This window comes from Selenihalanaerobacter shriftii, assembly GCF_900167185.1.
Classification (GTDB): domain Bacteria; phylum Bacillota; class Halanaerobiia; order Halobacteroidales; family Acetohalobiaceae; genus Selenihalanaerobacter; species Selenihalanaerobacter shriftii.
Map to the genome: position 1 here is coordinate 115343 of NZ_FUWM01000006.1, position 57671 is coordinate 173013.

57 protein-coding genes and 1 pseudogene (2 of these 58 running past the window's edge) are annotated in these 57671 nt (G+C 31.8%); all 58 read right to left on the minus strand.

Going from position 1 to position 57671, the window contains the following annotated elements:
* A protein-coding gene (locus B5D41_RS03925; RefSeq protein ID WP_078809304.1) for a divergent polysaccharide deacetylase family protein crosses the window boundary here: on the minus strand, positions 1 to 796 show its 5' portion. 368 nt of this gene lie to the left of the window's left edge; only the first 796 of its 1164 coding nucleotides appear in the window; its start codon is at positions 794 to 796; the stop codon falls past the left edge of the window.
* 28 nt (positions 797 to 824) lie between these two features.
* Positions 825 to 2081 carry a S41 family peptidase gene (locus B5D41_RS03930; protein WP_078809305.1) on the minus strand — a complete coding sequence of 419 codons (1257 nt, stop codon included), beginning with the start codon at positions 2079 to 2081 and terminating at the stop codon, positions 825 to 827.
* Between the two features lie 244 nt (positions 2082 to 2325).
* Positions 2326 to 3267 carry a transketolase family protein gene (locus tag B5D41_RS03935; protein WP_078809306.1) on the minus strand — a complete coding sequence of 314 codons (942 nt, stop codon included), beginning with the start codon at positions 3265 to 3267 and terminating at the stop codon, positions 2326 to 2328.
* Positions 3268 to 3376: 109 nt separating this feature from the next.
* On the minus strand, positions 3377 to 4189 hold the full coding sequence (locus B5D41_RS03940) for a transketolase (RefSeq protein WP_078809307.1): 813 nt from the start codon (positions 4187 to 4189) through the stop codon (positions 3377 to 3379).
* A 26-nt stretch (positions 4190 to 4215) separates the two neighbouring features.
* Complete coding sequence (locus B5D41_RS03945; RefSeq protein WP_078809308.1) at positions 4216 to 5064, minus strand: YitT family protein; 849 nt, start codon at positions 5062 to 5064, stop codon at positions 4216 to 4218.
* A gap of 30 nt (positions 5065 to 5094) precedes the next feature.
* The gene (locus B5D41_RS03950; RefSeq protein WP_078809309.1) at positions 5095 to 5826 is read right to left on the minus strand and encodes a WecB/TagA/CpsF family glycosyltransferase; all 732 of its coding nucleotides are present in this window, start codon (positions 5824 to 5826) and stop codon (positions 5095 to 5097) included.
* 15 nt (positions 5827 to 5841) lie between these two features.
* Positions 5842 to 6924, minus strand: a complete 1083-nt coding sequence (csaB, locus tag B5D41_RS03955; RefSeq protein ID WP_078809310.1) for a polysaccharide pyruvyl transferase CsaB — start codon at positions 6922 to 6924, stop codon at positions 5842 to 5844.
* Positions 6924 to 8951: a DUF5693 family protein gene (locus B5D41_RS03960; RefSeq protein ID WP_078809311.1), complete on the minus strand. Its 2028-nt coding sequence runs from the start codon at positions 8949 to 8951 to the stop codon at positions 6924 to 6926. The genes csaB and B5D41_RS03960 overlap by 1 nt, the downstream gene beginning before the upstream one ends.
* Before the next feature lie 22 nt (positions 8952 to 8973).
* Positions 8974 to 9663: an LmeA family phospholipid-binding protein gene (locus B5D41_RS03965; RefSeq protein ID WP_078809312.1), complete on the minus strand. Its 690-nt coding sequence runs from the start codon at positions 9661 to 9663 to the stop codon at positions 8974 to 8976.
* A 10-nt stretch (positions 9664 to 9673) separates the two neighbouring features.
* A protein-coding gene (prfB, locus tag B5D41_RS03970) for a peptide chain release factor 2 (RefSeq protein WP_407695259.1) occupies positions 9674 to 10772 on the minus strand; the annotation gives its coding sequence in 2 pieces (ribosomal slippage) (positions 9674 to 10714 and positions 10716 to 10772; 1098 coding nt in all).
* Between the two features lie 30 nt (positions 10773 to 10802).
* Positions 10803 to 13388, minus strand: coding sequence for a preprotein translocase subunit SecA (gene secA / locus B5D41_RS03975; protein ID WP_078809313.1), 2586 nt, complete (start codon positions 13386 to 13388; stop codon positions 10803 to 10805).
* A gap of 144 nt (positions 13389 to 13532) precedes the next feature.
* Entirely contained in the window at positions 13533 to 14093 is a 561-nt protein-coding gene (gene hpf, locus B5D41_RS03980; protein ID WP_078809314.1) for a ribosome hibernation-promoting factor, HPF/YfiA family, read from the minus strand.
* A gap of 412 nt (positions 14094 to 14505) precedes the next feature.
* A complete protein-coding gene (locus tag B5D41_RS03985; protein WP_078809315.1) occupies positions 14506 to 14709 on the minus strand; it encodes a cold shock domain-containing protein in 204 nt (67 codons plus the stop codon).
* Positions 14710 to 14822: 113 nt separating this feature from the next.
* A complete protein-coding gene (locus B5D41_RS03990; protein WP_078809316.1) occupies positions 14823 to 15545 on the minus strand; it encodes an amino acid ABC transporter ATP-binding protein in 723 nt (240 codons plus the stop codon).
* Positions 15538 to 16218, minus strand: a complete 681-nt coding sequence (locus tag B5D41_RS03995; protein WP_078809390.1) for an amino acid ABC transporter permease — start codon at positions 16216 to 16218, stop codon at positions 15538 to 15540. The genes B5D41_RS03990 and B5D41_RS03995 overlap by 8 nt, the downstream gene beginning before the upstream one ends.
* Before the next feature lie 211 nt (positions 16219 to 16429).
* Positions 16430 to 17281: a hypothetical protein gene (locus tag B5D41_RS14220; RefSeq protein WP_200806414.1), complete on the minus strand. Its 852-nt coding sequence runs from the start codon at positions 17279 to 17281 to the stop codon at positions 16430 to 16432.
* 89 nt (positions 17282 to 17370) lie between these two features.
* Positions 17371 to 18177, minus strand: a complete 807-nt coding sequence (locus B5D41_RS04005; RefSeq protein ID WP_078809317.1) for a basic amino acid ABC transporter substrate-binding protein — start codon at positions 18175 to 18177, stop codon at positions 17371 to 17373.
* Between the two features lie 110 nt (positions 18178 to 18287).
* Positions 18288 to 19073 carry a basic amino acid ABC transporter substrate-binding protein gene (locus B5D41_RS04010; RefSeq protein WP_078809318.1) on the minus strand — a complete coding sequence of 262 codons (786 nt, stop codon included), beginning with the start codon at positions 19071 to 19073 and terminating at the stop codon, positions 18288 to 18290.
* Positions 19074 to 19598: 525 nt separating this feature from the next.
* Positions 19599 to 20321, minus strand: a pseudogene (gene larC / locus B5D41_RS04015) (nickel pincer cofactor biosynthesis protein LarC); the annotation flags it as partial.
* A gap of 15 nt (positions 20322 to 20336) precedes the next feature.
* On the minus strand, positions 20337 to 21086 hold the full coding sequence (gene larB / locus B5D41_RS04020) for a nickel pincer cofactor biosynthesis protein LarB (protein ID WP_078809320.1): 750 nt from the start codon (positions 21084 to 21086) through the stop codon (positions 20337 to 20339).
* 7 nt (positions 21087 to 21093) lie between these two features.
* The gene (gene larE / locus B5D41_RS04025; RefSeq protein ID WP_078809321.1) at positions 21094 to 21915 is read right to left on the minus strand and encodes an ATP-dependent sacrificial sulfur transferase LarE; all 822 of its coding nucleotides are present in this window, start codon (positions 21913 to 21915) and stop codon (positions 21094 to 21096) included.
* Between the two features lie 19 nt (positions 21916 to 21934).
* Positions 21935 to 22246 (minus strand): flagellar biosynthesis protein FlgN, encoded by a 312-nt coding sequence (locus B5D41_RS04030; protein WP_078809322.1) that lies wholly within the window; start codon positions 22244 to 22246, stop codon positions 21935 to 21937.
* Between the two features lie 196 nt (positions 22247 to 22442).
* Positions 22443 to 22637, minus strand: coding sequence for a putative motility protein (locus B5D41_RS04035; RefSeq protein WP_078809323.1), 195 nt, complete (start codon positions 22635 to 22637; stop codon positions 22443 to 22445).
* A 23-nt stretch (positions 22638 to 22660) separates the two neighbouring features.
* Positions 22661 to 23032, minus strand: coding sequence for a flagellar protein FlaG (locus B5D41_RS04040; RefSeq protein ID WP_078809324.1), 372 nt, complete (start codon positions 23030 to 23032; stop codon positions 22661 to 22663).
* Between the two features lie 56 nt (positions 23033 to 23088).
* A complete protein-coding gene (locus tag B5D41_RS04045) occupies positions 23089 to 24087 on the minus strand; it encodes a hypothetical protein (RefSeq protein WP_078809325.1) in 999 nt (332 codons plus the stop codon).
* Between the two features lie 65 nt (positions 24088 to 24152).
* A complete protein-coding gene (locus B5D41_RS04050; RefSeq protein WP_078809326.1) occupies positions 24153 to 25211 on the minus strand; it encodes a nucleotidyltransferase family protein in 1059 nt (352 codons plus the stop codon).
* Between the two features lie 5 nt (positions 25212 to 25216).
* Positions 25217 to 26185 carry a methionyl-tRNA formyltransferase gene (locus tag B5D41_RS04055; RefSeq protein WP_078809327.1) on the minus strand — a complete coding sequence of 323 codons (969 nt, stop codon included), beginning with the start codon at positions 26183 to 26185 and terminating at the stop codon, positions 25217 to 25219.
* Between the two features lie 40 nt (positions 26186 to 26225).
* Entirely contained in the window at positions 26226 to 27347 is a 1122-nt protein-coding gene (locus tag B5D41_RS04060) for a LegC family aminotransferase (RefSeq protein ID WP_078809328.1), read from the minus strand.
* 24 nt (positions 27348 to 27371) lie between these two features.
* Entirely contained in the window at positions 27372 to 28358 is a 987-nt protein-coding gene (locus B5D41_RS04065) for an NAD-dependent 4,6-dehydratase LegB (protein WP_078809329.1), read from the minus strand.
* Between the two features lie 239 nt (positions 28359 to 28597).
* Positions 28598 to 29452 carry a 3-deoxy-7-phosphoheptulonate synthase gene (gene aroF / locus B5D41_RS04070; RefSeq protein ID WP_078809330.1) on the minus strand — a complete coding sequence of 285 codons (855 nt, stop codon included), beginning with the start codon at positions 29450 to 29452 and terminating at the stop codon, positions 28598 to 28600.
* Complete coding sequence (locus B5D41_RS04075) at positions 29439 to 29693, minus strand: phosphopantetheine-binding protein (protein ID WP_159442878.1); 255 nt, start codon at positions 29691 to 29693, stop codon at positions 29439 to 29441. The genes aroF and B5D41_RS04075 overlap by 14 nt, the downstream gene beginning before the upstream one ends.
* Before the next feature lie 27 nt (positions 29694 to 29720).
* Complete coding sequence (locus B5D41_RS04080; protein WP_078809332.1) at positions 29721 to 31247, minus strand: class I adenylate-forming enzyme family protein; 1527 nt, start codon at positions 31245 to 31247, stop codon at positions 29721 to 29723.
* Positions 31248 to 31458: 211 nt separating this feature from the next.
* On the minus strand, positions 31459 to 32631 hold the full coding sequence (locus tag B5D41_RS04085; RefSeq protein WP_078809333.1) for a Gfo/Idh/MocA family protein: 1173 nt from the start codon (positions 32629 to 32631) through the stop codon (positions 31459 to 31461).
* Between the two features lie 57 nt (positions 32632 to 32688).
* Entirely contained in the window at positions 32689 to 34440 is a 1752-nt protein-coding gene (locus B5D41_RS04090) for a B12-binding domain-containing radical SAM protein (RefSeq protein ID WP_159442879.1), read from the minus strand.
* 99 nt (positions 34441 to 34539) lie between these two features.
* A complete protein-coding gene (locus B5D41_RS04095) occupies positions 34540 to 35691 on the minus strand; it encodes an FkbM family methyltransferase (protein WP_078809335.1) in 1152 nt (383 codons plus the stop codon).
* Between the two features lie 21 nt (positions 35692 to 35712).
* Positions 35713 to 36765, minus strand: a complete 1053-nt coding sequence (locus tag B5D41_RS04100; RefSeq protein WP_078809336.1) for a hypothetical protein — start codon at positions 36763 to 36765, stop codon at positions 35713 to 35715.
* Positions 36766 to 36876: 111 nt separating this feature from the next.
* Positions 36877 to 37812, minus strand: a complete 936-nt coding sequence (locus B5D41_RS04105; RefSeq protein ID WP_078809337.1) for a polysaccharide deacetylase family protein — start codon at positions 37810 to 37812, stop codon at positions 36877 to 36879.
* A 186-nt stretch (positions 37813 to 37998) separates the two neighbouring features.
* Positions 37999 to 39177 carry a UDP-N-acetylglucosamine 2-epimerase gene (neuC, locus tag B5D41_RS04110; RefSeq protein WP_078809338.1) on the minus strand — a complete coding sequence of 393 codons (1179 nt, stop codon included), beginning with the start codon at positions 39175 to 39177 and terminating at the stop codon, positions 37999 to 38001.
* Complete coding sequence (neuB, locus tag B5D41_RS04115; RefSeq protein ID WP_078809339.1) at positions 39170 to 40219, minus strand: N-acetylneuraminate synthase; 1050 nt, start codon at positions 40217 to 40219, stop codon at positions 39170 to 39172. The genes neuC and neuB overlap by 8 nt, the downstream gene beginning before the upstream one ends.
* Complete coding sequence (locus tag B5D41_RS04120) at positions 40216 to 40923, minus strand: acylneuraminate cytidylyltransferase family protein (RefSeq protein WP_078809340.1); 708 nt, start codon at positions 40921 to 40923, stop codon at positions 40216 to 40218. Before B5D41_RS04120 ends, neuB begins: the two co-directional genes overlap by 4 nt.
* 241 nt (positions 40924 to 41164) lie before the next feature.
* The gene (locus tag B5D41_RS04125; protein WP_078809341.1) at positions 41165 to 41740 is read right to left on the minus strand and encodes a DUF8042 domain-containing protein; all 576 of its coding nucleotides are present in this window, start codon (positions 41738 to 41740) and stop codon (positions 41165 to 41167) included.
* Positions 41740 to 43704 carry a motility associated factor glycosyltransferase family protein gene (locus tag B5D41_RS04130; RefSeq protein ID WP_078809342.1) on the minus strand — a complete coding sequence of 655 codons (1965 nt, stop codon included), beginning with the start codon at positions 43702 to 43704 and terminating at the stop codon, positions 41740 to 41742. Before B5D41_RS04130 ends, B5D41_RS04125 begins: the two co-directional genes overlap by 1 nt.
* A gap of 81 nt (positions 43705 to 43785) precedes the next feature.
* Entirely contained in the window at positions 43786 to 44247 is a 462-nt protein-coding gene (gene flgN / locus B5D41_RS04135) for a flagellar export chaperone FlgN (protein WP_159442880.1), read from the minus strand.
* Positions 44237 to 44671: a flagellar export chaperone FliS gene (gene fliS / locus B5D41_RS04140; protein WP_078809344.1), complete on the minus strand. Its 435-nt coding sequence runs from the start codon at positions 44669 to 44671 to the stop codon at positions 44237 to 44239. The genes flgN and fliS overlap by 11 nt, the downstream gene beginning before the upstream one ends.
* Positions 44672 to 44754: 83 nt before the next feature.
* On the minus strand, positions 44755 to 46206 hold the full coding sequence (fliD, locus tag B5D41_RS04145) for a flagellar filament capping protein FliD (protein WP_078809345.1): 1452 nt from the start codon (positions 46204 to 46206) through the stop codon (positions 44755 to 44757).
* 135 nt (positions 46207 to 46341) lie between these two features.
* Positions 46342 to 47487 carry a flagellin N-terminal helical domain-containing protein gene (locus B5D41_RS04150; protein WP_078809346.1) on the minus strand — a complete coding sequence of 382 codons (1146 nt, stop codon included), beginning with the start codon at positions 47485 to 47487 and terminating at the stop codon, positions 46342 to 46344.
* Positions 47488 to 47784: 297 nt separating this feature from the next.
* Positions 47785 to 48033, minus strand: coding sequence for a carbon storage regulator CsrA (gene csrA / locus B5D41_RS04155; RefSeq protein WP_078809347.1), 249 nt, complete (start codon positions 48031 to 48033; stop codon positions 47785 to 47787).
* Between the two features lie 16 nt (positions 48034 to 48049).
* Positions 48050 to 48490, minus strand: coding sequence for a flagellar assembly protein FliW (fliW, locus tag B5D41_RS04160; protein ID WP_078809348.1), 441 nt, complete (start codon positions 48488 to 48490; stop codon positions 48050 to 48052).
* A 145-nt stretch (positions 48491 to 48635) separates the two neighbouring features.
* Positions 48636 to 49292, minus strand: a complete 657-nt coding sequence (locus tag B5D41_RS04165; RefSeq protein ID WP_234983888.1) for a DUF6470 family protein — start codon at positions 49290 to 49292, stop codon at positions 48636 to 48638.
* A gap of 44 nt (positions 49293 to 49336) precedes the next feature.
* Positions 49337 to 50206 (minus strand): flagellar hook-associated protein FlgL, encoded by an 870-nt coding sequence (gene flgL / locus B5D41_RS04170; protein ID WP_078809350.1) that lies wholly within the window; start codon positions 50204 to 50206, stop codon positions 49337 to 49339.
* A gap of 170 nt (positions 50207 to 50376) precedes the next feature.
* A complete protein-coding gene (gene flgK, locus B5D41_RS04175) occupies positions 50377 to 51768 on the minus strand; it encodes a flagellar hook-associated protein FlgK (RefSeq protein WP_078809351.1) in 1392 nt (463 codons plus the stop codon).
* Positions 51769 to 51785: 17 nt separating this feature from the next.
* The gene (locus B5D41_RS04180; protein WP_078809352.1) at positions 51786 to 52298 is read right to left on the minus strand and encodes a flagellar protein FlgN; all 513 of its coding nucleotides are present in this window, start codon (positions 52296 to 52298) and stop codon (positions 51786 to 51788) included.
* 17 nt (positions 52299 to 52315) lie between these two features.
* Positions 52316 to 52606 (minus strand): flagellar biosynthesis anti-sigma factor FlgM, encoded by a 291-nt coding sequence (flgM, locus tag B5D41_RS04185; RefSeq protein WP_078809353.1) that lies wholly within the window; start codon positions 52604 to 52606, stop codon positions 52316 to 52318.
* A 184-nt stretch (positions 52607 to 52790) separates the two neighbouring features.
* Complete coding sequence (locus B5D41_RS04190) at positions 52791 to 53192, minus strand: hypothetical protein (RefSeq protein ID WP_078809354.1); 402 nt, start codon at positions 53190 to 53192, stop codon at positions 52791 to 52793.
* An 82-nt stretch (positions 53193 to 53274) separates the two neighbouring features.
* Positions 53275 to 54027 carry a ComF family protein gene (locus tag B5D41_RS04195; RefSeq protein ID WP_078809355.1) on the minus strand — a complete coding sequence of 251 codons (753 nt, stop codon included), beginning with the start codon at positions 54025 to 54027 and terminating at the stop codon, positions 53275 to 53277.
* Positions 54028 to 54044: 17 nt separating this feature from the next.
* Entirely contained in the window at positions 54045 to 55859 is a 1815-nt protein-coding gene (locus B5D41_RS04200; protein WP_078809356.1) for an ATP-dependent helicase ComFA, read from the minus strand.
* Positions 55860 to 55951: 92 nt separating this feature from the next.
* Positions 55952 to 56617, minus strand: coding sequence for an RNA polymerase sporulation sigma factor SigH (gene sigH, locus B5D41_RS04205; protein WP_078809357.1), 666 nt, complete (start codon positions 56615 to 56617; stop codon positions 55952 to 55954).
* A gap of 79 nt (positions 56618 to 56696) precedes the next feature.
* Positions 56697 to 57671, minus strand: the 3' portion of a protein-coding gene (locus B5D41_RS04210) for a DUF362 domain-containing protein (RefSeq protein ID WP_078809358.1). Its footprint extends 180 nt past the window's final position; only the last 975 of its 1155 coding nucleotides appear in the window; its start codon lies off the right edge, out of view; the stop codon is at positions 56697 to 56699.

Here is a 57671-nt window from a genome sequence, read left to right on the forward strand (position 1 = left end):
TATTAACACCAGCTATATCTACACCTAAATTATCAATATCCTTCTTTATTTGCTCTGCAATCTCTGTACTAGACATATCTACATAAATAGCACCAGCACCAGGATCTACCTCAGAAACAGGCTCCATAGGTAGATGTAGTAAAACTTGATGACCAGCTTCTTTAGATCCTTTTGCATCTTGAGTAGAATATGGTCGAAAAGGCAATACTGCTACCGTTATTTGTCTGTCTATCTCTAACAATTCTTCAGTGCCAGCCCGATTAAAACCTAAGTCATCAATAACAAAAGCCATCTTGGCTTTAATTTGTGGTTGAATTAATTTTAATCGATAAGTAACTAAAGTTTCAGAAGTTACCTCCTCTGGTCGAAAAGTAATCTCTATTAATGCTTCTTCTTGATTCTTTTTCGTTAGCCTATTTCTTAAGTTGAAATCTATTTTCTGTTTATCAATGCTTTTTGTTAAACCTTCAATTAATCTATCTATTTCTATCTTATGTCTAGCAGGAAAAGGCAAATTCACTTGTAGCTTCTCGCTTTTCCAAATGATTTTCTTACCATCTATTATCTTTTCTTCCTGATTAATTTCAATAAGTTTTGATTTAACATCAATCTCTTGTCTATTCCAATAATTATTTATGCTCTCTTTGATCTCTTTGCTTAGTTTTGTATAATCTAATTCCTTAATTTTTTCTTCTTTTTTCTCAGAGACGTCTGGATTACTACATGCAGCAATAACTGATATAATTAATACTCCTATAATTAGAAGTATTATCTTCTTTTGCGTCGTTAATTTCATATTCAATTCCCTTTCTTCATCTGTAAATTTAACTAGCTGATTTAAATTCTGCTTTTTTATTCTTAATCTTTTTCTTCAAATGTTTAATAGCTTTCTGTAACTGTTCATCTTGTTCAGTCTCTGAATCATACTTAATCTTAATATCAGGGTCAATTCCTTTATGATTAATATATCGTTCATTTGGAGTATAATAACGTGCAGTAGTTAACTTTAAAGCTGATCCATCATCTAAAGAAACAACCGTCTGCACAACCCCTTTCCCAAATGTTGTATTTCCAATTAGAACTCCAGTCTCAGTATCCTGAATGGCTCCTGCAACTATCTCAGAAGCACTTGCACTCCCTTTATTAATTAATACTACTAATGGATAATCAACCGGCTTGATTTCTGTAGAAGCTAATAATGTTTCCTTCTCTCCATTTCGTTGCTTAACATGAACTATTGGACCATTAGGTATAAAGTTACTTGTTAAATCTACTGCTTCATCTAAGATACCTCCTGGATTATTTCTTAAATCCAAGATAATCCCTTTCACATTCTTCTTCTGTAATTTTTCTAACTCCTTTTGTACGTCTTTTCCTACATCCTTAGCAAATTGTGTAACTCTAATGTAGCCAATATTATCTGCTTTTACTTCTGATTTAACATATGGAACATCTATCATAGCCCTAGTAATATTCACTTTGATTTTTTTATAGTTAGACTTTTCTTCATTTTTAGCCGATGAATCTGTCTTATCAGATCCTTCTTCGTTTAAATTACGTTTAATTGTTAACTCTACTTTTGTTCCTGGTTTCCCTTTCATTAAACTTACTGCTTTATTAATAGACATCTTTTCTGTTGAATGATCATCAATCTTAATAATGATATCTTTAGCTTGTAAATTGGCTTTCGAACCAGGAGTACCTTCAATTGGAGAAACAATGGTTAATTTATCATCTAACATAGTTATTATAATACCAATACCACCAAATTCACCTTTGAAGTCTTCTTTCATCCCTTTATAATCCTCTTCTGAGAGATATGTAGTATAAGGATCATCTAAAGAATCCAACATCCCTTCAATGGCACCAGTTAAAAGTTTATTTATATCCACTTCCTTAACATAGTATTGTTCTACAATACTTAATACATTTTTAAAAGTTCCAAACTTTTGAGGCACTTTCCTAGATAATGAATAATTGTTAGCCTGTACATCTCTAATGAAGAAACCTAATGTACCTGCTCCCAAAATTAACGCAATAATTAACAAAATACCAACTATACTTCTCTTTCTTTTGAACATGCTTTTTCCACTACCTTTCTATACATACTTTAATCTATTTAGAATAATCTTATCTTCTCTATTAATCATTTCTAGGTAATACCCTTATTTCCTGTCTTTAAAAAAAAATTTATCAAAAAATATTAGGATGATTTATATAATTATGTATATGTAAGAAATTAGTGGGTTTATACACAATTTTAAATAAAGTTTAATTTCTTAGATATTAAAAAAAGCCGCGACTTATAGCCACGGCTTCTTTACCTTATTTTTTATCTAGTACTTCTTTTACAGCACTGATTATATGCTTTGCACTAATTTCAAAGTAATCCATTAACTCTTCTGGACCTCCAGAACGTCCGAAGGTATCTTTAATTCCTACTCGCTTCATAGGTACAGGATAATTTTCACCTAATGCTTCAGCAACAGCACTACCTAAACCACCATAGATATTATGCTCTTCGGCAGTCACTACTGCTCCAGTCTTTTTAGCAGAAGCAACTACTCCTTCAACATCAATCGGTTTAATAGTATGTACATTAACTACTTCAACATCTATACCTTCTTCTGCCAGGCGATTTGCTGCATCTAAAGCTTCACCAACCATAACTCCAGTAGCAAAGATTGTTAAATCGCTACCTTCTTTAATCGGCATTACTTTACCCCATTTGAATTCATAATCTTCTTCATCAAAGACCACTGGAACTCCGCCACGGGTAAACCGCATATAAACTGGCCCGTCATAATCTACAGCTGCTTCCACTACTGCTTTAGCCTCTACAGCATCCCCGGGAACAATAACTGTCATATTTGGAATAGAACGCATAATTCCAATATCTTCAATAGCTTGATGAGTAGCCCCATCTTCACCAACAGTAATCCCAGCATGAGTAACAGCAATCTTAACATTTAAATTTGGATAAGCAATAGAATTTCTGATCTGATCCGCTACTCGTGAACTTCCGAATACTGCAAAAGTACTGACAAATGGAACTTTACCAGCAGTAGCCATTCCTGCAGCAGTTCCTACCATATTCTGTTCAGCAATTCCCATCTGGAAGAAACGTTCTGGAAATTCTGCTGCGAAATTTTTTACTCTTGTTGATGAGCCTACATCAGCATCGAATACCACAATATTCTCATTCTCTTTTCCTAACTCTAATAATGCCTCTCCATAAGCATCTCTAGTTGCAATCTTTTCAGACATTTATGTAATTCCTCCTTAATCAGTTTTCAATTTTCAGTTGCCAGTGTCTGTGTCAGCTATCTGTATTAGTCTCTTTCTCTGACACTGTATTCCTGACACTGATAACTTTTTACGCAAGCTCTCCTAACGCTTCTTTTAGCTGCTCTGCATCAGGTGCCTTCCCGTGCCAAGCTGCTGTACCCTCCATAAAGGAAACTCCTTTTCCTTTAACAGTATTAGCAACAATCATTATTGGTTGACCTTCTACTTTATTAGCTTCTTCTAACGCATCTAAGATTTCTGAAATATTATGTCCATCAATCTCTATTACGTACCAACCAAAGGCTTCAAACTTTTCAACTACTGGATGAACATCCATTACATCTTTTGTTTTACCTACTAACTGTACTTGATTGTAATCTACAAACCCGATTAGGTTGTCCAAGTTATAGTGAACTGCCGACATAGCTGCTTCCCAAACTTGTCCTTCTTCGATCTCACCATCACCTAACATAGTAAAGACTCGATAATCCTTTTGATCTAACTTACCTGCTAATGCCATACCTACAGCGGCAGAAATACCTTGTCCTAAAGAACCAGTAGTCATATCTACTCCTGAAGTTTTCTTCATATCAGGATGACCTTGTAAATGACTATCTAATCTTCTTAAAGTCTGTAATTCATCCTTAGGAAAGTATTCTTTCTCTGCTAAAGCTGCATACAGCACAGGAGCAGCATGACCTTTAGAAAGCACAAATCTATCTCTGTCCTCCCAACCTGGATTTTTAGGGTCTAGATTCATCTCATTAAAATATAAAGTAGTTACTATATCAGTAGCTGATAAAGAGCCACCAGGATGACCAGAACCTGCTTTTGCTACCATTTCTAAAATACTACGTCTAATCTCTTTAGCTTTCTTCTCTAATTCCTTAACATCTGTCATCTTCTATTTAAACCTCCTTTATAAATTTAAGACTTAACCAGATTTTCATTAAACCCTTCACCTAATACTTCGTGAACATCAGTAATAATCACAAAAGCATCTTGATCTATATCATTGACTAAACTTTTTAACCTAGCAACCTCTGATCGACTAATAACACATAATAACACTTCTTTATCAGCTTCTGTAAAGCCACCTTTTCCTTTTAAAACTGTTACTCCTCTCTCTAACCTCTGCATAATCTCCTCTCTAATTCTTTCACCTTCATCTGAAATAATAAAAGTACCTTTAGAAATACTAAACCCTTCTTGAATTAGATCTATAGTCTTGCTAGTTATCAAAAGCGCTATTAAAGCATATAAAGCTAATTCAGCATTGAAGACAATAGCAGCAAAGGTAATCACTAAAAAATCAATCATTAATAGCCCTCTACCAACACTAAAACCAAAGAAATGGTTAATTAATCTAGCTACTAAATCTGTCCCGCCTGTAGTACCTTTAAATTTAAATACTATTCCTAAACCTGCCCCAGATAAGGCTCCACCATAGATAGCCGCCAATAATGGGTCACTAGTTAACGACGGTAAAAAAGGAGTTAAATAATCAGTAGCCAATGATAATGTTAAAATACCATAAAGGGTTCTTACTCCAAGTGTAACCCCTAAAATTTTTACTCCAGTTATAAATAAAGGAACATTAATGGCTAACATAGTCATTCCTACAGGTGAATCAAAGAGATAATGGAGTACAGTCGCTATCCCACTGACTCCTCCAGCAGCAATCTTATTGGGTACTAAAAACATTACTAGCCCCATTGCTGTCAATATACTTCCGATAGTAATTCCTATATAATCGTATAATGTCTCTTTCTTCATCTTAACACCCTCACAGTAATCTCTAATATTCTAACCTAAAACTTCTCTAGTTATCACTAGATAGACGAATTTAGGCAAAGCTAAGATCCTATAAATTCTCTGTGGTTCTTGAATAAGACGATATAACCACTCTAAATTTAATTTTTGAATCCAAATTGGAGCTCTCTTCTTTTCACCAGCTAAAACATCAAAACTACCACCAACTCCGATACTAATAGGTACTTTAAGTCTATCTAGATTCTTATCAAGCCATTTTTCTTGAAGTGGAACTCCCATTCCTACAAAAAGAAGTTCAGGATTCAAATAATTAATCTCCTCGATTACTTGCTTCTCACTCTTATCATCTAAATAGCCATGATGTGTTCCAATTATCTTTAATTCTGGATACTTCGCCAAAATCCTCTTTTTAACTTGAGGAATTATTCCTGGCTTTGCTCCTAAGAAATAGACTCCATATCCTCTCTTAGCTGCTAATTCTAATAAACCCACCATTAAATCAATGCCGGTTACTCGCTCTATAAGTGGTTCTCCCATTAACTTAGAAGCCAAAACTAAACCAACACCATCAGGCACTACCAGATCAGCCTCATTGATAATTCTTTTTAATACTTTATCCTCTTGAGCCATAACTACCATCTCTGAGTTAGGTGTAACTACTAAATGCTGAGAAGAGTCTGATTGAATTAAATTCTCTACTTCCTCAATTGCAGCCACCATATCTACTTTATTAATTAAGATATCTAAAATCTTAATCTTTGCCACCTAACCACTCCTATATTATAATAAATGAAAAGCTAATTCTACATTCTCCCTAGCTAATTCTTTTAATTTAACTACTTTCTTTGCTAATTCATGTTGTAATTCTTCTTTCTGTTCCCACGACTTTAGAATCTGATTATATAATCTATCTATATTTAACTCATCTACATATCCAGCAGGTTTTAAATCTAGCCGTTCTAAAAAACTATCTACTTTAGGGTCATAAGATATACCAACCATAGGTAACTGATTAATGGCAGCAAAGATTAAAGAATGTAATCTAACCCCTACTAATAAATCTATCTTACTAAATAAACCTGCTATCTGTTGAGGATGATAATTTCCTTCTAAAATCTGAACCTCAACTCCCATCTTCTCTGCTAATTCTTGACTGGCTCGCTTATCAACTGGATAATGTAAGGGAAGGAAACAGATATTAACATTTAATTCCTCTTGGACTTTATTTAATACCTGAGCTAACTTATCTAGATAATTACTATTTTCTTGCCAATAACGCACTGATACCCCTATTACCTCTCCTGATAAATCCATACCTTCTTTATGTATGATCTCTTCTATTTCTTTTTCATCAGGTAATCTCAAATCAAAAACCGGATCTGCAGTTACTTGAACCTGTTTCTTAACTCCTAAATCTAATAGTAATTCTTTTGAATCTTCATCCCGTACAGTTATTCTCTCTACTTGATTAAGGACTCTAGGCATTAATCCTTTACTTAACCGTCTAGTAACCGGCCCGACTCCTTGACCATAAAAAAAGACTGGTAATCCTATCCGTTTAGCTATATATATTAGTCCAAGATAATATAATATACTCTTTTGACTAGTAATATCTTGTAATAGACTACCTCCACCAATTATAAAGAGGTCTACTTCTTTAAATATATTTATAATATCAGAAAAGCTAAAACGATTAACCGCTTTCACATTGTAGGTCTGAGCCGTCTTGGCTGGATTAGCTGAAAGCACAGTAACCTGCAGTTCAGAATCTCGCTCTCTTAAGGAAGAGATTATAGATGCTAAGATTGCTTCATCTCCTGCATTATCAAAGCCATAATATCCTACAATGGCTATTTGCTTCATTAAGTTAACCCCTCTCTTAATCTCTGCCATGGTTTAATTAATAATGCTACTATACTAATTAATAATAGGCCTATAACTGTACCTAAAAGAATTCCTAATCCAACACGCAGACTACTAATTATTAATGGTGTGTGTATATGAGAAAGAGTATTAATCATGGTGATTTGACCTATCAATCCACCAAAAATAAGAGGCACTCCCCATTTCTTATATTGATTTATAATTAACCAAATCCCTAAAATCATTAACGGATGTCCAATTAAGAATGATTTAAACCTTGGTCTAACTGAGAATATTCTTTCTAACCCATGGCGAATGATAATTTCAAAATTAGGCACTGGAATTAATGGGTTATTCCCTGTCCTTCCAATATATATTATACCCATAACTGCTAAAAAGATTAAAAGCAAAAGATCTTTTAACTTAAAAGGTCTATCTAACCAATTATTTACTTTCCTAATAACTCTTTTAATAGTGATTTTTCCTCTATTAATCCAAAACTTATAATGGAGATAATAGAGACCAAATAATATAAGTGGTCCTACAAAGGCTAGCTTAACCCCTCTAAACTGTCTAACTTTTAACATATATCGCCAATCACCTAAAGCGCCAGTTAATAAAACCCCTCCACCAATTGTAATTAAACTAATTTTGCCAAAGAGAATTATTACATTCTTTATACCTAAATCTCTATCTCCATGATTCTCTCTAAAAATATTATCCAGTAGAGTAGAAATGGCTAAAGTCGGAAAAAGAATAGCTGTTAATAAAGCAACCACTTCTCTATTTAAAAGAAGGTATCCTTTGAATATCATAAATATTGAAATAAAAGCTGTAATTAAAAAGAGAATAAACTTAAGACCATTAGAAAAGTCTAAAGGATATTCCGATATAAATAAATATTCTAATAAATAGAATAAAGCTGCTAATACACCTAAATTAATTATTATTAAAGCAATTTTACTGCTACTAAATTTAGATATAGGTTCAGCTGCCCCTAAATTATAGCCTTCAGTTTCTAATTTAGCTACTAAAGAATTAATTAATTTATCAGTTAATTGATAAGCAGTCTGTCCATTTCTATCTTTCAAAATAGGCTTTAAATATAAAGTCCTAACTCCTCTTTCTTTAACAGCTCTTACATAGCGATTCACCATTTTGGTTACTGATAATTTCTCAAATTCTCCTTGTTGGGCACTATGCACTCTTATGCTTGATATTTGCGGCCAAACTGCTAATTTATTAACTCCTTTTTGAAAAGCAATAAATGGTTCAATTATCCCTAATTTTAATCCCTTATCTATTAATAATGACTTAGTCTCTGATAGATAATTAGGATAACCCAATACTTCATCTCCGGTAAAGATCACTTGTGATAAGGATGAAGGTGGTAATTTTGATAATTCATCGAATTTACTTTTAACTATCTTAGAATTATTGACTAATTTATTACTAAATCTAGGCACTACTTTAAACCCAGAATCAATTATTAATCTTAATTCTTCATCTTGCAATCCCATAGGTAAAGAGAATAATTCTTTTTCAGTAGTCTGAATAGCTATTATCTTATTTTCTCTATCTATTCCTACTACCTTGCTCTTACCTAAATAAGCATCTAATTTATCCAAAATCTTCTTTCTCATACTAGAAGTTTCATAAATAATATATACTAAATTTTCTTTGGAAGTTTCTGTAGAGAGGCGAGTTGTCATTTCTGTCTTATGACCTAAGATTCTTTCTATTAATTTAAGCTCCGTATCTGTAACTAAATCTACTTCTCCTATTGTAATTAGCTCTTCTAAATTAGCCTCAGAAAGAGCTAGAGACGTCCCCCCTAATTTTCTATACTCATCTAAAAGCATAGGTAGATTAATCTGATTAGGTAACTTAAGTTTTTGCAACTGATTAAGATCTAAAACTAACTCTACAGTTTGATTATCTTTCTCAACTTGATAGCGCTGATAACCAATAAAACCAGCAGTTAAAATCGCTAATATCATTAAGAGAAGTAGTGCTTTTTTATACATTTTTCGCCCCTCCAGAATTCAATTACTTCTTGTCTACTCCACCTAAAATCAACAATTTATCCTTATCAACTTTAATTTCATTTACTTGTAATGGAATCGGTAATTTAGTTAAATCTAAAGAGAAATTAATATTCTGCATTAATTGCCGATTGATCTCTTTAGGAACCATCAATTCCCCTACCTGCAAACCATTTGGAATAAATGTTAACTTCTCTTTATCATCTTTTAATTGAAAATTCCCAGCCAATTTAAGCGGTATCTCATTACCAAAGAAGTTATATTTACCAGTAACTATTGTCTGCTCAGGACTTAAAACCAGATTCAAATCTTTAATTACATCTAATCGATCAGCTAAATATTTTTGTAAATCTTCCTCTTTTAATGTTAATCTCAATACTTGATTCTTACCGGCAACTAACTGCCACTTGCTATCTTTTTGACCTATAGGTTTTAATTTAACATCTGTAAATTTAGCCTGTAGTTTAGCTACTTTTAAACCATCTATAGTTAAATCTTCTCCCTTTAAATCGACTGATTGAAACTTGCCTGTTAACATTAATAATGCCGGAAAAGTATTAACTTCAGCCTCTAAATATTCATTAACTTTAAATTGATCTTCTAAACCAGTCTCTAATTTATTTGAAAAATAACCAGGTAAGAATAATTGACTAATTACTAAAACTAATAAAATAACTATGGTTAACCTCTTCATAATCTTAACCTCACTTCTGTTCTTCTTTTAAATATTCTTCAATTAACGGATCTAGATGTCCATCCATTACCGCTTGGGTTTTAGTAACTTCTAGATTAGTTCTATGGTCTTTAATTAACTGATATGGGTGGAAGATATAAGAGCGAATCTGACTTCCCCAACCAATCTCTTTCTTTTCACCTCTAATTTCAGATAACTTTTCAGCTTGTTTTTCTTTCATATAGTCAAACAATTTAGCCTTGAGAATCCGCATAGCTCTTTGACGGTTCTTATGTTGAGACCGTTGAGTTTGACATTGAACTACTATGCTTGTAGGCAAATGAGTAATTCTAACTGCAGAGTCAGTAGTATTTACATGCTGTCCTCCAGCACCACTAGCACGGTAGGTCTCAATCTTTAAATCGTTCTTATCGATGTCAATATCCATATCCTCTTCAATATCAGGCATAACATCAACTGAAGCAAACGATGTATGACGACGTCCAGAAGAATCAAAAGGAGAGATTCGTACTAAACGGTGGACTCCTTTTTCTGATTTAAGATATCCATAAGCATAAGGTCCATTAATCTGTAGAGTAACACTTTTAATTCCAGCCTCTTCTCCAACTATAAATTCTAAAGTCTCTACTTCATAATCATTCTGTTCAGCCCATCGCTTATACATTCGTAATAACATTTCAGCCCAATCTTGAGATTCCGTTCCTCCAGCTCCTGGATTAATCGATAGAAGAGCATTATTCTTATCATATTCCCCTTTGAGTAAGACTTTTAATTCTAATTTTTCAACTGCTTCTTCTAATGCTTTTATTCCTTCTTTAACTTCTGGAACTAGTGAATCTTCATCTTCTTCTCTTGCTAATTCAATTAAGACTTCCAACTCTTCTAGATTTTCTTTTAAGTTATCAAAATTATTAATCTTATCCTTAATACCACTAGCTTTTTTAGCTATCTTCTGTGCTTTAGAGCTATCATCCCAAAAGTCTGATTTAGACATCTTAGTCTTTAACTCTTCATGCTTATCTATCAAATTATCATAGTCAAAGAGAGACCCTCAGTTCTTCTAACTCATCTTTTAATTCTTCTAATATATCTTTTTCATCCACTAACATAGAGTAAAAATCCTCCTTGAATTTTAACTTTTAACGACCACAACATCTTTTATATTTTTCACCACTACCACAAGGACAAGGATCATTTCTACCTGGTTCTTCTTCCTTAACAATAGGTTGTCGCTTAATTTCTTCATCTTCTGACTGATGTTGAGCCTGACTAAGTTTTTCTTCTTTCTGTTCTCGAACAGAATCATAAGCTGTAGGTACTTCACCTCGCCCAACTTCAGTAGGTCTTTGTCTAGGAGCTATTTCTCCAGAGACTAATTCAATTCTAAGGATATACTTAACTATATCTTCTCTGATATTAGCCACCATATTTTGGAACATCTGATATGCTTCTTGCTTATACTCTACTAATGGATCTCGTTGTCCATAAGCTCGCAAACCGATACCTTGTCTTAAATCATCCATAGCATGCAAATGGTCCATCCATTTTTGATCTACTACCTTTAACATAACTATAGTTTCTATCTCACGCATGATCTCTGTTCCTACTTCTTCTTCTCGAGATTCATAATTTTCCTTAGCTATAGTTAATAATTTATTCTTTAATGCACCTTGACCGAAGCCTTCAACCTCTTCTACAGTCAAGTCATCTTCATTTAAAAATAAGGTACGACCGTAATTAATTAAACCTTCTAAATCCCATTCCTCTGGATGAATATCTTGGTTTGCATATACCTCTAACATTTCATCTACTAACTTTGTAATCATGCCTAAAATACTTTCTTTTAAATCTTCACCATATAAAATCTGTTCTCGCTGTTCATATATAATCTTTCGTTGTTGATTCATTACGTTATCATATTCTAAAACCTGTTTTCTAATATCAAAGTTACGCGATTCTACTTTCTTTTGTGCATTCTCCAAAGCTCTACTAATTAATGGATGTTCAATCGGCTGGTCTTCATCAAAGCCTAAAGTATCCATAATACTACCAATCTTATCAGAACCAAAAAGCCGCATTAAATCATCTTCTAAAGAGACATAGAATTGAGAAGCTCCAGGATCTCCTTGTCTTCCAGAACGACCTCGTAACTGGTTATCAATCCGTCTGCTTTCATGTCGTTCAGTACCTGTAACATAAAGTCCACCTTTATCTTTAATACCATCACCTAAAACAATATCAGTTCCTCGACCTGCCATATTAGTAGCTATAGTTACTGATCCTTGTTGTCCAGCATTTTTAATAATCTCCGCTTCTTTCTCATGATATTTAGCATTTAAGACTTTATGAGGAATATTCTTTTTCTTTAATCTTCTACTGAGTTCTTCTGATTTTTCAATAGATCTTGTTCCTACTAAAATTGGTTGTCCTTTTTTATGTCTATTTACAATATCCCTAATTACTGCTTTAAACTTCCCATTTTCTGTCTTATAAATTAAATCATCATGATCTTCCCTAATCATTGGTTCGTTAGTCGGGATAACGACTACTTCTAAATTATAAATCTCATCAAACTCTTCAGCCTCAGTTTCAGCTGTACCTGTCATACCTGATAATTTATTATAGATTCTGAAATAATTTTGGAAAGTAACACTGGCTAAAGTTTGTGTTTCATTTTGAATCTTTACTCCCTCTTTTGCTTCAATAGCCTGATGTAATCCTTCCCCATATCTACGACCTGACATCAAACGACCAGTAAACTCATCAACTATATGAACTTCTCCATTCTTAACAATATAATCATGATCTCGTTTCATTAATGCATGAGCATGTAATGCTTGCTTTAAATGATGATTTAAACTCAAATTCTCATCTTCATATAAGTTATCTACACCTAGCATATCTTCAACTCGAGCAATTCCTTCTTCCGTTAAAGTTACATTATTAGCCTTTTCATCAACCTCATAATCTTCATCTTCTTTTAATCTAGGTACTATCTTAGCAAATTTATAATAGAGGGCTGGAGATTGTTCAGCCGGACCAGAAATAATTAACGGTGTTCTAGCTTCATCTATTAATATGCTATCTACTTCATCTAAAATAGCAAAATTCAATCCACCTTGCACTAAATCATCTTTATCTATTGCCATATTGTCTCGCAAATAATCAAAACCAAATTGATTATTAGTACCATAAGTGATATCTGCTTGATATGCTTCTTTTCTTGCTTCTATCTCCATATCTTCTAAGATAACACCTACTTCTAAACCTAAGAATTCATATATCCTACCCATCCATTTACTATCTCTTTCTGCCAAATAATCATTAACTGTTACAATGTGTACGCCTTTGCCAGTTAGAGCATTTAAATAAGCTGGTAAAGTAGCCGCCAATGTCTTACCTTCTCCAGTTTTCATTTCAGCTATCTTACCTTCATGTAATGCAATTCCACCAATCAACTGTACATCATAATGGCGGAAACCTTCTTTAGTAGCCCGCTGTGATGCTTCTCTAACTACCGCAAAAGCTTCTGGTAATAAATCATCTAAAGACTCACCATTATTTAATCTTTCTTTAAATTCATCTGTTTTAGCTTGTAATTGAGTATCAGATAATTTTTGAACTGTAGGTTCTAAGTTATTAATTTCATCTACAATTGGCTGAATTCGCTCTAATTCCTTTTCATTTGGATCTTTAAATAACCATTCTTTAAGAAAGCCAAGCATTAATTAATCACCTTTCCTATTTTCCCATATTTTTTCTATCAATCTCTTATAAAATTATATCATTCAATTAAGTTCAGGGCAAATTTTAGACATTATAAAAGGCTAGCTAGGTGATAACCTAAGCTAGCCCAAAATCTTTAATATTTAAAATGTAGGTTCAATTAAACCATAATCTCCTACGTTACGTTTATATACTACATTAACCTCTTCAGTATCTGCATTAAAGAAGACAAAGAAATCATGATCTAATAAATCCATTTGCATAACTGCTTCCTCTGATTGCATCGGTTTCATTGCAAACTTTTTAGTCTTAACAATCTGAGGTTCTTCAAATTTTTCATCATCATCTTCTTCTCTTAAAATATAATTATTATCAGCCAGATTTTCTTTTAATTCTCTTCTTTCTTCTCTAATCTTATGATTTATCTTAGTTTTATATTTACGAATTTGTCTTTCTAGTTTTTCTATAACTCCATCAATAGAAGCATACATATCACCGGTTACTTCTTCACCTCTTAAAGTTAGACCATCGATATAAGTTGTTACCTCTACAATATGTCTCTCTTTTTCCACTTCTAATGATATATGAGCTTCTATAGGAGGTTCTCCGTCGAAATATTTTTCAATCTTTCCAACCTTCTCTTCGACATAATTCCTTAAAGCATTAGTAATATCAATATTCTTACCTCTAAGTATAAATTTCACTCCTGACCAGCTCCTCTCTTCCTTATTGTCTTATAATATAATATTCGATATTAACTATAAAAACTCCTGCCAAAATATTCTTAATTTTATTTTAACCAAATATTAAGGTTAAGATACCTTAAATATTAAAGTTAATATGATTAAAGTCAACACATATCTTCCGCTTGTCATTCACTCCGCGTCCTGCTCCGTTCATTGTCAAAAAACAGTTTTCCACCCTCCATGGTTCCAAACTGTTTTTAAGAGTCGCTCCAGAAATATGTTGACTAAAATAATCTCATTGATAATTTAAAATTATGTACATTTTTTTATAAAATCTAAAAAAGCCTTAGTGTAGATATCTACACTAAGGCTTTTATATTCACTCTAGTTGTTAATAGGTATAAAATAAATCTATATCAAATTTACTTTATTATAATTTAACAACATTATCAGCTTGAGGACCTCTGTCACTTTCTACAATTTCGAATTCAACTTCTTGATCGTCTTCAAGAGTCTTAAATCCTTCATCTTCAATTGCAGAGAAGTGTACAAATACATCGTCACCTTCTTCTCTTTCAATAAAACCATAACCTTTCTTCGCGTCAAACCACTTTACTGTTCCTGTTAATGCCACAATAAATTCCTCCTTAAAAAATGATTCTATAGGTTATTATTCTTTTATAACCTATACATAATAACATATCCAAATAATAATATATCATAATTAGTAATCCTTGTCAATCCTTTTTAAAGAACTTTACTTAAAAATTCTTTAGTCCTTTCCTCATTAGGAGAATCAAATAACTTTTCTGGAGGTGCATCCTCAACTATTCTTCCTTCATCCATAAATATAACCCGATCTCCTACTTCTCTAGCAAACCCCATTTCATGAGTAACGACCACCATGGTCATTCCTTCTTCGGCTAAAGCTCCCATTACCTCTAATACTTCCCCTACCATTTCTGGATCCAGGGCTGAAGTAGGTTCATCAAATAGCATTACTTTAGGCTGCATGGCTAAAGCTCTAGCAATGGCAATCCTTTGTTTTTGTCCACCAGAAAGTTGGTTTGGATATGAATTAGCTTTATCTCTTAAGCCTACTTTATCCAACAAATCATAAGCAACCTTTTCAGCTTCACTTTTACTCATATTCTTTACTTTGATCGGTGCTAACGTTATATTTTCTAATGCAGTCTTATGTGGAAAAAGATTGAATTGTTGAAATACCATTCCAACTTTCTGTCTAATCTGATTAATATCAGTTTGAGGATCATTAATCGGAATATCATCAATATAAACTTGACCAGCGGTTATCTCTTCTAATCTATTTATACAACGTAACATAGTACTCTTCCCAGAACCACTAGGTCCAATTACCCCCACTACTTCTCCGGATTCTACTATATTATTAATATCCTTTAATACTTCTAAATCACCAAAATTTTTATATAATCCTTCAACCTTAATCACTGACTTTCAACTTCCTTTCTGCATAGTTTACAAGACGAGTCATAACAAAAACCATGACAAAATAAAAAACAGCTACTGTCAAAAAGATTAAGAATGATTGATAAGTTCTACTAATAATTAACCTTCCTTGACGTGTTAAATCCTTAACGGCAATTACTGAAACTAAAGATGAATCTTTTAATAAGGCAATAAACTCATTACCTAAAGCTGGAATAATCTGTTTAAAGGCTTGAGGTAAAATAATATAACGCATAGATTGTCCATAAGACATCCCTACAGATCTAGCCGCTTCCATTTGACCTACATTAATAGCTTCAATACCACCTCTAACGATTTCACCTACGTATGCACCACTGTTCAGTCCTAAACCTAACACTGCAGCAATATAAGGTGGTAAATTAATCCCTAAAGAAGGAAGTCCATAATAAAGTATGAAAAGCTGAACCAAAAGAGGAGTTCCTCTAAATACTTCTATATACCCTTTAGAAATCCAATTTGCAATTTTATTTTTAGATACTCTAGCTAACCCTAAAACAACTCCTAAAATAATCCCCATTATGACTGCAATAGTCGTTATCTTAATAGTCATAATTGAACCTTTTAATAAGAATGGTAGTGCTTCAACTAATGCCTCTCTTATTTCTTGTATATGTTGCCAAGATTCTACATCCATAAAACCTAACAATTATTTCACATCCTCTCTTAATCAATGAATCATATTCTAGTTTAATCATATTATTATTTTATTAAACTTAATATCTAGCTAATAACTGACATTTGTAATTATACAAGAAATCAAATAAGTATGCAAGAATTTTAAATAAAAAAAAGATAATCATCTGGATATCCAGATGATTATCTCTTCATTAAGCCCCATATCTTCTTTACTTATTTCTACCGCGACCTCTGTCTCTGTCTCTATCTCTGTCTCTATCTCTGTCTCTATCTCTATCTCTGTCTCTGTCTCTATCATCTCTATCCCTATCATCTCTATCTCTATCATCTCTGTCTCTATCATCATCTTTATCGCGGTCTCTATCACGATCGTTATCATGGTCTATATCTCGATCTTGCTTCTTATTATCTTCTTTATCTAAATCTCTATCCTCTTTATCATAGCCTTTAGCTTTAGCGTCTTCTTTCTTTTCTTCATGTTTACCTTTTGACATACCTTTATTTACATCATGAGCTATATCAGAAGCAATCTTGCCAGCTCTTTCCATATCGACTCCGTCATCTTCTAAACTTTCTCTAATAGCCTTAATAACTACACCATTCGGAACCTTACCACTAGGGTGATTTGCATAACTCTCTTCTAACTTAGTTGTTACCTCTTCACTTAATTGAGCTTTTTCCTCTGGAGTTAAATTATCCATTTCTTGAATAGACTGATCTACTGCAGTAAGTTGCTCATCAACAACTGAATCTTTAACTGATTCTCTTTCAGATTCAATTCCAAAGAAACTCTTCATCTTACCCCAAAACGTTTCAGAATCATCCGTAGTACCATCAGTCGTTGTTCCATCGTCCGTAGTACCATCTGTCGTTGTTCCATCATCTGTAGTACCATCAGTCGTTGTTCCATCGTCTGTAGTACCATCTGTTGTCTGATCTGTTACTTCTACTTGGTCCGTACTTGTTGTGTTATCCCCATCTGCTGCTAAAACCGGCACTGAGAATAATGTCATTAATACTAAAGTCCCTATTAACACATTAGCAATTCTTTTCTTAAACATAAAAATACCTCCTACTAGTTTATTTCTTAAATACATTATATCTTAAACTAGTAAGAGGTAGTGTGATGGTCATCACCTGCTTTTAAGTTTTATTTAAACCATTTATTATGAATCTCATCATAAGTACCATTCTCTTTTAACTTAGCGATGGCATCATTAAGTGCTTTTTCTAATTCATTATCTTCTTCTCTAGTTGCAATTCCATACTGTTCTTCAGTAAATGGTTTCCCAACCATCTTAACATCAGAATTTTCCATAATATAAGCTGCAGTTACTGGTAAGTCATTAACTACTGCATCTGCTCGACCATTCTTTAATTCAATAAATGCTTGAGTAATTTTTTCATATCTTTTAACTTCTTTAATCCCCTCTATATCTTTAGTTGCTTTTAAATCTCCTGTAGTTCCTAATTGAACTGCAACTACTTTTCCTTTTAAATCCTTAGTAGTCTTAATATCATTAGTTCCTTCCATAACTGCAATCACTTGACCAGCATTAAAATACGGTTCAGTGAAATCTACTGCTTTTTCTCGCTTTTCAGTAATTGTCATAGCTGAAACAGCAATATCATATTTGTTAGCATTTAAGCCTGGAATAATTCCATCAAAAGCCGTATCTACAAATTCAACCTCTATTCCTAACTCTTTACCAATAGCATTCAGAAAGTCTACATCAAAACCAACTATCTCACCTTCAGCATTATGATATTCAAAAGGTTTATATGAAGCATCACTACCAATTACTATCTTTCCTTTTTCTTTTATTTTATCAAATGTTGTCATAGTCTCTTCTTTTGTATTAGCCTTCTCTTGCTCTCCTCCACTACAACCTACTACTCCTACTACTAAAGCTAATCCCAACAAAGCTACTAAAAATAATTTTACTCCTCTACTCATTTCTCATTTCCTCCCTATTTTTTAATTACTGACTTGCTTAAGTAATTATTAAATTTATTATTTATAATTATACAATAAATTATATAAATATTCAAGGAAGAATTTGAAAATTATTTAAACCATTTATTATAAATCTCATCATAAGTACCATTCTCTTTTAACTTAGCAATGGCATTATTAATAGCTTTTTCTAATGCATCATCATCTTCTCTTATAGCAATTCCATAATTCTCGGCAGTAAATGGTTCACCAACTATCTTAACATTAGGATTTTTCATAATATATGCTGCTGTTACTGGCAAGTCATTAACTACTGCATCTACTCGACCATTCTTTAATTCAATATAAGCTTGAATCATCTTTTCATATCTCTTAACCTGTTTAATATTCTCCATTTCTGAAGCTTTTAAGTCACCAGTACTACCTAGTTGAACCCCAACTACTTTTCCTTTTAAGTCTTTAGGTCCTTTAACATCTTCAGTTCCTTCCATAACTGCAATTACTTGTCCTGCATTAAAATAAGGCTGAGAAAAATCCACTGCCTTTTTTCTTTTTTCAGTAATTGTCATGGCTGAAACGATTGCATCATACTTTTTAGATTTCAGACTTGGAATTAGACCATCAAAAGACGTGTCTACAAATTCTACTTCTAAATCTAACTCTTGACCAACGGCCTTCATAAGCTCAACATCGAAACCTACAATCTCTCCATCTTCATTAACATATTCAAATGGTTTATAATCAGCTGATGTACCAACCATTATCTTTCCTTTTTCTTTTATTTGATCAAATGTTGTTTTAGTTTGCTGTTTATCTCCACCACTACATCCTACTACTCCCATTACTAATGTTAGTGCTAATAATGCTACTAAAAATAATTTTAATCCTTTTTTCATTATTATTTCCCCCTCTTGTCTTTTAAAAATAACTTATCTAAGTTATCTATAATTTCACATTCATAATTATACGACATATTATATAAATATGCAAGAGAAAAATCGAAAAAGTGCACAACAATTACGTGTGCACTTGCAAAATAATGATTATAAATTTTTAGTACTCACCTAGCTGACCTGGTTTTTGACCCCACACCCGCCTGCGGGAAGGTTCGCTCAAGGGGTTTCCTTCCTACTACTACTTCTCTCTGATTAATTTTAAGATAACAGCTAATCAAGTCACGGTATTTTCTATGTACCAGACTCTTATAACACTATAAACTCTTAAATCTAATCAGGCAGGACTTATCTCTAAACCGCACCATGCTCAACAGTCATTTTGACTATCTTATGTGGATCGTTTCGCCTGCGACTAGCATCGACTTTCAACCACAGACCTAAGTAAATACTATATATTAATTATAAGGATTATTACTTAAAATTGCAAGAGGAAAGTTTGAAATAAATTATTTCTTACTCTAGATTCCCAATTCTTAAGCGTAAGAGATTAGGAATTTCTAACTCCCGACTTCCAGCACCATAGCCTATCTGCTCTGTTTGCATTAAAGGCATGTTTCCGAATTTTTTAGCTAAGGTAGTAATAATAGCTGCACCTGTTGGGGTTACTAATTCATTCTTAATTCCTGTTGAATAAACAGGAACTTCCTGAAGTAATTCTAAAGTAGCTGGTACTGGTACTGGAATTTTGCCGTGATCACAGTTTACAAAACCGGTTCCAGTATGAACCCGTGAAGCATATATCTCTTCAATACCTAAAGCTTCAATTCCAATTACTGCACCTACTATATCAATAATAGCATCTACTGCACCTACTTCATGGAAGTGAATTTTATAGATGGTGGTGTTATGTATTTTAGCTTCTGCTTTAGCTAGTCGATTAAATATCTTTTTGCTTAGTTTTTTAATCTTAACATCTAATTCACTTTCATCAATTATTGCTTCAATGTCTGCTAAATGTCGACCATGAGTATGATGATTATCTTCATTATGTTCTTCTACCTGCACTTCTACATAAGTACCTTTAATTCCACCTTTAACTACTTCTTTTACATCTATTTCATATTCTGTTAGCCCTAATTTAGCTAATTCCTTTTTTAGAATATCTAGTTTTAATCCCGCATCTAAGAGTGCTCCTAAAACCATATTACCACTAATTCCTGAAAAGATATCAAAGTAAACTGCTTTCACTATTACACCAACTTTCTACTTTAATTTATTAATTGAATTAGCTAAATAAGCTGCGCCAAATCCATTATCAATATTAACAACACCTACACCAGCAGCACAGCTATTTAACATAGTTAATAAGGCTGCTAACCCCCCAAAACTAGCTCCATAACCTACACTAGTAGGTACTGCTATCACCGGTTTATCTACTAAGCCACCAACTACACTGGCTAAAGCTCCTTCCATTCCAGCAGCTACAATAATAACTTTAGCTTTACGTAACTGGTCATGGTTTTCTAATAGACGGTGAATTCCAGCTACTCCTGCATCGTAAAGCTTTTCAACTTTATTTCCCATAATCCGGGCTGTTTCATAAGCCTCTTCGGAGACTGGAATATCTGAAGTCCCAGCATTTACTACTAATATTGAACCTTCTTCTTCTTCTATTTCAGTCTGTTCTAGAATTAGTGTTCTGCCCAATTCATTATACTCTATCTCAGGAATCACTTCTTTAACTGCTTCATATACTTCAGGTTCTGCTCTAGTAGCCAATACATTCTGTCCTGTATCAGCTAAATTCTGCATTATCTTAACTACCTGCTCTGTAGTCTTCCCTTCACAAAGAACTACCTCAGGAAATCCTCTTCTTAATTGGCGGTGATGATCTATCTTAGCAAAACCTAAATCCTCATAACCAGGGCTCTTTAATTCATCTACAGCAGTATCAATATCTAAATCTCCAGCTTGAACTTTAGTTAGAATCTCTTTTAGTCTATTTGGTTGCATTTAATTCTCACTCCTCGTCTAAGTCTAATACTTCATTCATGCTACCTGTTCTATATCCTTCTAAATCAAGTGTAATATAAGTATAGCCTATCTCTTTTAATTTATCCACTATCTGCTCTCTGTTATTAAAAAAGAATTCCATATCATTAGGTGCTACTTCAATCCGAGCTGTATATTGGTCATGATGTCTTACTCTTAATTGATTAAAATCAAATTGTCGCAAATACCTTTCTGCTGCACCAACCATCTCTAACTTATCTTCTGTGATCCTATCTCCATATGGAATACGTGAAGATAAGCAAGCAAAAGCTGGTTTGTCCCAAGTCGGTAAATCTAATCGTTTCGATATTTCTCTTATCTCTTTCTTCGTTATTTCTGCTTCCTTTAATGGACTTCTAACCTCTAGCTCTTTAGCCGCTTTTAAACCTGGTCGATAATCATTAATATAATCATCATAATTGGCTCCATCGGCCACTTGAGCATATCCTTCTTGAGCTGCTACTTCTTTTAAATTATTAAAAATATAAAACTTACAATAATAGCATCTTAACTTATCATTTTGAGCGAAATCATCATTATATAATTCATCAGTAGTATCAACAATATGTCGAACCCCTATTTTTTTAGCTAATTCTCTAGCTTCTTCTGTCTCCTCATCAGGATGAATCTTCGAAGCAGATGTAAAAGCTGCTACTTTATCTCCTAAGATATCATAAGCTACTCTTAATAGAAATGTACTATCTACCCCTCCGGAAAAAGCAATTAAGAGGCTATCCATTTCTTTAATGCTTTGTTGTAATTTTGCAAATTTTTCTTCTAATCTTTTCATATATAAGGGGCCTCCTTGTTTAAGCTAACTTTTGATTTTCTTTCTCTAAATCATATAACTCTTTTAATAAAGGTTTGAATTGTTGTAGTTTTTCTGAGTCACTATTCTTGATTAAACCTAATTTCTCTGCTTGTCCCATATTATGCTTTACATTAAGCATTAATTCTATATCTTGAATTTCGTCTCTAATTCCTCGTTTTTGATCTTGAATATTTGTAACATCTTTCTCCTCTTTAAGTAGTTTATGTTCTTTCTTGATTAAAGCTAAAAGATCTTTGTATAAGTCAGCTTGTTTCTCTACCTTTTCTAAGGCTGTTTCTTCTTTAGACATTCTTTAATCTCCTTTCTGGTTAGTTATCAGTGTCAGTGTGAGTAACGAGTAATGTTTATTTAATTCTTGACTAATATTATATCAAAGTTATCCACTGGTAACAACTAATTATGGGTAAGAAAAAAACCGGGATTGCTCCCGATTAAAAATTACAATATTAAATTAGATATTCAACTTTAATTAAATTTGTAATAATCTAAGCTCTAATATCTATATTATTACCTAAATGAGGTTGAGCAGCTCTTTTGATTTCCTTAGTAGTCTCTTCCATACCTTCTATTAGTTTGCTAACTGTAGGGCCATCTTGACTCATGGCTTTCTGAAGAGTAGCCATACCAAGAGCTTGTCTCACACTTGTTATTTGACTTTGCATTGCAGAAGATATATTCAATTTTATCACCTCATTATATAAGTTTATATCTTTTTATCTATAATTAAGCCAACCATTTCTTTGATCTTGCCTAGCATATCTAATGTTTCTTTTGGAGGGATTTCTTTAATTACTTCATGATTTTGTGTATTTACTATTTTAACCATCATTCTTTTAGACTTTTTATGTAGTTTAAATTCTAATTCTTCATGAAAGGTTTGGACAGCTTCGTTAAGTTTATCTACTCCTTCTTTTATATCTTTTTTATTAGGGTCTTTTTTTTCTAATTTTTCTGTATTAGGATTATTACCAGTAGTCTGATTAGTTTTACTTGTCTTTTTGGCATCTTGAGCTTGACTAGTTTGAGAAGACACTGTATCTGCTGACTGACTTCCATTAACCTCAGAAATTTTCATTCTCCACCCCTCCTTTCTTATGTGAGTTATTTAAATTACTATCTTCAAAAATATTCTTATCCTGAAATATAATCTTGGAGTTGTTGCTCATAAAAGCTAACATAATTCGAATCTATATTGTCTTTTAAACCTTCAATATATTTTGATTTAATAATTTCTATGAGTTCATCGGGAATATTAAAACTCAAAAAATCCTTTGGAATTCCTGAAATATTAAATAAATTATAAATCTCATCAAGCTGTTCTTTATTTGCAAATTCAACAAATCTCCTAGGAACCCACTGATTACCATGTGAATACATATTTAATAGCTTATCTTTTTCTTCACTATAATTATGAGCATATTCTTTTGAACCTTCTAATGTATTTAATAGAGCACTAGACATCTTGTTCAATTTTGATAATATAAATACTTTTTTAAGATCAAAAGATTTATTAATCTTTTGAGTTCTTGTCTTCGCAAAAGGCACTTCAAATTTTTTAGAAATAATATTCCAAAACCTATCTTCATCGTCCTTTAAAATTTCAAAAGGAACTATTAAAACATTATCAAAATACCTTCTGTAACATTTTAAAATAAATTTAAGATCTAATGAATACTTAAGTAAGTTATACTGATCATGAACAAAATTTTCAGCACAACCATTCCAACCCTGTTTAATAGCTTGAACAAAAACAGACTTCATCCATGAAATTGGATCCCTCACAACAATCAATAGGTTTGTTGTTGTACCTGATAATTGACCAAGAATACGACTAGAATAATCAATAAATTCAGGTATTTTATGCTGAAATTCAACCTCATTCATATATGCTGAAGAAAAGCCTTCATTACTTATAACGAGTTTCTGACCTTCCTGATAATTTATGTCTGTATTGATATCCACTTTAAGATTTTTATTTAAGTTGCCTTTTTTTACAGCAGATCGCAATTGTTCAAGAAACTTAATATTACCTTTCCATGATAAAGAATATGATTCATCTTTTAACCATATATTCTGCATATATGTAGAAGCAGTCTTCGGCATTCCTATGTGTAAAAAACCAACATCCATTTAGTTTCACCTACTCCTTTCAAAAACTTTATTCTAGTCAACTAAAACACATAAACTTTGACTAATTAATAATTCAAATTATAATCTTCATTAGCTTGATAATAATCTTTTTTCTGTCCAATATCTATCCAGTATTCCCTGATAGGGAAACTTCCTACATTGTTACTGTCATTTAAAGCTGAGTTAATAACGTCAGTAATATCAAAAAAATCATTTTTAGGAATATATTTTATCATCTCTGGATTTAAACAATAAATCCCAGCGTTGATAAAGTAATAATAACTAGGCTTTTCTTCTAAGCTTCTAACCTTTACTTCGTCTATATTTACTACCCCATAAGGTGATTGATATTCATATTTTCTAGTTGCCATTGTTAAATCAAATTTATTGTTCTGATGAAATGCCATAAAACTTCTAAAATTCACTTCTGTTAAAATGTCACCATTCATTACAAAAATAGGTTTCCCATTTAATTTATCCTCAGCCAACTTTAAAGCCCCTGCTGTTCCTAACCTTTTGTTTTCTCTAATATAATCAATATTTGCTCCAAATTTGCTCCCATTCCCAAAATAACTCTCAATTATCTCGCTCTTATAATTAACGGCAATTAAAAAATTGTGGTAACCATATTCTTTAAATTGATCAATAATTATTTCTAAAATTGGCTTATTACCTACAGTCAACATTGGTTTAGGAATATCATCGGTTAAAGGTCTTAATCTTGTCCCTAGGCCGCCAGCCATTAGAATAACATAATTTTCTTTCTCTTCTGTTCCAATAATATTATCTAATAGAACTAAATCAACAACTCTATTATCATCATCTAATAATGGAATTTGATGAATCATTTTATTCTTTTTAAAGGTCTTTTCTATTATCTGCTTAGAAGCAGTTACTGGCAACCAAGTATAATCTGTATTCATTATTTGACAGACTGATTCTGTTAAAGCTAATTTATTCAATATTGCTCTTCGAATATCTCCGTCAGTAATTGTACCTAAAAGGTGTTGTTCTTCATCTACTACTAAAGCTATCTGCCTCCGCCCTTTATCTACTGCTTCTATAGCTCTTTCAATACTGCTTTCAGCATAGACTAATAAATCTTCTATATCCCATTTAACCATGACTTTTACCTCCCTGTTAAATTGGCAATTTTCTTTTCTAGTCTTTCAACACGTTTCTCTAAAGAATTTATTCTTTGCAAATAATTAATTCCTAATTTAGTTCCTATCTTCAAATCAGCCTTCTTTACAATGTTATTTTCTTTTATTTTTGTGACCAAAACCATATTATCTTTTGTTTTAACTTTAACTCCTCTATTAGTTGTACCAATTATTTGCCCAGGGTTTCCAATAAAATTAGGAGAATCAAGCAATTCACAATCTAAAACTTTTATTTCCTTACCATCTATAAATGTAACTGCACCTGGACCAGGAGGCACTAACGCTCGAATAAAGTTATAAACATCTTTACTAACTTTATTCCAATTAATTATTTCATCTCCTTCACATCTTCTAGGTAGATATATTCCTTCAAGATGACTATGTTTTTTAGAAATAACCAATCCATTTTCGATTTGATTAATAGCTTGCATAAGTATAGTCGGAGTAAGCTCTTCTACTTTTCTTAAAATAGTAGCATAATTATCATTTATATTTATAGGTACCTTTTCTTGTATTATGATATCTCCTGTATCAATACCTTGATCTATATAATGTACTGTTAAACCAATCTCTTCTTCTCCATTAATTATAGCCCAATTGATAGGAGACCTTCCTCGATAATAAGGAAGTTTACCAGCATGTATATTTATTATTCCTTGTGATGGAATCTCTATTAATTCCTTTCTTATAATTTGATCATAAGACATTGAAACAATTAAATCTGGTTTTAAATTATATACATTCTTTACAAATGATTTCCCATTAACATCATTCGGTGAATATATAGATAAGTTGTTTTCTTTTGCTACATCTTCAACTAGTTTGTCTGAAGGATTTGATCTAATAACAACTCCCAACAACTCTTTCTTTTCTTTTATCAGTCTTTTTAGACATAGAGCCCCCCATTTTCCATCACCCATATATAGAATTTTCATTAACACACCACTCCTAATTAACTATTTCCTAAAATGAATCTTATCTTTTTAAATTTACTATACTATCAATTACAATTTTGACTTCTTCTGGCTTAATATTAACACTACACGGCAAATTAATACCCTGCTTCCAAAGTATATTAGCAATATCAATTTTGGCTTCACAATCTTGATACATTGGCATAGTATGAATTGGTTTAAAGAAAGGTCTAGCCATAACTCCTATCTCATTAAGCTGTTTGTATAACTCTTTTGAAGTAATACCAAACTTATTCTCATCTATTAAAATTGAATATAACCAATAATTGTTATAAGCCCATTTTTCTTCCTCATTTACCTTAATTCCATCGATTTTTTTAAGAGTAGATGTATATTCTTTAGCTATTCCCCTTTTTCTAACAATAAAATCATTTATTTGTTCTAACTGTGCTACTCCCATAGCAGCTTGTATATTATTTAAACGATAGTTATATCCTACCTCATTATGAATATAGTTTTTAGCATCATCTTTTGCCTGAGTTGAAAGGTATTTAGCATATTCTGCATACTCTTTGTTATCTGTTACTAACATTCCACCGCCACCAGTAGTTATTAATTTATTACCATTAAAAGAGAAACAACCAATATCTCCTAAAGCACCTACCATCTTATCCTTATATTTAGAACCTAAGGCCTCAGTAGCATCTTCAATTACTTTAATATCATAATCATTGCATACTTTTAAAATCGGACCTATATTAACAGGATGCCCATATAAATGTACTACAATAACTGCTTTAGGCTTATCCCCATTATTAATCATCTCTTTAATTTTAGTTACTGTCTTTTTAGGATCTATATTATAAGTTCTTTCTTCTGAATCAATAAAGACTGGCTCTGCTCCACAATATCTAATTGGATTAACCGAAGCTATAAAAGTTAGTGAAGGAACTAAAACCTTATCTCCTTCTTCTACTTCTATAATTTTAAGAGCAGTATGAATTGCTGCCGTTCCATTTGTCATTGCTACCCCATGATCTACTCCTACATAATCAGATAACTTTGCCTCAAACTCTTCTACATATTTCCCTACGGATGAAACCCAATTAGTATCTAAACATTCTTTAATATACTTCCATTCATTCCCATTAAGATATGGTATTGATAATGGTATTCTCCCCATCTTTTGTAACTCTCCTCTGTTTAATTAGACATTATAAATTTCTGGTTTGTAAAAATGCAAATTATTACTTACCCAATTAATTGTTTCTTGTAATCCTTCTTCAAGAGTATATCTTGGTTTCCAATTTGTTATCTTCTTAATTTTACTATTATTACATAATAAACGATCTACTTCACTTTTATCAGGTCTAACTCTCTTCTCATCAGTTAATATCTCTACCTCTTCACCGATTAACTCAATAATTAAATCCACTGTATCTTGCATACTAATTTCATAATTTGAGCCTATATTAGTAACCTCACCTATCGTTTCTTGACTTTTAGCAATCTCAATAAAACCATTAACTGTATCCTTAACATAATTAAAATCTCTAGTCGGGGATAAATTACCTAACTTAATTTCCTTCTGTCCATTTAAAATTTGAGTAATAATTGTAGGAATAATTGCTCGAGCTGACTGTCTTGGTCCATAAGTATTAAAAGGTCGTGCAATAGCTATCGGCATTTCAAAGCTCCGGTGATAACTAATAGCCAATTGATCAGCAGCTATCTTACTAGCTGAATAAGGTGATTGTCCAACTAAAGGATGTTCTTCATCAATCGGTACATATTGCGCAGTCCCATAAGTTTCACTTGTAGATGTAATAATAACCTTTTCTAACTCTCTTTGGCGGCTAACTTGTAAAATATTATATGTGCCTTCTACATTAGTTTTAATATATGCTAAAGGAGATTTATAGGAATAAGGGATACCAATTAAAGCTGCTAAATGAAAAACTACGTCTACACCATCTAAGGCGTCATAAACAGCATCATAATCCCTAATATCTCCTGTATACACTTCTACCTCATCCTTAACTTCCGAATGTTCAAGCCATCCCCAATCATTCTTGAAATTATATTTAACAAATGCTCTTACATTACAGCCTAATTTAACTAGCTTTTCAGTTAAATGGGAACCAATAAAACCTGAAGAACCAGTTATCAATACTTTCTTATCCGTTAAATCCATATCCTCACCTCTATGTTTTAAAAAATATCTTTAATTATTATAAATCCTTTAGCATATTCTACCCCTGCAGTTACTCCCTTATAAACCGTTAATGATTTAACTTTTTTAAACTATGAGGAAAAGGGGCTAGCTGATTATCATATACTTCATTAATGCAAGGAATTATAAAAGCTTTTATACAATTCATTATTACTTAAAATATCTCTATGAAAAGTTTATATAAAAAGATTTATATAACCTCAATTCTTTTTTTTATAATGCTCATTTAAATTATCCCTAAAAGTCAGAGTTTCTCTAATATCACCCATTAAATCCTTAAATTGATCGGGCGTAAGTTTTTGTTCAATATCACTGAATGCGTCACAAGTTGATGGGTGAACTTCAATTATAACTCCGTCACATCCAGCCATAATTGAACTTAAAGTCATAGGCCGAATCAATTCTACGCAATCTGTAGCATGAGACGGATCAACAATTACCGGAAGATGAGTAAGTCTCTTTGCCACAGTAACAGCACTTAAATTCAAAGGGGTTCTTGTATATGTGTCAGTAGTTTGAACACCACATTCACACAAAATTACATTTGGATTTCCTGCATTCATAATATATTCTGCACAATTAAGCCATTCTTTGATAGTAGCATTCATACCTCTTTTTAAAAGAACAGGTTTTTTAACTTTCCCTACTTCAACAAGCAAAGAATAATTTTGCATATTATTTGCTCTAATTTGAAATGCATCAGCATATTCGCTAATTAAATAAATATCCCTTGGATCGAGTACTTCTGTTATAATTGGGAGTCTCGTTTCCATTCCTGCCTTGCTAAGATACTGAAGTTCAACCTTTCTAAGACCTTGAAAAGAATAAGGAGAAGTTCCCAGCTTATAAACACTACCACGAAGCATATTTACACCTGCATCTTTAACTGCTTTTGCAACAGTCATTATTTGTTCTTCAGATTCAACGCTACATGGGCCTGCTATAACTAAAAAATCTTTTCCTACAGTAATATCTCCTATTTTAATTTCTGTCTTTTTACAGGTACCATTCTCAGCCTTTGCAGTAACATGCTTAATATTCTTAATTTTTTTCATTATTTTTTATTTTTCCTTCTACAAGTTTTATTAGCTCACCTACAATTTTAAAAGAAGGGTCTGCTAATTCATCATCTGAAAATTCAATCTCAAATTCATCTTCAATCTCAACTACAAATTTAATAATACCAAGTGAATCAACATAACCCTTTTCTACATAATTAAGAGTTTCGATATCAACAGACTCATCTATTTTATTTTTCTTTTCTAGCAATCCTATTATGAAATTTGATACATCCATTCTTTTTCCCCCATTCATATTTTATAATTATTCATTTAAACAATTAAGCTTTATATACTCCATCAATTTAAATTTTACTAATTTACCCATTGCATTTTTTGGTAATTCATTAACAAAAAAGATTTTGTGTGGCTGCTGGAAATCTGCAAGATTTCTTGCGCACTGTATACGAATTGATCTTTTATTTAATTTGCAATTTTGCTTATTAACAACCGCTAATGCAACAACTTCTCCAAGTCTCTCATCGGGATATGCAAATGCAGCACATTCTTCCACTTCAGGAAGTTCTAATACATATTTTTCTAAATCTGAAGGATATACATTAATACCACCAGTGATAATTAATTCTTTCTTACGACCTGAAAAATATAAGAACCCATCCTTGTCAAGGTAACCCATGTCACCAGTCTTGAAGTAACCGTTTTGTAATGCATTATTGAAAGCCTCCTGCATACCATAATAACCATTGCACATAAGTTTAGTTTTACATGCTATTTCACCAATTTCATGTGTTGGTGCCAATTCACCATTATCTTTAATAATTCTTATATATGCTTCAGGAAGTGGCCTTCCCACTGACTGATCATGATTTAAGGATTCTTTAAAATTAATACTTGTTGCAGTTGATATTTCAGAAGTCCCATACATTTCGTGAAAATCACATTTTAATTTTTCTATTAATTTATTTTTTACATGTGATTCAAGTAATGACGATGAAGAAACAACAGACCTTAAACTATCTATCTTCGATATAGATGAAGTTGACAACAACTCAGCAATTTGGCTAAGTTGGGCTGATACGGCAATCGTAAATGTTACTTTCTTTTCTTTTATACAATTAAGCCAAATATCAGCAGTAAATCTTGGTAATAAAACGCTTGTCCCACCAATTAACAATGGAATTAATACAAGTCTTTCGGCCAAAGAATGATAAAGTGGAGTAGCAGCAAGAACAATATCATCTTTAGTTATATTATATAAACTTATATGTGCCATAGCACGTTGATATTTATTGTTTTGTGTTAAATCAATTGGCTTTGGTGAACCTGTAGACCCAGAGGTCATAGTGATAATTAGTGTTTCATCTCCACCGATTTCTTCATTAATTGGTCTTTTGATGGACATATTCATTGCATCTGTAAACGGTATCGCGCCCTCATATTTACCATCTAAACAAAATTTCATACCATTTAAGTTTAGTTCACCTAATTTATCATATTGCTCAAAGAATACACGTCGTGCTATTAAATGTTTTACATCACTAGAATCAAAAGCTGTTTTAATAGCATCCAGTGGTAAAGTTGGATTAATTGGAACTAGTCCCACCCCAAGGTTTGCTGCTGTAAGAATTAGCGCAACTGATTCAATACTATTATTCATGGGGATACCAATATGATCACGGTAAGTAACCCCATTATCTAAAAGATAATTTGAGTATTGACTTATTAAATTAGCGAGATTATTATAGGTAATAGATTCGTTTTCACACCATACAGCTATTTTATTAGGGTATAGATCAGCAATTTCAAAAAACTGATTTGCTAAATTTTTCATATCAATTTCTCCTCGTATAATAATTTCAAATAAATTACTTTCATAATTTTTGTTACCTATCTTTATATATTAATTAAAAAAATGATTATTAGATAGATATATAACTCTACTTGCAATCTATTGTATTAAATTAAATAAAACTTCTAATCCACCTAAATATCACAATCTATATAGATTATATTTTATTGCTTTTACACAATAATTCTTTTGGTTATAATTTTACTTTTTGACCCATTTCAGCAGACATATATGCTGCATAAGTGATTTTTATTGTATCATGTGCAAGTTTAAAACCAGATTTTGGTTCTCTATCATAATAAATCGATTCCATAAAATCCTGCATTTCATTATTATACCCACGCATCTCTTCATCAGCTATAAAAGGTTTATTCCAGCCTGTCTTTGCTGGAAGCATTTCTGAAAGATATACATCATCTAATCCATCTTCATCCAAAAAATATGTTTCCATTGAATCATTCATAGTCAATTGACAGTTTATATTTGCATCATTGCAATATAATTCAATGTAGTTCTTACTTCCCCCAAGGCAAGTGTCAGTAGCAATTACTAAGGCTTTTGATTGATCACTAAAGGTCAAAATAACTGTACCATTATCCTCAACATCAATAGGGCGTGCTTCAATATGCCTGTGTTCATATTCAGAAAGCGAAGGAGTAATTCGCCCCATATCACCAAAAACACTTTCAACTTCAATATCCACATTACGTGCCTTAGCTTCTTGTTGTTTCAGCCACAACAAAGCTGATAAAGGGTGTGTCCCAGTTCGAATAAATGTTCCCCCACCAGTTTTATCCCATTCCCCAGCAACAGGTGAACTAGAACCCTTAAGACTCTCTTCACCTTTCATATATAGAATTCGACTTTTTTTTGCAGATATGGCTTTTGCAGCTTTAATAACAGCAGGGGCATAAACAAAGTTTTCCGCATACATAAACTTACCTTCTGATTTTTCAATAACCTTTTTTAATTTCTTAAGAGATCTTAAAAGGTTCTCATACATAACCTTTTTAGAAACAGTCAAGCCTATTGGAGATTCATCATTATCTTCACCAAAATAACCTGCAAGAGGTTTTTCACAAATAACATGCTTGCCAGCTTGCATTGCCTTAATTATCATCTCTTCGTGAACATAAGGAGGTGTACAAATATCAATAACATCTATCTCTGGATCTTCTAACAAATCGTTGAAATCATAAGATGCATTTTCAAAGCCATAAAGCTTCTTTGCTGGTAACAGCTGCTCAGCACGACGAGCAACAATTGTTTTAAAACGCAATGGAACTTTACTTACCCGATGTAAAGCATGCATATGTAATTCTGTAGCCCGGCCAGCTCCTACCATTCCAATAACAATTTCATTCATATGCTTGTTCCTCCTCTTTATAAAATATATAACCTTCCATACAATTTAAAACTTTTATCAGTCAATTAACTTGCTCATTGTAAGTACTTTTTCAACATCTTGATAATTGTTTTTTACTTGCCTTTCTATTGTTGAGAAAATACCAGGAATTCCGGTCATTACATATTTTATATCCTTACTTTGTATGATATCCGGGCTACATATCTTCTTACCATGAATTTTTGACATCTGTCTAACTTTGGAAATATCAATGAAATACATTCTATCATTATTAACAATTTCAGTTTTAGCTAAAAAATGATATAATGGAGGATTAATTCCCCAAACTGCAACTTTCCCTTCCTTCATCAATAATTCGACTTTACTTGTAATCATTTTAGTTATATTATCATTTACCGGAACAAAATGTTTTTGTCCACAATTTTTACATATCACAAACATAGTTTCGAAAAAATTAAAGTCATGTTCATTTGCAGTATTACATTTTTCACATTTAGCAACAAGTTTTTTATTCGAATAAGTATAATCTGTATATTTTGGAGCCATAGCTAAGGGATACTGAAGAATTTTAGTATTTATAGCCCCGAATTCTTCATCTGTCATTTTACTTACATTTACATTAGGACAACCATCTTGTAAATATTTTACAGGATCTTTAATTATACCTTTATCAATTGCATATTGATAAAGAGCTGTTCCTGGAAATGGAACAATTAACGCCATTGTTATGTTATAATGACTATGTTCTTTCCACCAATTCAATGTTGCCTCTGCTGTCTCTTTTGTTTCTTCTTTATCTCCAAATATTAAATTTCCAGCAAAAGAAATATTTTTTCTATGCATTTTTTTAAGGGCATTTTCAATTTGTTCAACAGTTATATTTTTTTTCATACTTTTTAAGATTCTGTTGTCTGCACTTTCAATTCCAACTCCTAACAAAGTACAGCCACTATCTTTCATTACATCAAGCACCTCATCATCTACAAGATCTACCCTAAACTGACTAAACCAATGAAGATTATATTTCTTAATTCTCTTGCAAAATTCAAGCAATCTCTCTTTCTGTGCAGAAAACAACTCGTCCTGTATGGCAATACATTTAATTTTATAATTATTATATAAGTAATCAATTTCTTCGAAAATATTATCTAAAGACCGTGTTCTATATCGTTCCCCTGACGAATGGAAACAAAATGTACAGTTATATGGACATGAACGACTCCCTATTATATAGACATTTCTAAGCTGACTTGTAAAATCATTTTCAATTTTAACATCTGTATTAATATGTTTAGCAAAATCGAACCCCTCATAGTCCGGAAAAGGTAACGAATCTAAGTCAACAATATCTCCTCTTTCATTATTTAAAATATAGCCACCATCTTTTTTATAAATAATCCCATCAACTATACTTAAATCTAAATTATTATTTAATGCATCACAGAGAAAAGCAGAAGTTATTTCACCCTCACCAATAACTCCGATATCCGCTGTTTGCAAGGCACGCATGGCAATTTTGGGTTGCGAAGTAACAAGACCACCTCCAACAACCTTAATTACTTTTTTATCTATATCATCAACAATATTTAAGATCTCTTTCACCATATGATACTGACCGGACAGACCTCCTACCATAATAACATCAATACCACATTCAATAATTTTGTCATTTAATGCTTTTCTGGTGTCATTACAAAAGTTTAAATTAATTGTAAAAATATTATAACCTTCCTTTTTTAAGTACGATGAAACATAAGCAATTCCTATAATAAATTGAGATTCGCTTGGACCAACTACATTTTTAGGCATAACGAGTAAATAATTTAATTCTTTCATTCAGATCATTTCCTTTCAAACTTACTATTTTTTATGACAATTACTTTACAAAAATCACCAAACATAGTGTGACTAAATTCTAGAATTTGGGATCGCATAGCATACTGTTTCAGTATCAACCATATCTGTGTAATGACGAATAAATAACTTATACTCGAAGTTTAAATTTTTTATTATTAACGGAAGTTTATAATAATCTTTTAAACTATGATAGAGGCATATTGCTAAAATAGGCTTAATTTCCCCAACCACTCTACTAGCCCCTTTTAAAGCCATCTCCTCAGCACCTTCAATATCCATTTTTAAAAAGCTTACTTCCTCATCCTTTAGAATATTATTTAAAGTATCTGCCTGAACGGAAAAATCTCCATTTTCAGTAACATGCCCTGCTGTCTGTGCAGATTGAAATTTTAAAACTTTTTTCCGATTCCAACAGGCTATATTATACGTTTCTACATTCTTATATCCATTATCTTCAACCCTCTTATTTAGTTCCCCATATATGTCCTTATCAGCTTCAATAGCTATATATTTTTTATACTTGTTATCTGATAATGTAATAAATGTTTCTAAGGTATCTCCATTATAACTTCCGCAATCACAAAAAACTTCATTTTCATTTAAGTGTATAATGTCTTTATCAAAATATTGATCTTCTTCTGAATCAGCAACTCCTTCCAAATATTCATTATCCAATGAAATTTTACTATTTAATATTCCTAGATAAACTTTTTTAGATCGTTGATCTGATAAATATGAATAAACCTTTTCATAATCATTCATATGTGAATTAATTATCTCATAAGGAGTTCTTTCTTTAAAAGTCCAATAATCTTTAGCTAACCCAAAACCTTTGATATCAATAATATTTTCTTCGATTCCAAGTGAAAGTAATTGCTTTTTTATATCTGCTAAATACTGGCTAGCAAGTATTATACAAATATGAGAACTTTCCTTTACTTCTTGCACTACTTCTTCTGGGGAAATAACCAACAAACTATTCTTTTTTGTTCCCCACTTTACCTTGGAATTATCCGCATAATATTTGATATTTTCAAGGGCATCAAACTTCTTCAAAAAATTATATACCAATTGACCACCATTACCACTTCCCCATATTACTACTTTACCTATATTCTTAATTTTCTCAGCATACTTTTTTGCATTTATATTATATAAATCTTCCTTCAATAATTCACTTCTAAAATCATTTATATTATCCATAACCCTTAATCCTCCACTATTTCAATTTTGTACAAATTGATTTGGCCTATCCTGGTCACCATCAGCTTTAAAAAATAAGGTACCATCAATTTTATAATGTGCCCATATATCAACATTTTCACGCACAAAGGGTTCAAAGTAGTTTGCAATTACATTTGGATCATCATCTATTCTAAGTTTAAAACCAGCTTTTAAGATAGATTCTTCATCAAAACCATATGTATAGAAATCTATATATTCATAATTATTATCTTTTATTAATCTATCAAATTTCTTAGATAGTCCGGCAAATAATTTATGATTTCCGATATAATCCACAATTCTTAATACTTTTCTTCCATTATATTTTACTTCTCGTGTCATCATTAAAGCATCTACTTTCTCTGTATTATCAGCTAATCCATATACATTATATTTGTAATACGGATGACAAAAATAACGCTTATTAACATACCAATTATCTTTATATGGAATTGCATCAATACTTTCTATATCGAAGTGCTTTTTTACTTCATCAATTGAGTGAAACTCCTGTAAATTCGTTTGATTTTGTGTAGGAATAGTAGAAATCGCCTTATTTTTATCTTTTATTAATGCAATTTTGTAATCATCAATGTATGAATTAAGTAAGTAATATTGCTTCATTTTAACCACTTTATCACCGAAAAATAATCTTCTTAATGGAACTGTTGTGTTAGGGTTTGCACCATTTCCTATGTGAGTTCGGCAGCCTGTCAAAGTAAATACTCGCTTAGCAAGTTCAACTCCAAGAAATGGTATGTTGTCATGCGAATCATTTACCTTCCACATACTACCCCAAATATCTTTCCTTTTAGGATCTTCCGTATTTGAACATCTTATAAATCCAAATATTCCTTCAATTAGTTCAGTATTTTTATCGATAGCTAAAATAAAATTTAAGTTATCACCATCTGCATATTCGTACTTAAATAACTCTTTATCACGAGACATTATGTGCCCTTCACGCCAGTATTTATCAATAAAGTTCATGATATTATCAATATCTGACATATTTGCTAAGCGAATCTCGTATCTTTCGTCGAATTTATTCATTATGTTCCCCCCACTATTCTTGTACAACGAATAATTTATCAGATATATTAACTAAAGACTCAATCAAAAATACACGATGTGTTTAATTGCTAGTAAAAATAGTTGTTTTTATCATGATTTCTGTTCCATTTCTCTAATTATGTTTGCATGATCTTCTCTAGGAAATTCATACATAGAATTTAAATTATTTTTCATGTTTGAACGAAATCCTAATTTTATCTTTAATTCTTTTAATAATTTAATAGTATTTTTATTGTAAGAGTTACACGGATGCGACATAACCACAGGATAATCACCTAATATTTCTGAAAGTAATTTCATATTAATCTGATATTCATTCGTTTGTTTATTTATATCTAAAGATGCTATTGATGTTGGATGAGTATGGGTATGTAATCCAATCATATGCCCTTTATTATGTAATTCTTTTATATTTTCTTTTGAAATCCATAGTTTTTTCCTTAAAGATTTCAAATCAACTTTATAATCCTTTAGCATTGCATCCATCAAAAACCTATAATCATCTGGACCTAAAATTTGGTCTCGTATATAACGAAAAGTTCTATCGTTATCTGTATAAAAAGAAAAATCGCTTAAATAATTTTGAGGAATAAATCCTTCTAATGCTTTTGAAACTCTAAATTTATAATCAGATTCTTCGATATAATCAAAGAAAACGTGATAAAAATCATCAATGTTTTCAAAATATACTGTTCTAAAATACCTATAGATTTCTAACCTTTCTAATTTTCCCTCTAAAGGTGATGTATAAACAAACCAAAATACTTTTAAATTATATTTTTTCAAAATTGGATACGCTATATCAAACTGACATCTTAAATTATCATCAAAACTTAAACAAATTTCATTTTCTTTCAATTTGTCTTGTAATGCCTTATAAAGCCATTCATTTGCTGATAAAATAACCTTATTTGCTTGCAAAAATTGAATCATATTATCTAATCGCTCAGCTGATATTGAACCTTGAACTTTTGGATGTTTACTTTCATCATGAAAATGGTGGAACATTACAGCATGTGGTTTCATTTTTTTCTCCTTTTCTCTGTTTAAAAGCTAACTTAATTAATTTATCCATAACCTCTTTTCTTCAAAAACACTTAACCCATATCTAAATCTGCACCCTCATTAATACAAATATGTAAAATATAATTTTCCAAAATTATTCTTAACATCATTCCTTATCTAAACTATTCTCACAAAAAAATTTATTCTTTATAATAATTCAATATCATAAAACTCCTTTTTTATTAAATGTTCATCTAATTCTAATCCTTTTAAAGTCTCTTTTATTCGATAGCTCGTTTTACCATCTCCATGCTTATCATAAGGATTTACTATTTTTTTAATTTTATCCTTAAAATCAAATGAAAATCCTTTTTTAATTGCTTCTTTAATTTCATGATAACCATATCCACAATCTATTACATTATCTGCTTTTATTCTTCCTTTCTGTCTATCTCCTACATTAACTACTGGAATTTTAAAGCTTGGGCCCTCTATAAGGCCACTGGATGAATTTCCAATCATTATATCAACATGCTCTAAAGCTGAGAGATATCTTAATTGTCCTAAATTATCAAACAACTTATATTGTTTAGGGTTCTTATTTGTAAAACTTTCTATCTTCTCATTAATCACTCTACCATATGTATCAGCATTTGCTTTTGTAAAAATAACATTCATTTCAAATTCATCAATTGCTGTTAGCAAACTTTCAATCTGATTATAAACTGTATCATCCTCTAATGTTACTGGATGATATGTAACAATGGCAGTCTTACTTCCTAATTGAAAGTTAAGTTCTTTTTCTAATTCTATTCTTGATAATAAATCTAATTTATAAATATTATCTAATCCCGGAGCTCCAAAATTAAATACCCGTTTTGGATTTTCCCCCATTTGAACAATTCTTCTTGCATATTCTTCGGTGGCTGGGAAATGTGTAGATGCCATTTTAGTTAATGAATGACGGATTGATTCATCTATAGCACCTTCTGTTATTTCTCCTCCATGTAAATGGGCTATAGGAATTTTAGCTATCATGGCTGCAACAGCAGCAGCTAAAATCTCAAACCTATCTCCTAAAACTACTACTATATCTGGTTCTAACTCATCATAAGCATCAGCAAACCCTATACATCCTAAACCAACTGACTTAGTAATTCCAATTTCAGTATCTGAAGACATAAGCATTTCTACCTTTTTATCTATCCTAAATCCATCTTTTTCTATTCTTTTATAAGTCAAACCAAATTCAGGTGATAAGTGCATTCCAGTAGTAATAATTTGTAATTCAAGATCTGAGTCTCCACTTATTTCTTTCATTAACCAATAAAGCAACCCATATTCTGCCCTAGTTCCAGTTATTACACAGAGTTTGCGTTTATCCATTCTTCAAGTCCTCCCATTGTAGTACTTGATCTGCTTTTAAATCTTTTTTTACTTCCATCCCCAACACAGTTTCTAAAAATTTAGGATTAATACCTATCCCCGGTCGTTTAATATTTAAGGTTTCTTTAGTTAATTCTTCTCCAGTTTTTAAATCTCTATCTATAACTAAACTTTTTCTAGATATTTTTATATTAGCAACCTCAGATTTAGCAGGTTTTTTTATTCCATCTCCTAAGGCCTCTTCTATATTCCTAATATTTATCACCATTTGTTTTAATTCCTCTGGCTCTAAGGAAGCCTTATGGTCAGGTCCTTCCATATTATTATCTAAAGTAAAATGTTTTTCTATCACTACTGCTCCTCTAGCTACAGCTGCAACTGGAACTTCTATTCCTAAGGTATGGTCTGAATATCCAATAGGCAACTTAAAGGCTTGACTCATTGTTTCCATTGCTTTTAAATTAACACTCTGGTATTGAGCTGGATAATTACTTACACAATGAAGCAAAATCAATCTATCATTTCCAGTAGATAATATTGTATTAACGGCCTCTTCTACTTCAGCTAAAGTACTCATTCCTGTAGATAAAATTATCGGTTTGCCTTTTTTAGCTATATATTTTAAAAGTGGTAGATTTGTTGTGTCACTAGATCCAACCTTATATAATTCTAAACCTAAGTCATCAATTATATCAACCGAATTAAAACAAAACGGTGTAGAGAGCAATAAAATATCTCTATCTTCACAATATTCTTTTAGATATAAATGGTCATCTAAGGAAAGCTCTAATCTTTTTATCATATCAAATTGTGATTCTTCTTTATCCGTCGTTTCAAGTTGATATTGAGCTTTCGAAGCTTGCTTAGAAACTAAATTTTCAGCCTTAAAAGTCTGAAACTTAACTGCATCAACTTCTGCTTCAACAGCAGCATCTACTAATTTTTTAGCAATACCTAAACTACCATTATGATTAACTCCTGCTTCTGCTATTATGAAGGTAGGTTCATTTGGTCCTATCCCTCTTCCAGCAATTTCAATCATATAAACTCCTCCTCCAAAAGCAGCTGAATTAGTTTCCAATCTATTACATCATCAATGTCTATTGACCGTTCCCTAGGCATTATATATGGTACTATTTTATCCGTAAAAAATGATTTGTATTTTAGAAACATTTCTACTTTAGCTATATAAATGGCTCCATTTAACTGATAAGTGTCAGGTAAATCTTGTCTACGATTATAATGTTTCTTTTCACTAATGACTGGCTCTAAATAACCTTCATCATTTATTGTTTTCATCCAATATGGTGACTTATCTGTTTTACAAATACTTATTAATGAATCTGCTTTACTAGCAGTTAGCTTTTCAATACTTCTATTAATATCCTCAACTGCTCTTAATGGTGAAGTAGGTTGCAAAAGCATTATATAATCAGGTAAATATTCTTCATTATCTCTTAGCCAATTCAAAGCATGAATAATGGCGTCTTCACTCTTTGCAGTATCTGTAGCTAATTCATCTGGTCTTATAAAAGGAACTTCTGCACCATATTGTTTTCCTACTTCTGCTATTTCTTCATCATCTGTGGATAAAACTAAGCAATCAATATATCTTGATTGCTTAGCCGACTCTATAGTATAGGCAATTAGCGGTTTCCCATTTAATTCCTTTATATTTTTTTTAGGTATACCTTTTGACCCCCCACGCGCTAAAATTATTGCTAATATTTGATTTCCCTCAAACATATATACCCTCCAAACGAATCAATTTTATCTATGATTGTCTAAATCCTCTAAATGTCTCATCTAATTCAAAATATAATTTTTTTGCTGTTTCAATTGAACTATCTAATTGATGTTTATAATAATTTTCTATCAAAATTTTATTAGCTTCATAAAGAACTTTATGAAATTCTTTATCGGATAGTTCAGTCCATTAATTAAAATACTATATCAATCATACTAATGTTAATTTAAAATATATCTATTAATCCATTAATTTCTTATTAAATTCAACAAGTTCATCAATAAAATCTACAATTTCATACTCTAGTAAGTCTGCTACAAAAACCATATCCTCATTTTGAAAGGCTTTCATTATATCTACTAATATTGTATTAATATTAGTAAGTTTATTCTTTCCTTCCTCTTTTAATTGATCATTAGAAATTAAAGACAAGATACTTTCTAAAGCATCAGTATACCATTCCAACCCCTCTAAACATAGTTGATATTTTTGGTTCCCTTCCTCAATATTACCTTGTCTAAATAGTTCCGTTGTTTTTATTATCCCTTTTTTAAGTTTTGGTAAATATTCATCAGCTTGCTTTAATGTTTCTTGTATTAATTTATTAGTTTTCTTTGTTTTAAATTTAATATTAGATATCTGATTTAAGTCATAATTACCTTCTATTAAATAGGACTCATTCACCTTTACATCGTTAACAGAAATGTTAATTATGATTTCATCATTTAATCTGGAATATATCCCATTTAATACTTTCTCTATATTATTTAAATTAGATAATTCTTTAATGGCCTGACCATTCAAATATACCTTCATTACTTCCCACCTACTTTACAGTCTCTAATTATTATTTTATCTTCATTAAAGAGCACTTTATTTTCATCAATCTGGTTAGACATTTTTTTCAATAATTCTAAAGAAGTTTTAAGTTGTTGCCAATAATTAGTCCAATAAGTTCGATAATACTTCATTTTCTCTTCCAATTCCTGTTTATTATTAAAGAAATACTTGTTATTAACTTCTTGATACTTTAATTTTTCGATAATTAAAGTCCTTTGCGTAAAATAACTTATTCTTTTGTGTTGTTTTAATTTAGACTCATATTCCTGTGCTTTAACTTGTACTTCTTTTAATTTACCATTACTTATTTGCTGAACCTGAGTTAATTTCTTTTCAATCCCCTTAACGAAAGATAACTGTTCTTCTAAAATTTCAATTGAACTATTTAATTCCTCAATAGTCTTATCTATCTCTTCTTTTAAATTTTGATAATAATCATTATGCCCTTCTTTTTCATTATAAATCTCTTGCAGAGTAATTAAAGGATCAACTTTTTCTAAACAATATTTAGCTATTGCTTCCTGAAGAGTCATAATCTTAGTATGATCAATCTTTGCTCCACCTTCTGTTGCATCAATATACAATCTACTTGACCGCTTAGCAAAATAATCATTATAATAATTTAAAAAACTTTTAAACCCTTTACTTGTATATACTGGCTTTCCGTTAATTCCTTCCACAGTAATTAACCCTTCGTCATTTACTTTATTATTCTCATACATTGTTCCTGAAGCATGAGTCTTATCCTCAGAAAATGATAAGTCCTGTCCTACAAGAATAATTGGATTTCCTCCAAACTTATAAGCTAAATCAACCATACTATGAGCTACAGTACCACCAGTATTAATTGCAGTATACTGTCCTTTCATTTTTTCTACCCAAGCACTTAAATTCCGCTTCATTGTAAAGAAGACTTGAGGTCCAACCCAATTATCATTAACTAAGGGTGAATTAGCCTTTTCAGAAAAGAGAAAAACATTGTTCAAATCCCTAATACCTTTAAACTGATTATACATTTTTTGACTACCGTCCATGGAAACTACAATATCTGGCTCTATTCCAGCTTTTAGTAATGCTTTTAAAGCCGTTCCTACACACATTAATAAGGCATTACCTTTTGCATGTTTCAATTGATCAATATTCTTATCTAAAGAAGGTCCAGCTGCAACACAAATTATTGGTATATTTTGAAAAGAATTAAAAAAGTCATCAGCTTTTGGATTCTTTAATATATAAGATAAATTTGAAATAATATTATTCCGCCACTGTTTTGCTACCTTAATATTAGTCATTTTACTAATATTCTTATACTCAATAGCATTTCTAATCTCATTATAGATTTGATCATACTCTTCATTAAACAACCTAAGTGAAGGAGGATGTTCAAAGAATTTAATTTTATTTGCTAAAGATAATTCGTAATTCGCTCTTATAGCAGAATAGAGATTACCTTTGTCTCCTATAACTAAAATAAACTTCTCATTCTTTAGAATAGGCCTTAAATCACTATAAAGTAATGCGGTATAAAATATTGATAAATAAGGTTCTATAATGAAAACCCTATTAAATTTATCCTTAGTAAATAATTCTACTAGGTGATATCCTAAACCAAATCCTAAGGCAAAAATTTGGTCTTGACTATTATATTTTAATTGCAAGTTATCAACTAACTTTTTAGCCTCTTTAACAGGATAATACCTACTATGAAAATAAATTGGCTTTTTATCTTTGATTATTTGCATAGTATAACCATCATTTTTAGTCTCTTCTATATTAATTATTAAATCATTTTCTAAATCTTTAACTTGAGCTATAATGTCTTGGTCACTAACTTTATCATCTACTACGATTTTATCTGATTGATGATAATTTTTCATTATATTATAAGCCATTTTGCTTTTACGTTTCAATAACCGCATATTTTTATTAAAAAAAGCCATTCTAATCCCCCATCTTTTTTACTTCAAATCTATTATTCCATTAATTATTCTTACTTAAAAAGTCTAAGGAAAATATGAAATTTATTTTTTATTATCAATAAATTTACCCTCATAGTTATTAACAGCACCATCATAAGCACGATTAATATTCAAACCTGCATTGATATCTTGCATCTTCTTTTGTACTTTATTCTTTTGATTAATTATCTGTTCTTGATTATCTTTTTCTAACTTATTAATCTGGTGCATAATTTGATAAATATTTTCAATAATTTCCTTGAATTCTTTTGCATCCAATTGCAAATTATTCTGCTGTGCTAATTGCCTTTTATAAGATATCAATTGAGCTTCTAATTTTTCAATATTATTTATCTTCTTTTCTTTATCCTCTATTATTTGTTTTAAGTTTTGCCACTCTTTCTTTTCAATAGCCTGCTGTTGCTCTTTAGTTAATTTTAAAATCTGCTTATAAATTAATAGCTTTTGTTTATAAATATTAATTATTTCATTAATTAAATTCTCTTGATCTAACTTATCCTTCAACACTAATACCTCCAGAAGGCACTTGTTGTTTCTTTTGAACTTTTCTTTCTTTCTTTAAATTCTGCATAGCTTGCTTCCAAGTATCACTTAACTCTTCCAACATATTTATAACTTCATCCATTGGTTCAATACTTTTATTAATATTAGCCTCAATTAAACGACGATTCATATAATCATACAAGCTCTCTAAATTCTGGGCAATCTCTCCACCTTGCTCCATATCTAATGTAATCATTAATTCATTAATAATATTTTGTGTTCTAATTAAACAATTATTTGTAACTTGATAATCATTATTCTTTAAACCTTGCTTAGCTTGTTTAACAAATTTGAGCGCTCCATTATATAACATTAAAACTAATTTTTCTTGATTAGATGTTTCCACCTGAGTGTTTTGATATTTCTGATAAGGATTGTTAGCCATAATTAAACTCTCCCTTTTATTAATTAATAAATTATCCGTATCTATTAAGTAATTACTACTAATTGTCAACGCATACTATTAAATTAAAGCATTGAACTTATACTACTAGCACTACCACCTAAACTAGCCAACTGGCTCTGCATCCAGCTCATTTGACTATTCATTTTTGAAATAGCTGTTTCCATAGCTGTAAACTCACTCTGCAATCTTTCCCTTTCTTGCTCTAAGTTATCATTTACAGAATCAATTTGCTCATCAACATTTTCCACCATTATTTCATAAGAATCTACTTTCTCCGGGATTACTCCTGTATTACTTTGAACCAATAAATCAAGATAGCCATCTACTTTAGTAGCAATGCCATTAAAAGAATCACCCTCATCAGTATCGGCATTAAATAGTTTCTTTACTTCGTTTGGCTTATCAGCAATACTTTCTTTAAATTTATTAGAATCGAACTCCATAGCTCCATTACGATTAATCTCTATTCCTACCATTGCTAATTGATCATAGTCACTATTGTTATCTACGCTATTAGTAACCATCTGTCGCAATTTTGACTGTAATCTCATTAGAGTTCCACTACCTTGTAAGGCTCCTGCTTCTCCAGTTTCTTGATTATAATCAAGTTTCTTTCCAATGAAACTCTGCACGCTATTATACTGGTCTACAAACTCTTGAATAGCAGAGGTAGCTTTATCTATATCTTTACTAACTTCAATAGTCGTAGTTCCTGTCGTTTTTAAATTAAAAGTAACTTCATTTACTACATCATCAAGCCCTTGATTACTAGACCGAGTAACAGCAAGTCCATTTACACTAAACTGGGCATCTTGAGCTACCTGAAGTTCACTAGCAGCATTAACATTACCATTAATATCTAAATCAAAACCTAAATCATTAGTCCCATCATTATCTAGAATATTATCAGGATCCTGAAAAGAAAGCATATTATTAGTTCCTGTGTTTACACCTTCAATAATTAAAGTATTGTCTACTACTGACGATTCTACTAATTTATTACCATTTCCATCATCATTTCCACTGGCATTATTAATTGCATCTCGTACATCATTCAATGATTCAGTCCCATCTATGCTAACATTAAAACTTTTACTAGTACCATCCAATTCAATAGTAAAGCTACCACTATTCCCGCCATTTAAGCCTAAATCACTCGTAGAATCAACCTGCTGTGCAGAAGCAACTCGATGCTTTTTGGCTAGTTGACTAATATCTAAAGTATAGCTACTAGCATCAGCAGCAGTAGTTGCTGTCGCATCAGCTACATCTTCTGAGGAACTAGTTGTTTTATTGGAATCGAAGGTAGAGCTTAGTCTTAAATCTGCCATTTTATTTTCTAAATTACCTATTCTAGAATTAACATCCCGCCAAGCATCTTTTTCAGTTTCTAAATTGCTCTTCTCCTTACTTAAGTTCTGCAACTTGGTTCCATATTCTGCATTTAATATTTGACTAATTATATCTCCAGTTGCCATTCCAGTAGCTAAACCATCCATGCTTAAATCTGCCATTTTCTCACCCCCAAATTTAAACTAATAAAATAGCCAGCCAGAAAACCGGCCGGCCTATTTTATTCATATTTATTTTTTATTTATGTCAGTCTATTCCTTTACCGAGTAGTGAAACTGCTTCCTGACACTAATGTATTAACCTAGAAGTTGAAGAACTCCCTGAGGTTTTTGGTTAGCTTGCGCTAACATAGCGGTACCAGCTTGAGAAAGAATTCGTTGCTTACTCAAATTCATCATCTCTTTCGCCATATCAACATCCCTAATTCGAGAGTTAGCAGCAGTTAAGTTTTCTTTAGATGTACTCAAGTTATTAATAGTATGATCTAATCTATTTTGATATGCACCAAGCTTAGACCTTTCAGCCGAAACTCTAGATATAGCATTATCTATTGTAGTAATAGCATCATCAGCATCTTCTTGATTCATAACACTTATACCCTCACCTTTTTCTAATACATTAATTGAAATACTTCCAGCATCAGTGGCAATACTTGCAGTTGTGTCAGTATCAGAAATTGCAACAGTCACAGAACCTGATGTAGTATCATCTGCAGTATAAGCATCATTATTAATACCACTAAATGTCACACTTGTACCACTATCAACCAAAGCTCCACTGGCAATAACAGTACCATCAGCAGCTTTAAGATCAGCGCCACCACTATCTGTTACAGATACACTATATGAACCTCCCTGCAAATTATCTGTTGTATTTCCAGTATCACCCATATTAGTTGTTCCAGCATCAAAAGTTGAAACGCTGCTATCTGCTGTAACACTTAAACTCTCAGCTCTCATATCATTAACCGTTAATGATATGTTTTGACCTTCATTTGAACCAATTTGAAGCTTTGCAGCTTTCATACTGCCATCCAATAATTTTTGAGTATTAAATTCAGTATTGTCACCAATTCTTGTTAATTCCTCTGTTAGTTTATTAACTTCTTTTTGAATTTCAAATCTATCAGCATTAGTATTAGTGTCGTTAGCTGATTGAACTGATAATTCACGCATTCTTTGTAAGATAGAGTGAGTCTCTTTTAAAGCACCCTCAGCAGTCTGAATCATAGAAATACCATCTTGAGCATTTCTTTGCGCCTGACCCAAACCATTAATCTGAGATTTCATCTTTTCACTAATAGCTAAACCAGCTGCATCATCAGCAGCTCGATTAATTCTTCTACCACTTGATAACCTTTCCAAAGATTTACTCATATTGCTCTGTGTATTTTTTAGCTGGTTGTAAGAATTCAACGCAGCTACATTAGTATTAATTCTCATAATATATCATCCTCCTTGATTTTTTTATATTTTTCAACATCCTTATTGAAAAATAGTGTCATGCACAATATTATCTAGCTACTATTTATCAACTATTCTAGTCGGCCGCTCTAGTTATAGCTGATAAAAGTTAGTAACCACAGCTACTTTGAAATTTTCAAAGCACCTATTATTACTAACTTCCCCTTTATTCCCTGCATCACTATAATTATCGACATTTCAGATAATAATTTAATCACTATTTAAATCCTATAAGTTTGAATAACACCAATTAAGTGAAAATATAAACATATTACTCTATAATTTACCCTTCTTACTTGATTTATCACCAAATTTCAGTATATCACTTAAGTTTTTGACTTTAACAGCAGCTGCTTCTTTATTCTCTGCTTTTATTTCTTCGTAGATTTCCTTACGATATATCTCTACATCTTGAGGAGCATCGATTCCTAACTGAACTTGACCTCCTCCAACATCTACTATCGTTATCTCTATATCATCTCCAAGCATAATGCTTTCATCTTTTTTGCGAGTTAAAACTAGCATTTAATTTCCTCCTTAATCATGCAGAGACATCTTCTTTATCATCAAATAATTTATATTTAACAGAATATTCTTCCTCATCTAAAATAATCTGCCTAGCTAATTTTTGCTCTTGATTAACTACAATTGGTGCTTTAAGGTTCATAGTCATCTCCTGTAGATTGTCAGGCACTACTACAATATTGATTACTAGCACCTCTTTCTTAGTCTCAACTTGTAACTCATTCTGTATCTCATCCTTTAAATCAAATTCATAATCCTGATAAAAACTCCATGGCTCAGTTACAATGAAAGCCAAATCTGGATCGGTCGTAGATTGCAGCCAGAAAAAAGGAGTCTCTTCATCAGCTAATAAGATAAATCCTTTCTCATCTTTAAAACCATATAATCCTTGTTTAAAAGTAATTATCTCTTGCTTATCTATATCTATCTTCCCAAAACGAGTAGTTTCTAATTTCATAATATCACCTCGCTGTTTAGTTTTCAGTGTCAAACAGTTTGTCTACGTCGGTTGTCTGTGTCAGGATTAAATAGTTTTCAGTTGTCTGTGTCAGTTGTTAGTATCGTTTTTTTGCCTGACACTGTCACTGATTCCTGACACTAATTTACACTCTCAAATCCACGGCTCTAATTTCTAAATTTGAACTCTGCTTTTGATAAACTTCAACCTTACCCCACTGTAGGTTAACTTTAGGGAAATTAGGTTTACTATTAACCTCTATTCCATCTAATTCATTTACTTTAAAATTTATATTTTGTTTGCTAGGATTGATCTTAATTTCTGGACCACGCTTCCACTTTAAGCCTAACTCACGTTTTTTCTCATAAATCCGCTGTTTAGCTTGTCTAATTAAAGGTTTACCACCTTTCTCAATAGCAGCTAATTGATCTCCTTCTTGAGTATATTGAGCTATTCCACGCAAAACAGCTTGTTGTCCTTTTCTAGCTATCTTTTTACTATAATTTTTAGGCGTTTGATAATTTAGATCAGCTAATGCTTTAGTTTGGTCAATCTCTACTTTAGCTGGCTTCGAACTAATCTTTAAATCACCAGGCACTTGTTTTAACTTAAAATCAGCATCCTTTTGCTGTAAATTCATTCGTGGCTTTCTTTCACGCAAACCAATTTGAGCAAATCTTTGGTTGATTTCTAATCTTAACAAATTAACCACCTGCCCTATAAGTGTCAGCGTCGAACAGTTTTCAGTGTCTGTATAGTTATCTATGTCAGTTAACTGACCACTGACACTGTCTATTGTCACTATCTGACACTGTCACTGTTAACTGATTCCTGTAATTCCTGACACTACTTGAGAAACTGCATTAAACTCGGCTGAATTATCCTTGCTCCTGAAGACAGAGCTGCTCGATGTACATTCTCACTCATCTTTAAATTCATAATTGTTTCAGCAATATCTACATCTTCATTCTTAGATAATAACTTCTTAAATTTAATCTTATCTTCATCTAATCTACTCTTAGTCAGTTCTAAGCGATTCTGCTTAGCTCCTATCTCCGACCTTAGCCTTAAAACTTTATTTAGCTTCTTATCTAAATTGCCTATCCTAGTATTAGAAATCGCATCTCCATTGCCGTTTCTTAAATCAGTAACTAAGTCTTTCATTTCATCAAAAACCCCTTTGAAAAACGCACCATCCTGATTAATCTTCATCTCTACTCCACGAGTGATTTCTCGATCAATAGCTCCATTATCACCTTGATAATTGGAGTCAGCCGTTGGATATGGCTCAGTTGTAGTCTTATACCCAGCAAATATATATCTACCATTATAATCAGTATTCGCTACTTCAGTTAAACCCTCTCTTAATTGCTCTACTTCATCAGCAATTGCATTTCTATCAGAATCACTTAAAGAATCATTAGCTCCATAAACAGCCAATTCTCTAGTGCGCTGCAGAGTCTTAGTAGCATTCTTTAAAGCATTCTCTGTTGTTGACGTCCAAGTCAACGCCTGATCTATATTATCAATATACTGTTCATTGCTGTTCAATGTAGATTTTAATCCCATGCTAGTCACTACCCCAGTTGGATCCTGTGACGGCATATCAAATTTTTTACCAGTTGATAATTGGCGATTGAATTTATCTAATCGCTCCATATTATCACTAAGATTTTTTAGTAGATTATTTGTCATCATTCCATTAGTTACGCGCATTTTATTATCACCCCATCACTTTATCAAGAATGCTATCTAGAGTTCTTGCATAATATTCATATTGAATTTAATCTTATCCTTAGTCTGTGCCTAGTCTTGTGTAAGTCTGTGTCTAATTTTTTAAGGTTTTAAAGGTCTTTAATTGTCAATTATCAATTGTCAACTGTCAACTATCGTTTAATCCCATTAACCAATACACCTAGCATCTCATCCATAGTAGAAACAAATTTAGCAGCTGCTGTATAAGAATGTTGATATTGAATCATTTTAGCCATCTCTTCATCTAAAGAAACACCAGAAACTGAGTCACGCTGTTTATTTAGCTGTCTAGTTAATACTTCCTGATTATCTACCATCCGTTTAGCTCGCTGACTATCTACTCCTAACTTAGCAATATTCGAACCATAGTAATTAGCAAAAGTAGCTGTTTTTGAACTAAATACCTTTTCATCCCCTAATTGAGCTAACTTTAAAGCAACACTTCCATCACCAGGACTATCAGGATTCTCGGCAGTAGCTATCTTATTTAAATCATTCTTAATCGCATCAGTTACATCTATGCCTTTCGCCGTTGATCCTTCAAGGAATTTAATACCAGTACTATTATCTAATCCATAGCCATTCTCATGGATCTTATTAAACTCATTAACCATTTTTCCAGCCATTTTATCTAGTTGTTCTATGTATTTAGGGATTTCTTCATCTCTAGTTTCTAATAAACCTTTAATCTCTCCATCACTAAATTCAGCTTTCGAATCATTATTAGACCATTTAATCTGCATTAAATTATTATTGCTTGGGTCTTTTTCTAAATTTAATTTATTAGATTTTTCTTGCCAAACTAAAGCTTGTCCTTCTATACTGACTGAAATTGACCCGTTAGACGCTTCTTGTGTCTGTACACTAGTAATTTTAGATAATTTTTCAATTAGCAAGTCCCGTTTATCTTTTAAATCATTAGGATTTTGATTCATACTTTCAATTCTACTAATCTGTCCATTTAAATCAGCAATTCGCTGTGCATAAGAGTTGATATCCTCTACCTTTGTTCCAATTCGGTCATTAACTGATAGACGATAATCACTTAATTGATCATCTAGATGATTAAATGTATCTGTTAGGGATAATGCTCTCTGTCTTACTGTGGCTCTTACCGCTTCACTCTCAGGATTATTATTTAACTCCTGTAGGGAACCCCAGAATTCATCCATTACATTTCGTAGACTATTCTCTGATGGCTCATTAAAAACTAACTCTATTTGTTCTAGAGCATCTTCTCTCATTTCCCATCTTCCTTGTGCACTACTTTCCTCTCTAATCTGACCATCAATAAATTTATTTCTAATTCTTCTAATCTGATCTATCTTAACCCCAGTACCTACTTGTCCAGCTCCAGTACCGTTATAAATAGTATGAGGTCTATTAGTCGAATGAATTGCTTCCTGTCGACTATATCCTTCCGTATTAGCATTAGATATATTATGACCTGTTACATCTAAAGATTTCTTCTGCACCTGTAAAGCTCGTTTCCCTAATTCTATTCCTCCAAAGGTTGAACCCATTCTACTTCCCTCCTATGCTATGCCTTCTGATCAATAATTCTTTGCTGTTGCTGATTATTCTGTTGGTTGCTACTATTTAGTTTACCTGGTTTTTGATAAGTTTTAGTTTTGCCAATATTACTTTCGGTTAATAACTGTAAAGTGTAGTCATTTAATTTTAACGATTCTTCAATTAAATTAGCATTAGTATCATTTATATTGCGTAAATCCTCTAAAAGATCTAAAATTTTCCCTCTTGTGTTCTTTAATTCACTTACATTCGGACCCGAAATTAATTCTGTAAGCTTAGCAAATGATAGCTCTCCATCAGATAAAGAATATCTATCTGCAATCTCTTGTAAAGTTTCTACCCGTTCTTCTTCTAATTGATTAATCTTTTCAATCTCTGCTTGTTCATCCTCAATAATACTTAATAAATCATCAACTCTATTATCAATAATAATCGCCTGTTTCTCTTCACTTAATTGATAGAGCTGTTGATAAATTTCATATTCAGCCTGTAAAATTTGAACTAACCTCTTAATCTCCATTTATCTCACTTCCTTAATTAAACCAAGTTATCGATTATAGTCCTGGCTAACATCTTTTCTGCAACTTCTTCTCCAGAAACATCATAATTACCAGTTTTGATTGCTTGCTTTAGAGAATCAACTTTCTCCTGCCGCACTACTGGTTCTTTTTCTAATGCCTGTTTAGCAACCTGCATCTCTTTAGCTTTGTTTGAAAGTGATAACTTATCGCCTTTATTCTTACGATTAATTTCTGAAGCAGAATTGGTCTTCTTATCCTTATTATATACTTTCAAAACTCTACTTAATTGCTCATTGGAGATTTTCATAGCTAATCACCCGCCTTCTAATTAAAATACACTTTTACAATATAATAAATTAATTCCGTTCATTATGTTCTTATTACTTATATCGTAATGAAACAATTTAATTTAAATGATATAAAACGGATTTATTCTTAATTAAATAAGATTAGGCTGAATTAGCTACTTATAACTAGAAGTTAAATCCAATTTAATCTTTTTTCCAAGCTCTAGTATACATTTGGCTTTTAGGTTTCTTCTTTTGCTTTTTTTCTTTCTCTTTATCCTGCCTTCCAACAAAGCCATCACTTAATTGATCTCTACAACTTTTACAATAATCACCGCTCTTGATCTGTGTGCCGCATCTTTTGCACTCGATAGTTACATCTACATTAAATTCAACTAGTCTACCTTCACGAATAAACTTCTTAATTCGTTTTACACTAACCCCTGTTTCTTCATGGATCTTAGGAATCCTAGCTTGTCCACTCTCATAAATATATTCCTTAACCGTTTCAAAGTCTTCTTCTTCTTCCTCTAAGCATTGAGGACAGACTTTATCAGTATTAGAGACAAAAACATTACCACAACGAACACAATTCTTTAATCCCATATGATACTCCTCCTTTACTATCAATGCTTACTTTATAAATTCGATAAAAAGATACATATTCCCTGCTATAATTAAGTAAATATTAGAATTTATTTGGTAATTGTTGCCCAGTAGCCAAAGTTAAAACTGAAACTTCCTTTGCTCCAGCTCGTAGCAATACTTTAGAACATTCATTAACAGTACTTCCTGTCGTATAAATATCATCAATTAAGAGAATATTTTTCCCTTTAATATCTTTAGTCTTTTCTGGTTCACAATAGAATACACTATTTACATTCTCTTTTCTTTCTAAAAGAGATAATTTACTCTGACTAGCAGTATTTACTGCTCTCTTTAGCACTCGATTATCTACTGGCAAATCCAAACATCCCCCAACCTCTTTCGCCAATAAATAAGCCTGGTTAAACCCTCTATTCTTAAACTTTTCTTCTGCAAGTGGTACAGGAATAATTAAATCTAACTTCTGTCTATCATAAAATTCTAAACCATAAATTCCTAATAATTTACCTAATGGTTGAGCCAAAGCTTGACGCCCTTCATATTTAAAATCATGAATATAGTCAGGAATTCCTCCACTATAAAGCGCAACAGACCTTGCTTTATTAAATAGATACTTATGGTCTTCACAAATATCACAATAATCCTTCTCTTCAGATAACACTTTACCGCATTTTTGACAATAATTATCAGTAATATATTCAATTTTTTCTAAACAATTCTGACAAAGATGAATATCATCGGTCACTAACTCACTTTCCTCACAATAAAGACATCCTTGTAATTCTGGATAAACTAAATCTAATAAACCGTTCCAGAGATTATTCAATAATCCCATAAAACTCAACTCCTCTGTTAATTATCCCTTATTAAATATCCCTTTTTTCTAGCCTCTTGATTTAAACTTTGAATTCTACTTTTAGCTTTTTTCATTTCAGAAGTTATCTGTTGTCCTATAAACCAGACTTCTCCATCAGGATATTCCAGGGAACGACCAGCTCTTCCAGCCATTTGAATCAAAGTAGGCAGATCAAAGATAAAATCCCAATCAGCAAATAAAACTAATACATTGGCCTTAGGGACTGTAATTGCCCTCTCCATAATAGTAGTAGCAACTAAAATAGGATATTTGCCATTACAGAATTCTTCTCGTTTTTTATCTCGTTTAGAATCCTGAGCATGACTATATTGAACCCACGATTCCCCATTTATTTTAGGCAATTCTTCTTGTAACTTTTCACCTACTAATTCTACTAATTCCCTTGTTGGCAAAAAAATAAATAGCTGTGATAAATCTTGATAAATTGACTGACTAATTATGGTAAAGATTTTCTCTGATAATTTTATTTCTTTAGCCTCTTTATTATACCATAATTTTGTAACAACTAATTCCGGTTCAGGTACTGGATGACCATGATAACGAGCTGGAATCTTAATTAGTATTTTATCATCTTCATGCTCAAAATCAATTAAATTATTATTTGGAGTAGCTGTCATATATATGATTTTACCTTGCAAATGACATGATCTATTTACTGCTCGTTTTAACATCTGATTACCTTGATAAGGAAAAGCATCTACCTCATCTAAAATAATTAAATCAAATTTATCTTTAAAGCGCAACACTTGATGAGTTGTAGCTACAGTTATTGGTGCTAAATCATATTTGGTCTCTGAACCACCATAAAGAACACTTACTTCAAAATTAGGAAAACTTTCTTTTAATCTAGGTGCTAATTCAATGACAGCATCCTTCCGAGGAATAGCAAATAAAACCTCTCCACCACGGGCTAATACTTTAGCAATAGCTTGAAAAGAGACTTCTGTCTTACCGGCTCCACAGACAGCCCAGACTAATGCTTCTTGCTGTTGACTAGAAAGAAACTGAACCAATTCCTGACTAGCATCGCTTTGTGCAGCAGTTAATTCAAAATTCAACTTCGGTTTCACTATTGCATTTACTGTATTGGTTTTAGATACTGGCTTAAATTCATAAAGTGGACGACATATTCTAGCTTGACCCATGCTAATACAATTATCACAATAGTAGTCAGTTAAACCACAGTAGTTACACTCCATAGCAATCAACTTTTCTTCTTCACCACATCGCTGACAGACTAAATGATTATCTGCTTGAAAAAAGATACTAGGTATTATCTCTAATTTAGTTTCTAATTTTAATGTCTGTAATATTAATGATAAAGATGTATTAAGGGTTAACTGATTTTCACCTAAAGCATCTATTATTTCATCATAATATAATAATCTTCCTGCTAAAAGTTGGTGAATTCCTTTTAGAGATTTTTTAGAGGGGAAAGTAATATTTACAGATTTCACATCTCTTATTTGATTATATTCAGTTAAAGAGTAATATGATAATACATCTTCAATTCGTCTACTACATTCGTGTTTTAACTCTGTAATGTCATCGAATAAATCTCGGATTAAAACTCCTTCTCTTTCTTGTACAGTAGTAACCCTTTTATAAGTATATTCAACTAAGCCAATAGGAAGCGGTTTAGTTAAAGCATATGCTTTAAGTTCTTTGTTTGCCCATATATTATTTTGTAAATAATAGCTTAATTCAATTTCAGGCTTATATGCTAGATTAACTTTATACCTTTTTTGATTAATCACTAACAGATAAATAACAAATTTCGCTTCCTTCATCGCTCTCCTCCTGTTTATAATAAAAAAAGCTGCCCCCCATCAATATAAGAAGGCAACCCCTAGCATGTCTAATATTTAGTGAAAAACGTAAGTTAGTAATTATCGACTTCATCTTTTAACTTTCTTTTTAATTCATCAATTTTGCGCCGAGCTCTTTGTAAGGCATTATCTACAGTTTTTACACTACTACCTATCTCTACAGCTATCTCTTTGTAGGACTTAGCTTGAAGATAACTACTAAATACTTCCCATTCTAGGTCAGTTAGCATTCCTTTTAGCTCATATGTAACTTCATCAACTAATTCTCGATTCATTAAATCAGTCTCTGGATTATTATTTTCATCTGGTAATACATCTAATAAAGTCCGCCCTCGACCGCCATCATCCTTAGAATATTTTAACTTCTTGTCAATAGAAGTTGAAGTATTTAAGGGCATATGCTTTTGGCGATTAGCAGTCTTAATTGCAGAAATTAATTGTCGACTTACGCACAAATGAGCAAATCCTCTAAAAGAAGCCGCTCTCTTTTCTTTATAATCTCTAATCGCTTTATAAAGCCCTACTAAGCCTTCTTGAATTACATCATCTTTATCTAAACCTTTGATGTAAAATAGCTTTGACTTAGCATACACAATATCAATGTTATTATCTAATAGATATTCCTCAGCCAGCTTGTCCCCGTTCTGAGCTAAATCAATTACTTGCTGTTCTAGCATATCCTCATATTTGCTCTTGAACTTTTTCCTAGCCTTACCCATTAAGATATCCCCACCCCTGTGCGATTTTTAGCCACTATCATTATACCATAATTTAGTTAGCTAGTCAAAATCTAATCTATTATAAGTAACGCAAAAATTTAACTAAAAAATTCTCTTTTAAATCAATAGCATTGTAAGGACAAACTTCTTGGCAACAAAGACATTTGATACAGTTAGCTTCATCAATCTCAAGATGAACCGTATCTCCATCATCTATCTCCTCAATTACCAACTGCGGACAACTTTTAAGACAGGTTCTACATTTGGTACATTCTTGTTGATCAATTATTGGCTTAGACATCATCAATTGCAAAAATGGTTTAAGAATAAAATTAGGTAAATGCGATAAGAAGGCATTAGATGGAAGGTCATATTGCTTATATTCTAGTTGAACAAAATTACCTGTAATTTCAATTCGATTCAAGTTAGCTCTTCCTAAACCTCGTTTAGCTGCTATATTAGAAATCTGCACTTGATTATCATCATATCCTAAATATTTAGCAGCTACTGTATCTAAAGCTACTAAATCAGTACTTGCTAAAATAGTACCCACGGCACAAGGAACTCCTGCACTTCCAGGCCCATCACCTGCTAACCCTATCACTCCATCCATAATAGCCAAATCAGGTTTTACTGTAGCAAAGATATCAACGATTACTTCAGCAAAACGATTAGGATTAGGGAATTCACGATGATATTCCATCTTCTTTAATCCTGGAATAACACCATACATATTTTTGATAGCTCCAGTAAATAATGTTAAACTATGAGTCTTTAGTTTCGGTAAGGAAATAATAAAGTCTGCTTCTAGTAAAGGTATAGGTAGATTAAAATCCGAAATAGTATTACCAACATTAGAAACTAATTTTGTTTCTACTCTATCAAAGTTTATAAACTCAACATCTAATTCTTCACAGACAGATTTCATACCAGTCTTTTCAAAAGCAGCAGCGGTCAAAGACTTTTCAGCTAAAAAACCTCCGGAACTCTCACCTACTACTGGGGTTGCCCCTGTCTCTTGTACTAATTGAATAACTGCTTTTAAGACTAAAGG

Excerpts from the sequence above, each read along its gene's own strand:
- B5D41_RS04120 (WP_078809340.1), bottom strand. The coding sequence starts at position 40,923 with ATGTTTGAGGGAAATCAAATATTAGCAATAATTTTAGCGCGTGGGGGG.
- B5D41_RS04065 (WP_078809329.1), bottom strand. The coding sequence starts at position 28,358 with ATGGATTTAACGGATAAGAAAGTATTGATAACTGGTTCTTCAGGTTTT.
- flgK (WP_078809351.1), bottom strand. The coding sequence starts at position 51,768 with ATGGGTTCAACCTTTGGAGGAATAGAATTAGGGAAACGAGCTTTACAG.
- fliS (WP_078809344.1), bottom strand. The coding sequence starts at position 44,671 with ATGGCTAACAATCCTTATCAGAAATATCAAAACACTCAGGTGGAAACA.
- B5D41_RS04180 (WP_078809352.1), bottom strand. The coding sequence starts at position 52,298 with ATGGAGATTAAGAGGTTAGTTCAAATTTTACAGGCTGAATATGAAATT.
- larB (WP_078809320.1), bottom strand. The coding sequence starts at position 21,086 with ATGCAACCAAATAGACTAAAAGAGATTCTAACTAAAGTTCAAGCTGGA.
- B5D41_RS04190 (WP_078809354.1), bottom strand. The coding sequence starts at position 53,192 with ATGGGATTAAAGAATTGTGTTCGTTGTGGTAATGTTTTTGTCTCTAAT.
- B5D41_RS04095 (WP_078809335.1), bottom strand. The coding sequence starts at position 35,691 with ATGGATAATATAAATGATTTTAGAAGTGAATTATTGAAGGAAGATTTA.
- B5D41_RS04090 (WP_159442879.1), bottom strand. The coding sequence starts at position 34,440 with ATGCCTAAAAATGTAGTTGGTCCAAGCGAATCTCAATTTATTATAGGA.
- fliW (WP_078809348.1), bottom strand. The coding sequence starts at position 48,490 with ATGAAATTAGAAACTACTCGTTTTGGGAAGATAGATATAGATAAGCAA.
- flgM (WP_078809353.1), bottom strand. The coding sequence starts at position 52,606 with ATGAAAATCTCCAATGAGCAATTAAGTAGAGTTTTGAAAGTATATAAT.
- B5D41_RS04130 (WP_078809342.1), bottom strand. The coding sequence starts at position 43,704 with ATGGCTTTTTTTAATAAAAATATGCGGTTATTGAAACGTAAAAGCAAA.
- fliD (WP_078809345.1), bottom strand. The coding sequence starts at position 46,206 with ATGGCAGATTTAAGCATGGATGGTTTAGCTACTGGAATGGCAACTGGA.
- B5D41_RS04085 (WP_078809333.1), bottom strand. The coding sequence starts at position 32,631 with ATGAATGAAATTGTTATTGGAATGGTAGGAGCTGGCCGGGCTACAGAA.
- sigH (WP_078809357.1), bottom strand. The coding sequence starts at position 56,617 with ATGGGTAAGGCTAGGAAAAAGTTCAAGAGCAAATATGAGGATATGCTA.
- B5D41_RS04040 (WP_078809324.1), bottom strand. The coding sequence starts at position 23,032 with ATGAAAATTTCTGAGGTTAATGGAAGTCAGTCAGCAGATACAGTGTCT.
- B5D41_RS03960 (WP_078809311.1), bottom strand. The coding sequence starts at position 8,951 with ATGTATAAAAAAGCACTACTTCTCTTAATGATATTAGCGATTTTAACT.
- larE (WP_078809321.1), bottom strand. The coding sequence starts at position 21,915 with ATGAAAAGATTAGAAGAAAAATTTGCAAAATTACAACAAAGCATTAAA.
- B5D41_RS04055 (WP_078809327.1), bottom strand. The coding sequence starts at position 26,185 with ATGAAAATTCTATATATGGGTGATGGAAAATGGGGGGCTCTATGTCTA.
- B5D41_RS03940 (WP_078809307.1), bottom strand. The coding sequence starts at position 4,189 with ATGACAGATGTTAAGGAATTAGAGAAGAAAGCTAAAGAGATTAGACGT.
- B5D41_RS04050 (WP_078809326.1), bottom strand. The coding sequence starts at position 25,211 with ATGGTTAAATGGGATATAGAAGATTTATTAGTCTATGCTGAAAGCAGT.
- neuB (WP_078809339.1), bottom strand. The coding sequence starts at position 40,219 with ATGATTGAAATTGCTGGAAGAGGGATAGGACCAAATGAACCTACCTTC.
- B5D41_RS04100 (WP_078809336.1), bottom strand. The coding sequence starts at position 36,765 with ATGAATAAATTCGACGAAAGATACGAGATTCGCTTAGCAAATATGTCA.
- B5D41_RS14220 (WP_200806414.1), bottom strand. The coding sequence starts at position 17,281 with ATGTTTAAGAAAAGAATTGCTAATGTGTTAATAGGGACTTTAGTATTA.
- B5D41_RS04105 (WP_078809337.1), bottom strand. The coding sequence starts at position 37,812 with ATGAAACCACATGCTGTAATGTTCCACCATTTTCATGATGAAAGTAAA.
- secA (WP_078809313.1), bottom strand. The coding sequence starts at position 13,388 with ATGCTTGGCTTTCTTAAAGAATGGTTATTTAAAGATCCAAATGAAAAG.
- B5D41_RS03945 (WP_078809308.1), bottom strand. The coding sequence starts at position 5,064 with ATGAAGAAAGAGACATTATACGATTATATAGGAATTACTATCGGAAGT.
- B5D41_RS04125 (WP_078809341.1), bottom strand. The coding sequence starts at position 41,740 with ATGAAGGTATATTTGAATGGTCAGGCCATTAAAGAATTATCTAATTTA.
- flgL (WP_078809350.1), bottom strand. The coding sequence starts at position 50,206 with ATGCGCGTAACTAATGGAATGATGACAAATAATCTACTAAAAAATCTT.
- neuC (WP_078809338.1), bottom strand. The coding sequence starts at position 39,177 with ATGGATAAACGCAAACTCTGTGTAATAACTGGAACTAGGGCAGAATAT.
- B5D41_RS03930 (WP_078809305.1), bottom strand. The coding sequence starts at position 2,081 with ATGTTCAAAAGAAAGAGAAGTATAGTTGGTATTTTGTTAATTATTGCG.
- B5D41_RS04010 (WP_078809318.1), bottom strand. The coding sequence starts at position 19,073 with ATGAAAAAAGGATTAAAATTATTTTTAGTAGCATTATTAGCACTAACA.
- aroF (WP_078809330.1), bottom strand. The coding sequence starts at position 29,452 with ATGAAAAAAATTAAGAATATTAAGCATGTTACTGCAAAGGCTGAGAAT.
- B5D41_RS04150 (WP_078809346.1), bottom strand. The coding sequence starts at position 47,487 with ATGAGAATTAATACTAATGTAGCTGCGTTGAATTCTTACAACCAGCTA.
- B5D41_RS04005 (WP_078809317.1), bottom strand. The coding sequence starts at position 18,177 with ATGAGTAGAGGAGTAAAATTATTTTTAGTAGCTTTGTTGGGATTAGCT.
- B5D41_RS04195 (WP_078809355.1), bottom strand. The coding sequence starts at position 54,027 with ATGGGATTATTGAATAATCTCTGGAACGGTTTATTAGATTTAGTTTAT.
- B5D41_RS04060 (WP_078809328.1), bottom strand. The coding sequence starts at position 27,347 with ATGGGGAGAATACCATTATCAATACCATATCTTAATGGGAATGAATGG.
- B5D41_RS04045 (WP_078809325.1), bottom strand. The coding sequence starts at position 24,087 with ATGGATGTTGGTTTTTTACACATAGGAATGCCGAAGACTGCTTCTACA.
- csrA (WP_078809347.1), bottom strand. The coding sequence starts at position 48,033 with ATGCTAGTTTTAACTCGCAAAAAAGATGAAAGCATTATGCTTGGAGAT.
- B5D41_RS04030 (WP_078809322.1), bottom strand. The coding sequence starts at position 22,246 with ATGTCTAAAGAAGAAACAGCCTTAGAAAAGGTAGAGAAACAAGCTGAC.
- B5D41_RS04075 (WP_159442878.1), bottom strand. The coding sequence starts at position 29,693 with ATGGATGTATCAAATTTCATAATAGGATTGCTAGAAAAGAAAAATAAA.
- B5D41_RS04080 (WP_078809332.1), bottom strand. The coding sequence starts at position 31,247 with ATGAAAAATTTAGCAAATCAGTTTTTTGAAATTGCTGATCTATACCCT.
- B5D41_RS03935 (WP_078809306.1), bottom strand. The coding sequence starts at position 3,267 with ATGTCTGAAAAGATTGCAACTAGAGATGCTTATGGAGAGGCATTATTA.
- B5D41_RS04200 (WP_078809356.1), bottom strand. The coding sequence starts at position 55,859 with ATGAAGGAAGCGAAATTTGTTATTTATCTGTTAGTGATTAATCAAAAA.
- B5D41_RS03965 (WP_078809312.1), bottom strand. The coding sequence starts at position 9,663 with ATGAAGAGGTTAACCATAGTTATTTTATTAGTTTTAGTAATTAGTCAA.
- csaB (WP_078809310.1), bottom strand. The coding sequence starts at position 6,924 with ATGAAGCAAATAGCCATTGTAGGATATTATGGCTTTGATAATGCAGGA.
- B5D41_RS03995 (WP_078809390.1), bottom strand. The coding sequence starts at position 16,218 with ATGGATGTAGAATCTTGGCAACATATACAAGAAATAAGAGAGGCATTA.